Raw genomic sequence first — 56920 nt, forward strand, 5'->3', positions numbered from 1 at the left:
CATGTGCCGGCAGACAGCAAAGATGCCACGCAACTGGCGCAGCTCCAGAACTGGCTTTTTGATATGGGGGCTGATCTGTGCCAGCCGGAAAGCCCCAAAGCGCAGAAAGCCAGTCGCCTGAGCGGGGAGATTGTAGTGGAGCTGGAGCTCTGGGTAGAACAGTTGCGGCAGGCGCAGGCTCCGTTGACCAGTTTTGTGCTGCCCGGTGGCACGCAGGCCGCCGCATGGGCGCATCTGGCCCGCACCCAGACTCGTACAACAGAGCGGCGTGTGGTGGCTCTGGCGCAGCAGGAGGCGCTGAACCCGGAACTTTTAAAAATGCTGAACCGGTTGTCTGATTATTTCTTCGTGCTGGCGCGGCATTTTAATCAGGATGGCAAGACGGATCTTGTCTGGACACCAGCAGCACAGCGGCCAGCGGTATAAAATCAGTTTTACGGGTGGTTGTTTTTCTAAAACCACCCGTGTTTTTGAAGTAATAACACTAAAAAATGATTATGCTCTTCTGCTGAGTGCTTTTTAAAAATACAGTCCATTTTGCAAAGATATTTTAAGATTTCTTCTTGCTCTGTTTTAAGCAGGTCAGGCGGTATGTTGCGCTAAATGACGGATTTTTCATAGAAAACATGGGCGCTATTCCCAGAAACCCTTTGAAAACCGGGAAATGCGTGATAAGCAGGAACGACAAACCCGTCTGAGTGCTTTTAAAGCTAAGGCAGGTCTTTACCAACAAATATCATGGAACCTGTTGGGTCATACCCACCTTGCCCTGGGCAGGGAAAAACGTTTTCCGGGTTGCTCTGGCTGGAGTGGGCGCATCGTCCAGCATCAGTTTTGTGTGGCAAATCCGGTTTTCATGTTTGACAGAGTCAGGAAAGTATAAAGAAGCGTGACTTCCGAATTTATGAAGACACCGTCATTTTTATCCACCTCACGGGGTGACGAAAAACGTGATGAGGCTTTTGAAGAAGCCTCCCTGCGCAACGCTCTGGAACGGCTTGGATCGCCCAGCCGCGCACGTGCAGGAACGCCCCGCCCCGCAGCAGATCCCGCTCAGGGCAAACGCCGCCGTTTTGTAAAAGATGGTGATGTGCAGGTAGAGAAACATTCTCTGGCACGCACAACCCCTCGCACGCTGGCCATGCCGCGTACGGCGACGACATCGCGCGCTGTGCATTTTTCCGATGAAGAAAACTCGGAAGTTTCCAAACTGCGCCGCCAGCTGGCTGACGAAAAACTGCGCGCGGAAGAAGCAGAACGCCAGATTGAGTCGATGCAGACCACGCAGCGCGGACTTGAAACCCGGCAGGCCCATGCGGATATCATGGTGCGTGAACTGAAAGCCAAGCTGGCCGAGCGTGAGGAAGAGCTGACCGAAGCCGGGCGTAACCTGCGGAGTGCCCAGCGCACCGTGGAAGCGCTGGAAGAGGAAATGCAGGCTCTGCGCAAAAAGCTGGAAGCGCGCCCGCGTGGTCGCCCGCGCCTGAAACCGCTTGAACCTGCGGTGGAAGAAGACGAGGTGCTGGTGGTGGAAAATGATGAACCGCAGCCCGTTAAGTGGTGGAAAGACTGAAATCCTGACACATTTTGCAGTAAAGTGCGGGCATGAAGAATAATTCTGTCACGCCCGCACTTGTCGTTCTGGTGGTGGATGTCGCGCTCGGGGTGGCGTTCGTCTTGCTGCCTCCGGTGGTGATGAGCTTTCTGACGCTGCTCAAAGATGTGTTTGGCGTGCTGATCCTGCCGTTTACCTTCCTGTTCGGGCTGGCTGGCTGGTCGTCAGACATGTCCTCTCTGGACAGTGTGATGGGCGGCCTCACGCCAAGCATGTTGCGCCATCCGTTCCGCGCCATCATCGCAGCGGCCTTCATTGCCGTTGGCGGCCTGTGCTCTGTTCTGGCCTGTAGCAGCCCGCGCGCGGCGCATGTGGAGCGGATTATCGCCCCGCTTCTGACCATTGCGGCCATTGGACTGATGGGCGTGGAAGTGGGCGTAATCCTGCTGCCAGCCCTGCTGCTCCAACTCTCCGCGCTGCGTTATCCTGAAATGGATTTCTTCTCGCGCAACAAATAAGTGCGGGTTTGCGTGATCGGCTTTTAAAGCCGTCTGGGCGTTGAAGTCTCCGCCCAACTTTATCAGTCTTTATGAACAGCGCCTGTCCTGAAATTATCTGGGCAGGCGCTGTTTTTTTGATCTTACGGAAAAATCTTACCCGGATTCATCAGGGTTTTCGGGTCCAGTGCGGCTTTGATCTTGCGCATGGCATCCAGTTCCGCGCCACCGCGCCAGGACGGCATCATGTAGGTTTTCAACTGCCCGACACCATGTTCGGCAGAGAAAGACCCATCCAGCGTGCGGACAATGTTGGCAACGGTGTCCATCATGGCATGGTCCTGCGCGAGGAAGGCTTTCGGGTCCATGCCCTCAGGCTGCACCAGATTAAAGTGGATGTTGCCATCCCCAATATGCCCGAACGGAGCCACGCGTATGCCGGGGATCAGCGCCTCACAGGCTGCCGTCGCTTTGGTAATGAATTCCGGAATGGCGGAGAGTGGGACAGAGACATCGTTTTTGACGGAAGCCCCGGCGCGCTTCTGCGCTTCGGCATGTTCCTCACGAATCACCCAGAGTGCCTGACGCTGGCCTTCGCTTTCTGCCAGCACGGCGTCTGTTACCAGACCGTCTTCCAGAGCCTGCCCCAGAACTTCTTCCATCAGCGTGCGCAGGCTATCATCCGCGCGCGGGCTGCCAAGTTCCACCAGAGCGTAAGCCGGGGCGGGTTCGGAAAGCGGCAGGGAGGCCCCTTCAATCAGGCTGTTCACCAGCGCCATGCTAGTGCCGGACATATATTCAAACGCCTGAATGGCTGCCGGGTCCTGCTTGCGGAAGGCGGCGAACAGGTTCAACACACCCTGCGGGTCAGCCAGCGCGCACAATGCGGTCTCGCGGGAGCGCGGCGCGGGCTGAAGCTGAATGATAGCCGTGGTGATAATCCCCAGCGTGCCTTCCGAGCCAATCAGCAACTGCCGCAGGGCGTAACCGGTATTGTCCTTGCGCAGGCGGCGCATCAGGTTCAGCACCTGTCCGTCCGGCAGAACCGCTTCCAGCCCCAGAGCCAGCTCTCGCGCATTGCCGTAGCGCACGGTGTTGTTGCCGCCTGCGTTGGTGGCCAGAATACCGCCAATTTCAGCAGAACCTTCAGAGGAAATGGAGAGCGGCAACATCAGGCCTTCCGCTGCTGCGGCATCCTGTGCGGCTTTGAGGGTCACACCTGCCTCCACCGTCATGGTCAGGTCAGCATGGTCAATGGCGTGCACCCGCGTCATGCGGTTGGTGGAAATGACGACAGCCTTACCGCTGTCATCCGGCGTGGCACCGCCCACCATGCTGGTATTACCGCCCTGCGGCACCATAGGCACGCCGTATTCTGCACACAGGGCCACGGCTTTTGCGCATTCTTCTGTATTGGCAGGGCGCAGCACAGCAGAGCAGCGGCCATGGTAAAGCATCCGCCAGTCTGTGCAGAACGGGTCCGTATCCCCGGCCTCAGTCAGCAGTCCCGACGGACCAAGCAGTTCAGACAGAGCAGCAAGAAGAGCGGAGGGCAGGGACGTGTCGGACATGGGGCAAGCCTTGATCGGGAATCAGAGTGTCATAAAACAAGAGACTGTGAACAGATCACGCATTTTTCTTAATAAAGGTAGCGTGCGTTATCTGTCACGGGATGAAGCGCAGTATAAAACAGGTGGAAAAGCTGGGTGCCGGCAATGCCTGCCAGCAATCCGGCCATAACGGCGACGAAAATAATCATCAGCCGGGGGTAGCTGTTCTCCATCATCTTCATGCTGAGCATGTGCCTTGCTTCGGCATGCGCTGTCTGCATGACATGCAGTTGAGATTTCAGATTTTCATTATTACCGCGTACAATGCGCAGATTATGCTCCATCCGGTTCAGCACTTCTCCGCGGTCATGTAACTGGATACGGAGGGTGTGAATGGTACTTTCCAGAGTGCGGATTTCGGTGTCTTCCCGCGCTTTGCGGGCGGCGGTCAGGCGCTCAATATCCGGGGCGAGGGCCTGGAACAGGTTTTTCAGTGCGCCACCTGTAATGCCATCCCGGCGGGCACGGGCCTTGATGGCTTCAAGCGCTGTCTCCGACTGCCCCTTTTGGTCTTCCAGCACGAGGGCCAGAATATCGGACAGGATCTTGATTTCTCTGGGGTCCATCTGGCTCATGGTGCATCAGGTTCTGCTGGCCGGGGGGCGGCGGCACGGTGCAGACGGTCCTGAATGGCAAGACCAAGCCCGTGCGCAGGGATGGGCTGCACGGCAAGGCCTGTCAGCTCAAACGTCGGTTGCTGGCTATCCAGAAAGCGCAGGCCGGAAAACAGGCGGGAGGCCGCTTCTTCCAGATTACCCGTGGGGCTGAGGTTCCATGTCACAGCAGCACCCGCTGGCGGAGTGGGGCCAAAAGCCAGAAGCCCTTCCTGCGGGCCAACGCTGGTGGCGTTCAGGCGCACGGGCAGGCTGGGGGCGTAATGGGAGAGCATGCGGCCGGGAGAAAGTGGCGCGGCATCGGCTTCCGTTTCTGGCCGGGCGAGGGGGCCGCACACGGCCTCTAGTTCTTCGACCGAGACACCGCCGGGGCGGAGGAGGCAGGGGCGGTCCGGGTTGGTCAGGTCCAGCACCGTGCTTTCCAGCCCGACAGCGCAGGGGCCGGTATCCAGCACGGCATCAATCCGGCCTGACAATTCTTCCAGAACATGGCTGGCGTCTGAAGGGCTGATGCGGCCAGAACGATTAGCGGAGGGCGCGGCAACCGGACGCCCCACTTCCTCCAGCAAGGCCAGAACCGCTTCACCTCGAGGGACGCGCACGGCCAAGGAAGACAGGCCATCGGCGGCCAGATCGCTCACCGTGCTGCCGGGGGCGCGCGGCAGAACCAGTGTGAGTGGACCGGGCCAGAATTTTTCTGCCAGTTTCTGCGCTAGTGGGTTGGCCTGCACTTGCGTAAAGGCGGCCTCCGCACTCGCAAAATGGCTGATTAGCGGGTTGAAACGTGGGCGGTTCTTGGCTTCAAAAATACGCGCCACGGCTGAGGGTTGTGTGGCGTCTCCGCCCAGCCCGTAAACGGTCTCCGTGCCGAACGCCACCAAGCCGCCGTCCTGCAGAATACGGGCGGCGGTGGCAATGCCAGAAGGGGTGGCAGCAAGGCGTTCGGTCATAAAGGTCAGAGTTTTCCGGTGCAGACAAAGGGCGGGTTTTTCCAGTCCGGCTTGCCGTAAAGCAGCGGAGTGCCATCCAGCAGTGTGATGTGCCCACCAGCGGCTTCCACAATGGCCTGCGGGGCGGCGGTGTCCCACTCCATGGTTGGGCCGAGGCGCGGGTAGAAATCAACAGCGCCTTCTGCCACGCGCGCAAATTTGACGGCAGAACCGATGTTGCCCACGGACGCAATGCGGCGTTCACCCAGATATTCGGCCAGACGTGGGTCATCCGCATAATGGCGGGAGGCCAGAACGCTCAGGCCTTCAGCGGGTGGTGTGCGGGTGTGGATGGCAGTGGTGCCGTTTTTGTCACGGCGCTGGGCGGGCAGGCCGACGCCGCCGGTATAAAGCTGATAGTAAGCGGGGAGGGCCATCGCCCCCAGCACGGCGCGGCCATTGCGCACAAGGCCGATATTGACGGTAAAGTCATCCCGCCCGGCGGCAAACTCCCGCGTGCCGTCCAGCGGGTCCACCAGCCAGTAGGCCTCGGACACAGCGCCGCGCAGCCCGGAGGCCACTTCTTCTTCCGCAATTACCGGAATATCTGGCACGGCAGCGCGCAGGCCCTTGAGGATATGGGCTTCTGCCGCATGGTCCGCTTCCGTCACCGGCGAGGAGTCGGTTTTGGTCAGCGTTTCAAAACCCCGCGCGCGAATGGTGCGGATAATTTCGGCGGCTTCATCCGCCAGTCTGGCGGCGAGGGCCAGCAGGTCAGCGTCGGTATGGGTGCTCATTTGTCCATCATACGCCAGGAACGGCGGCGCGTCATGCCCTGCCTGTTTTTTTAAGAGCCGGTTCGGCTGCCCTATTGCCAAGGGGCGAGGCGGGACGTACCCAAGTCAGGCAAAAGCTAAGACGTCTTAAGGAGGCCAGCGCGCTATGCTTCAGATTTCATTTTCTCCCGAGACCCTGCCCGATGGTGGGGCACTGGCTCTTCTGCTGGCCGAAGGGCAGGACCGCCCCGCCATTTTTGACGCCGCAGACAAAGCCACCAACGGCGCACTGACCCGCGCTGCCGAAGCCGATGATTTTACCGGCAAAGACGGTTCCACCTGCGTGGTGCTGGCACCGGGCGCTGGCTTTTCCCGCATTGTGCTGATTGGCGTTGGCAAGCTGGACGCTTTCGGCGCGAAAGAAGCTGAAGCCGCCGGTGGTATTGCCGCCTCTGCTTTTGGCGCGCAGGAAAAGGCAACGGTTGCGCTGGGCAATGTGCCGCAGGGCTTTGCTGCGTCAGTCGCGCAGGGGGCTGTGCTGGGTGCGTATCACTTCTCGCTGTATCACAGCGCTCCGGCGGTTGAGAAAAAGCACCGTCTGGCAAGCGTGACGGTTCTGACGGCTGATCCGGCCGCAGCAGACGCCGCGTTCGCTCCGCTGGCCGCTGTGGCGCGCGGTGTGATCCTGACGCGCGATCTGGTGACGGAACCGGCCAACGTGCTGAACCCGGAAGAATTCACCGCTCGTGTGACCACGCTGCGCAGCCTTGGGCTTGAGGTCGAAGTGCTTGAGCAGGCTGAGATGGAAAAGCTCGGTTTTGGCGCGCTGCTGGGTGTGGCACAGGGCAGTGCAAACGCACCGCGCACGGTGATTATGCGCTGGAACGGCGGCGCGAAGGATGAAGCCCCGCTGGCCTTTATTGGTAAGGGCGTGACGTTTGATTCCGGCGGCATTTCCATCAAGCCGGCTGCCGGCATGGAAGAAATGAAAGAAGACATGGCCGGTGCTGCCACCGTGACCGGCCTGATGACAGCGCTTGCTGGCCGTAAGGCGAAAGTGAATGCTGTTGGCGTGATCGGGTTAGTGGAAAACATGGTGTCCGGCACGGCGCAGCGCCCCGGTGACGTGGTGCGCAGTGCCTCTGGCCAGACCATTGAAGTGCTGAACACGGACGCCGAAGGGCGCCTCGTGCTGGCAGATATCCTCTGGTATGCGCGGGACCGCTTTGCGCCGAAGCTGATGGTGGATCTTGCGACACTGACGGGGGCGATCATCATCAGCCTTGGCCATGAATATGCAGGCCTGTTCTCCAATAATGACGACCTTTCTGCCAACCTGACGGCAGCGGGCACGGCAACGGGTGACAAGCTGTGGCGTATGCCGATGGGCGCTGAGTATGACGCCATGCTGAAATCCGACATTGCCGACATGAAAAACATCGGCGGCCGTCCGGGCGGTTCCATCACCGCAGCGCAGTTCCTGAAGCGCTTTGTGGGTGAAACCCCGTGGGCGCATCTGGACATTGCCGGAACGGCCTGGAGCAAAACCCCGCGCAACGGCCAGCCCAAAGGTGCGACCGGCTTTGGCGTGCGCCTGCTGAATGAGTTTGTGCAGAAGAACTACGAAACCGTTTGAGGTTTTCGGATTTTATGTGACGAGAAAAAGGGCCTCTTTTGAGGCCCTTTTTTGTGTGGGGATGGCCGCTCTCGCCTCAAGCCGGACTTCGCAGGCAAGGTTTGCGCTTCCGGAAAGCTGACATGCGTGCTCAGCATGCGAATGTTGGTTACCGCCAATCCCGGAGGAGCGATTTACCACCCGCCTCATGACTCTCCTGGCGTATCGGTTGGGCGGGGCCGTAGTACATGCGCCAGATAGCGAGAAAGCTGTTGCTCCAGTCCATCGGGAGAAAATATTCCGGCGATATAAGTGTCCGGACGCACGAGCACCCAGTGACCGGGTTCGATCCCGTATGCTTCGGCGATATGGCATGCCAACAAAGTTCGCGATACGATTTCTGAAGTTTTTCTGATTATACTTCATCGGCTACCCTCCCGAAGAGTCGGTTAACGCGCGATAACCCCAGCTACAATCCCCCAAAAACCTGAAACACGCCATGTAACATAGGGTCTCGGGTTATCATCGCATCTGCAAACTTGGCTAGGGTTCATCAGTCGAGTAAACTTATCTTCAATCTCGGAGTAGCGTCCCAGTTAGAACTTCGCTCTCCGCTTGAAAACACTGTTTTCCCAGAGAGTTAGACATGGAATCCAATCTTGGTAATATTATAATAAGCGCGGCTAGCGGAGGGACACTTCCGGTAATCTGGCACATGATACCAGAGGGAGTGAAAAGTAGGTGTGGACAAGGCTTTGACCGCTTAACAGGTAGGCTTACCCGCAAATGGGATCAAGAAGACAAAAAGGAAAACGCAGATGTCGATGATGACATCAAGAGAGAAGGCAATAAATCAGAAGCTCAGAGAAAAGTTCTTGATCTTCTTGTGCCCGATGTAGCCAAAACGATATCTGCCGACCCCGTGCTGTTGGAGCGCGCTACCATCGAAATGATGGGCGATGCTTACCGTAAACAGGAAAACAAAGATGCTGTGGCCGAAGAAGCCCTCAAAGATATTGGAGAAAAACATACAGATAATTCCAGCACAAATGAGGCTTTGGATGAGGACTGGCTCAACTTCTTCTCATCATATGCAGAGAAAGCCACTTCAGAACGCACTCGACAGCTTTGGGGCCGTATTCTCTCCGGCGAAGTGAGACACCCCGGCCGCTTTTCTTTACCCACCTTACGACTTTTGTCTGAGATTGATCAGAAAACTGCGGCGAGTTTTGTTGAAATCTCGTCATTTGCCATAGGGAATGCGATTTATTTTCCAAAGGAATATAAATCTGAACACTTCTCAGATCTCTTACGACTAGAAAATGCGGGACTGATTAATGGCATTAGCTCCCCTCTTGCAGTGGTATTTAAAGAAAAGTCCGCTTCTACAGCACAAATAGTAGATGAATATTTTATTGTATTAATAAAAACAAACGAAAATAAAATAGAAAACTTAAGAATAGGCGCAATATTCCTTACTGATACGGGTGCAGATCTTATAAAAATCATTGATAAACCACAAAACAACCCTGATAAAATGGCTAAGTTGGAAGATGTACTGAAAGAAAATATTTCTATCTCAAGGTACTCCATCCATAAAATAACGCACAAAAACGGAAACAACTTAAACTACGAGATGAATCCAATATCCTCTTGGGATAGGAAATAACCACCAAATCGCATCACAACCTGACAGCTAAGGCTTGGGGGGATTTATCGTGAGTGAGCGATTGCTGCGGCGAGATGGATCATGGTGCTGAAACTTGCATCGGTTTTGTCGGCCCGCATAGCGATGCGTTTGAATTTTTTGAGCTTGCAGAAGAAGTTCTCGATCAGGTGGCGCCATTTGTGGTAGTTTGGGGTAATCAACCGATCATGCGGGGCATTATTATGGGTTGCCCTGATACGCTTCTGCGGGCCGAACCGGCGTTAACGTGGAGGGTTTTTACTAATGGTCATTAAGCGATTACTTAACGAGGGGGTAACGCTGTAGATCGTCTAACTGTTGTTTATGGCAGGAGTAAACTGCGCTGGTATTGGCGGAGATGTCCGCTTCTAAGCGTCCGTTCTGTGAAGCCGACCTTCTACTTCCCCCCTCTCCATATCAGTCCAATTTGAAAAAACAATTGTCTTACTCATAATTGATATATACTGCCGCGGTTGCAGACAGAACTCTGCAACCGCAATCGAACAGGTTCAGAAAGCTTAAGGTTTTTTCTTCACCGCCGGCGGAAGCTGCGCAGAAATCCGCCCAGCCTTAATTGCGGCACAGAACGCTTTCCAGTCGGCTTTGGTCTGGTCGGCGTAGGCGGTGGAGAAGGTGGCGATGGCGTCGGCAAAGGCGCGGCCTGCGCCGAGGTAGCCGGAAAGGGTGGCAACGTCGCCAGAGCGGGCGTGGGCGCGGGCCAGTGTGCGGCCACACAGCAGGGCATAGTCTGGTAGGCCAATCTGGGCAAATTCCGTGCCAATGGCGGCCAGTCGCTGGTCTTTCAGGCGGCGAACGTAAAACTGGCGCTGGCCAATGGGCTGGGTGCCGGTCTCACCGTCCACTTCATCCGTGCCGCCACTATGCGTCCAGCCTAGAAAAGCGTCAGATGCCGTCTGCATAATCCGCTGCCCCGTCACCACCCGTTCACCCTGATTGCGGAACGGGGAGGGGGCCAGATACGGGGCCAGAACAGAGGTCTGCGCTTCCTTGATCTGGAGCAGCAGAACCTCATTATCCGCCGTGGCAAACAAACCAATGGCACAGAAGGTGCCCACGCTGCCCACGCCCACAACTTTAAAAATCACATCCTGCAATGTGTAGCGGGAGAGCAGAATGGCGCGTTCCGGCGGCTGTGTGGCGAGGTAGCGGGCAAAGGCGGCGCGGATCGTGTCATCCTGTTCCGGCAGGCGCACCACCAGCGGCGGCTTTTCCGTCAGGCGCGGGGTGCCGCAATCCTCCGCCACAAGGCCGAAGTGGCTGCGCGCACTTTCCAGTCGCGCATCCAGCAGGCTTTGAACCTTTTTGCGGGCCTGCTTGTCCTGAAAACCGGCAATGGCGGCGGAAAGGTCAATCCGTTCAGCCCAGATCGCCAGCGGGTTCAGCGGGGCCAGTTTCGCCATTTCCTGCGCATACGTCTGGGCCATGGTGCGGGCCAGCGCGCGGGAGGCATTTTCGGACAGGCCGCCTTCACGTCCGGCCAGCACCAGAGAAGTGCCTAAACGCTTCACGTCCCATTCAAAGGGGGCGGAGAGTGTTTCATCAAAATCATTGATATCAAAAACAGGGATGCCTTCTGGCGAGGCATAGCTGCCAAAATTGGCCAGATGGCAGTCGCCACAGCTCTGCACTTTGGGGCCAGCAGAGAGCGTTCCGGCCAGATCGGACGCCATCACCGCAGCCGCCCCACGCAGAAAGGCGAAGGGAGAGGCCGCCATGCGTGCATACCGCACCGGCAACAGAGCGGTGATGCGGTGTGTGCCCTGTTCCATAAGGATGGAAACCGGGTCCTTCCTGTTTTTAGGGGGCTGCCAGTCTGCCTGTTTGGTGCGGGGCGCGCTCTTGCGGAGCTTCACGCCCTCAGCATGGCGAAGGGCGCGGGGGCGGAGGCGGGCGGGCTGGACCGTGGGGGCAGATGTCATAAGACAAATTTAGGCACAGCCCGAAGGCCGTGCCAACATGTGAACGCCCTAGCCGGTCAGCTATGCGCCGCGTTCACTGCAAGCGCGGCGTTACACAGGGCTGCGCGGCTTAACCGGAGATTTTCAGATTGACGTAAAAGTTGCGCCCCTGTTCCGGGTAGCCGCCCACCATCTGGTAATTCTGGTCCAGCAGGTTGGAGGCATTCGCGCCAATCTGCACGTTGGGGGTAATCTGGTAATCCACACGGGCGGAGATGCTCACGTTATGCCCGGTGCGGAAGTAGGTTGTGCCCATGGAGTTCATGGTCCAGCGGTTGGAAGAAATCGCCACGTTCGGCACAAAGCGCAGTTTTTTGATGGGCGACCATTCCACATAGGCAAACGCCTTGTGAGACGGCACATCCGTAGGCCGGTAACGTGGGGAGGACCCCGGCGCGCTCACATCCTGATGCGTATAGGTATAGTTGCCGCCAATCAGCAGATCTTTCCGCACCGGAATAGCCAGAGAAATTTCCGCCCCGGCATAGTTCCCGCTGTTGATGTTCCGGCTCTGGGAGACGGTGGTGCCGTTATACTGCACAGGGAAGGAGGCAATCAGGTCTGTCAGGTGGGAATAGAAAAGAGCGCCGGAGACCTCGATCTTTCCAAAGGTATGAGACCCACCCAGCTCATAGTTCTGGGCGCGCTCCGGACGCAGGCCGGGGTTGGAAACCGCGCCGCCAAAGCGGGTGCTGAAGCGCTCAAACAACGTGGGGAAACGCACACGGTCTGACACGCTGATATGCAGTTCAGACACTTTATCCGGCCGCCAGCTCAGGCGGGCCTGCCCGTTGGGCGCGCCACGGTTGCGGGTGGGATAATGGATAATCCCGCCGGAATAGCCCTGCGCCTTGTCCAGCACGCGCCAGTCATAACTGACGCCGGTTGTCAGATCGAGGTTGGGCAGAAAGCGGAACACGTTTTCGCCCGCAATGCTGTAGCTTTCCTCAACGGAGCTGACGGTGGGCTGATAAGCCCCGCTGGGAAAAACCTGCTCATTTTCGGAATGTTCATCCCGACGACCATAGAACGCAATGCCCAGCGTATCCTGCCGGGACAGTTCGGCATCCAGGCGGACGTTCCCGCCCCAGGCTGTGTCATTATAATAGCTGTTGAAGGCTTTGGCTTTTGTCTGGGTATTCAGGTCAGCGTTATCGAAACTTCTGAGAAGATTATAGAAAGTATTGCGATACAGGCGGGAGCGCAGGGTCAGCCGGTCACCCAGTTTGGTGCGGGAGGTGAGGGAGAGGCTGTCCAGATCCCACGCGGGCCATGTCCAGTCCTTCTGCGCGCTAACAGAGTCCGTCACGCTGAAGGGGGCGCGTTTTTCACCGCTCTGGCGGGTGTAGTTAATGGTGTATTCGTCTGTGGCGTTTGGCGTATAGCCGACCTTAAAGTTTACGCGCCAGTCTTCAGAATCTGTCAGCAGGCGTTTGCCTTTGCCCTGTGAGGGCGTGGGGTCATAATTGGAAGAAAGGTCCGTATGGTCCACGTTATTGATGGCAAAGTTGGCCTGCGCGTACCATTTTTCATGCTTGGTGCCGATCAGCCCGAACACGTTGTAGCCTGAATAGCCGCCGTCATGCCCCAGCATGGAGCCGCCGCGCAGTTCGCCTTCCAGCTCCTTGTGGGGTTTTCTGGTCACAAGGTTGACCATGCCGCCCATGGCGTCCGGGCCGTCCAGCACGGAGGCATAGCCTTTGGCGACCTGAATTTCCGCAATATCCGGCGTCAGAAAACGCCCGTAATCCAGCCGGTTATCCGCAGGCAGATAAATGCGGATGCCGTCCACCATTAGCGGGACCTGAAAGCGGTTAAACCCACGGACCAGAATGGTGCGCTCATTCCGCGTGCCGCCGGTGTTGGCCGCGTTCACACCGGGGATCAGGTTGGCGGCTTCATCCAGCGTGTTTTTATTCAGCGTATAAATGGCATCGGCAGAAAGGGTGGAATTGCCGACCAGCGCATTCCGGTGCGGGGTGCCGTAGACCGTAATTTCACCGGGGCCGTAAATGTCAGAATTGGAGCGGTCCGCCACCACGCTCTTATAGATGGGCGTGCCGGTCGTCAGTGCATCATAGGCGCTGTCAGCCCGCGTTTGCGATAATGCTGGCGGAGCGGAGGGTGTGGGTTTGGAAGCCTTCTTTTTAACCTGATGCAGGTTCGGCGTCGCACTCAGTGGAGAGGTTTCGGCAAAGGCCGCGCTTGCAACGGTGGAGAGCAGGCAGGCCAGTGTCACGGCAGAAAGGGTGCGCGTGGTCGCCGGGAGGAAGGCTTTCATTTAGGGTAAGGGTCCTTTATCAATATTTCTGCATATATAATATTCGACCGTATATAGATGGAGCATGAAGCGTATGGCAATTGGGAAACAGTTTGCGTTAAAGGTTGTGATAATTTTGTCACTGGGGTTTGTGGGCGCAGGTACCGTGTTGGGTTTTCCGGGGGCGTCCGCACAGGCTCAGCAGGCGGCGCAGAGCCAAAATGAGCATGCCGGTCATGGCGGCCACGGCATGCAGAATTGCCCGAAAGAGGCCGCGCCTTTGCCAGATGCGCTGAGGGGCTGGACGAGGCCAACGTCTGTGACAGCCGCCGCAACGGCAGGCGAGCTGGACGGCGTCAAACTGACAGCTGGCAAGGCCGTGGCCGCGCAGCTCCGTTCCACAGCCGACATGCATTATGCCGTGCGGCCCGAGCAGCCGGGTGGCAAGGTGAGTTCCGGCGGCATGTTTGCGTTTGATGTGCCTGCTGCGGGCACTTATCGGGTCATGCTGGGCAGCCGGGCCTGGCTGGATGTGGTGCAGGATGGCAAAACCATTGTCTCCTCCGGCCATAATCGTGGGCCTGCCTGTAGCGGCATTGGCAAAATGGTGGATTTCCCGCTGGTTGCCGGACGCGCAGTGATTGAAGTCAGCGGTAGCGGCAAGCCGGATATGACGCTGATGGTGATCCCGACCCCATGAGGTCAGCCGGTTCTGTCGTGCGTCTTCTGGCGGGTGTGTGTCTGGCGTCAGTTTTCTGGAGTGCAGGGGGAGCCGCTCGGGACGCGCAGGCTGCGACCGTGCCGGAGGTCTCGACCCCCAATGCGGCACTCTTGTCAGAGGACGAGGCGCGTATCCAGCTTGGGCGACGGTTGTTTTATGATGCCGATCTCTCGGGCGATGGCAGTATGGCCTGCGCCTCCTGCCATGAGCAGCGCCACGCCTTTGCGGACGGAATGCCAACGCATGCGGGCATTACGGATGACGCCGGGGTGCGCAATGTGCCCTCACTGGGGAATGTCGGCGCGTTGAAAACGCTGACATGGCTGGACCAGCACATCACCACGCTGGAACAGCAGGTTGCCACGCCGGTCTTCGGGCATGGCCCGGTGGAAATGGGTATGCCGGACTGGGCGACGTTGCTGCATCGCGTATCTGGTGATGCCTGTTATCAGAAGCTTTTTGCGCGGGCTTTCAAAAATGAAAACGGACGCATTGATGCCCGGACCGTGCCGGAAGCTCTGGCAGCGTTTGAGCGCACACTGATCTCGCAAAACAGTGTGTGGGATCAGGCGGAGAAGAAACAGGCCCGTTTGCCGGGTGATGCGCAGCGCGGTGCGGCATTATTTTTCGGGCAGGCGCATTGTGCGTCCTGCCATAGTGGTCCTTTGTTGACCGATCAGTCTTTTCACAGCATCAACGCGGCCCATCCGGCACGGGTCAGAACGCCATCGTTGCGCAATGTCGGGGTGACTGCGCCCTATCTGCATGATGGCTCAGCCCCCACGCTAAGCGTAGCCCTGCACGCGCATACGCACAGTCCGGCCTTATCTCGGGAGGAGGAAAAAGCGCTGGAGGCCTTCCTTCAGACGCTGACAGACCCGAGCTTTCTGCATAATCCGGCATTTTCCCTGCCGCCGGAAGGCTGCCCCCTCTAGGGCACGCTCCGCACCATACGCGCCCGCCAAGCCTGCTACGCCCTGCCTTTTGGAAAGAACAGGGCAGCTCTGCGCAGGGTTTTCTTGCGCGAACATGCAACTTTCCTGGCGGCCAGGTGTTCAACATAAAGCCTGTTTATGATGTCATGACGACAAACGCTTTGTCGCGTGGGGTGTGCTAATGCCACACCCGGGCAGAACGCGACGACATTTCAGGCGCATGCATCGGAAATGTTTCGCACTAGAACCGCGTTCGTGTCGTCGAGACCAGGTTTTGAAGGCGCGTACGTTCTGAGAATGGAGTACGGGCCTCGTGGGCGCACTGGATCCCTTATTTCTGGCACGATTGCAATTTGCATTCACTGTCGGATTTCATATTGTTTTTCCCGCTTTTTCTATCGGGCTAGCCGCGTTTTTAGCGGTATTGGAAGGCCTGTGGCTTAAAACCGGCCGGCAGGTTTATCTGGACCTGTTCCGCTACTGGCTGCGGGCGTTTTCTATCGTTTTTGGCATGGGCGTGGTCTCCGGGCTGGTCATGTCATACGAATTTGGCACCAACTGGGCGCAGTTTTCGCAAAAAGTCGGGCCTATCCTCGGGCCATTGCTTGGTTATGAAGTGATGACCGCCTTCTTTCTGGAGGCAGGTTTCCTCGGCATCATGCTGTTTGGCATGAACAAGGTTGGCCGGAAGCTGCACTTTTTTGCCACCTGCGTGGTCTCACTCGGCACGTTGATTTCCATGAGCTGGATCCTCTCTTCCAACTCATGGATGCAAACCCCGCAAGGTTACGCCATTGAGCCCGGAACAGGCCGTTTTATTCCGGCAGACTGGTGGGCCATTGTCTTCAACCCCTCCTTCCCGTTCCGCCTTGTGCATATGGCGCTGGCTGCCTTCCTGTGCGTGGCGTTTGTGGTCGGGGGCGTCGGCGCATGGCATCTGCTGCGGGCCAGACGGGCAGGGCATGCCCCGACGGAAGCCGTGAAGGTCATGTTCTCCATGGCCATGTGGATGGCGGCCATTGTCGCTCCGCTGCAAATTCTGGCGGGTGATACGCAGGGTCTCAATACGCTGAAATATCAGCCAGCCAAGATTGCCGCCATGGAGGGGGACTGGGACAGCCAGAGCCGCGCGCCGGAACTGCTGTTTGGTATTCCGGACATGGAGCATGAAACCACGCGGTATAAAGTGGAAATCCCCCTGATGGGCTCCCTTATTCTGACGCACAGCCTTGATGGCAAAGTGCCGGGCCTGAAGGATTACCCCAGGGACCAGCGTGCGCCATCTTACGTGGTGTTCTTCACGTTCCGCATCATGGTGGCGCTGGGGATGCTGATGGCGGTGCTGGGCGTGTATTCGCTCTGGCTGCGCTGGCGCAAACGCCTGTGTTCGGATGTGCTGTTGCAGCGGTTTGCGCTGGTTATGGCACCTGCCGGGTTTATTGCCATGCTGTGCGGTTGGGTGACGACGGAAGTCGGGCGGCAGCCCTTCACCGTCTACGGCCTGCTGCGCACGGCAGACAGTGCCTCGCCGGTGGCGGGGGGGAGCATTGCCTCCACGCTGATTGTTTTCGTTATTGTGTATTTCATCGTTTTTGCGTCGGGCATCAGCATTCTTCTGCGTGGCTTTGCGCAGGAACCGCATGTGGGTGAAGTCGGACCGGATGCGCATGATCCGCAGCGTGCCGCCTCCATGCAGGCTGCCGTTTCCAACACAGCCGCCGCAGGCGAAACAGGGAAGGATAGCTGATCATGGATATGACCGGTGCGGCCTATTGGCTCCCCATTGTCTGGGCGGTTCTCGCGGCCATGGCCATTTTCATCTACATCGTGCTGGATGGATTTGACCTTGGGCTTGGTATTCTCTTTCTTGCCGAGCCGGACAAGACCTATCGGAACGTGATGGTGCAAACCATCGCCCCCGTATGGGACGGCAACGAGACATGGATGATTTTCGGCGGGGCTGCGCTGTATGGCGTGTTCCCCAACGCTTACGCCACCATCCTGCCTGCGTTGTATCTGCCCATCCTGATCATGCTGTTTGCGCTGATCATGCGTGGGGTGGCGTTTGAATTCCGCTCCCGCATGCACACGCAGCGGATGCGGGATTTGTGGGATGTCGGGTTCTGTGGCGGCTCTCTTGTGGCGTCCGTCATGCAGGGCGTTATTCTCGGCACGCTGGTGTCTGGCATTCATGTTGAAAACAATGCCTTTGTCGGCAGTGGGTTTGACTGGCTGGCTCCGTTCCCGCTGTTCTGCGGTCTGGCTGTGGCTTGTGGCTACACGCTGCTGGGCGCGACATGGCTGGTCTGGCGGACGGAAAACACGTTGCAGGACACCATGCGCAAGTGGTCCGGCATTCTCTCCATCGCCATGCTGGTGATGATTGCCGGTGTCTCGCTATGGACCCCGGCGCTGCACGCAACATACATGCAAAACTGGACGGACTGGCCCCGTATTCTCTTTGTCGCTCCGGTGCCGGTCGCGGTGATTGCTCTGGCGGTGGTTATGTTCATGGCGCTGCGTCGCAAGGTGTCTCGTCGCATCCCGTTCTTCTGTGCGCTGGGCTGGTTTTTCCTGTCCTTCTCCGGACTGGGGATTTCCATCTGGCCGTATATCGTGCCGCCGGGCATGACCATCTGGGATGCATCGGCTCCGCCATCCAGTCAGGCGTTTCTGCTGGTGGGGGCTGCGGTGCTGATCCCGCTAATCCTGTCCTACACGGCGTTTGCCTACCATGTGTTCCGTGGCACGGTGAACGAGCATAGCGAGAGCTACCATTGAGGGAGATGACCATGCAGCACACAGCAGAACGCCCCCTGTGGCTCCGGCTGCTCTGGTTTGTAGGGTTGTGGGCAGGCGGTGTTGCCGCGCTTGGCGTTGTGGCCGGGGCGCTGCGGCTCCTGATCCATCCGTGATCTGAGGCCGATTTTTGCCTCTTCAGCAGGGCGCGTTCGCTTTTTCCAGCGGACGCGCCCTGTCTGTTTTGGGCTGCCCTGTTGCTTTGTGAAAACTGTCCTGACTATTGTTGCGACACCATTCCCTTTCTCCGAGGCAGGACACACACAATGCGCACAACACAGACAACAGGCCGGTGCAGCACGCCACAAGACGGAGGGCTGCGCAGTTTGCGGCAGGGCCTGCTGGTCTGTGCAGTCTCTTTTGCCGCTCTTGCAGCGGGGCTGGGTGGGCCGCAGGGGCTTTCCAGCGTAGCGCAGGCCGCTGATGTTTCACCCTCTGTTTATGCGCCGATCAGCCCTCAGCGGATGTCAGAGGCCATGAAGGTGCTGGGGTCTGATGCGTTTGAAGGCCGCGCTCCCGGTTCTCCGGGGGAGGCGCGCACCGTGGCCTGGCTGATTGAGCAGTATAAGCAGATTGGTCTGGAACCGGCGGGCGAGAATGGTGGCTGGACGCAGCGCGTGCCGTTGCAGCACACCCGCGTGGGGAAGCCTGATCTTCTGCAGGTGGCCTATGCCAAAAACACCCTGCCGCTGGAGCAGACGAAAGACGTCTATTTCACCACGGCACGTGGCGTGGATCGTCTGAAAATTCAGAATGCACCGATGGTGTTCGTCGGGTATGGCGTGCATGCACCGGAGCGCGGGTGGGATGATTTCAAAGGCGTGGATCTGAAAGGCAAGATTGCCGTCTTCCTGATTAACGACCCCGATTTTGACGCCAAACCGGATGAGGCCGTGGCCGGAAAATTTGGTGGCCGCGCCATGACCTATTATGGCCGCTGGACCTACAAATATGAGGAAGCCGCACGACGTGGTGCGATTGGTGCGCTGATTGTGCATGACACGGCGGGGGCGGCTTATGAGTGGTCCACAGTGATTGCACCGGGTGGTGAGTCCTTTGACATTGCCCAGAGCGGTGAGAACCAGCCGGTGCTGATGCAGGGCTGGATTTCCACCCCTGCCGCCACAAAGGTTTTTGCGCAGGCCGGGCTGGATCTGCCCGCGCTGCGGGTGCAGGCGCGGCAGGCGTCTTTCAAGCCGGTTACGCTGCCAAAGGCCCGCTTCTCACTCGATGCGCCGGTTGAGGTCTCGCATCTGGAAAGCCAGAACGTGCTGGGCAAGCTGACCGGCCGCAAACACCCGGATGAAACCGTGATGTTTGGCGCACACTGGGATGCGTTTGGCATGAGCAAGGATGCGCAGGGCCATGAGGTGATCCGCCACGGCGCGATTGATGATGGCTCCGGCGTGGCTGGTGTTCTGGAAATTGCCCGTGCGTTCAAGGCCGGTCCGCAGCCGGAGCGTACGGTGATGTTTGCCTCATGGACTGCTGAGGAACGCGGGCTGCTCGGCTCGGCATGGTATGCCGCGCATCCTATGGCTCCGCTGGAAAAAACGGCGGCGAATTTCACTATGGATGTGTTGCAGATGGCGGGTCCGTCCCACAACGTCTTTATGGTGGGGGCAGGGCAGGACACCGTGCAGGATGACGTGGCTGCGGCGGCGGAAAAACAGGGTCGTGTCATGCTGCCGGAAGCCATGCCGGAGCGTGGGGCCTTTTACCGTGCCGACCATCTGCCGTTTGCCCGCGCCGGTGTGCCGGTGGCGGCTCTTATGGATATGGCGGGCTACCCCGATCTGCTGAAAGGCGGTGTGGAAGCCGGGCGGAAATGGTTGCAGGATTATATGGTCTGCTACCATCAGGCCTGTGACGCATGGAGCCCGGACTGGGATGTGCGCGGGGCAGCGGAAGATGTGGCGCTGCTGTATACTGTTGGGCGCAATCTGGCATTTTCGCAGAACTGGCCGCAGTGGAAGCCGGGTTCAGAATTTGCCGCAACGCGGGCGAAGAGTGCTGCTGTGCGGGGTGGGCAGTAAGGCGATTTAAAACCTGGCAGACTGTCGTTCCGGGCCGTCTGCCAGTGGTGGTCCTGCCCTACAACGCAAGGAAGCTATCGTGTTTTTCGGCAGCTTCCTGCAACGTCATCAGGCAGGCGTTTTGGCCGTGTGCTGCGTGCCGGACTTGTCGGTAATATACAGCAGAGCCACTGGTCCCTGTGTGTCCTGCCGGTGCCATGAGCTGCCGGGCACAAAGAGAACGTCGCCTTTTTTACCAACAAGGGTGAGTTCCTCGCCGTCCTTTTTCAGAACGACCGTTGTCTGGCCTTCCACAACAAGCAGAAATTCGTCATGCGGGTGTTCTTCCCACGGGGTCGAGCCTTCAAACCGGACCATGCCGATATTGTGCTGGCCGAACGCAAACAGCGTTGTCATGCTTTTTGCTGCGAAGTCATCTGTCTGCTGATTGAGGTGCAGAACGGAAAGCGTGGTGGCAACCTGTTCAAGATTATAGTGAAACATTGGACTGTCTTTCTGTCATAGGATTGCAGGAAGAGGCTGAGTGGGTCAGGTGCGGTCGCAAGAGAGTGGGGCCAGACGACGGGCTGCGAGAATAAGCGGGACAAGCAACACAAGCCCGCAGAGCCAGACCATCAGAAACGCCAGAGAATAGCCTGCGCTGGCTGCCAGCGGCATAATGGCTGAGGCCGCCAGAACATTGGCGACGCTCTCCCCACATTGTAGAAAACTGTAGTCCAGACCGGGACGATCTGCGGAGGACCAGTTCATCAATAAGGACCAGAGCGCGACGTAAAATCCGCCATCAAAAAAGTTCTCTGTGCCAAGAGTAAGATAGAGAGCCGGGGCGGACAGAGTGTGCGTTGCCTGTAAAATCCACAAAGCACCCAGCAGAAGCGCAGAGGGGATGCCCAGAAGGGTAACAGCCTTGCAACTGCCCGCTTTTTTGACTGCGATTGTGCCCAGTATGGCCCCGCCGAGCGCGCCGCACAGAAGATTTGAAATTTGCAGCGTGCCGATGGTTTCAACGGCAATATGCTGGTCAATCAGGAACGGTTGGAGGAGGGCTAAGAGCGCTCCGCCAGCAAATTTAAACGCCAGAGAACTGGTAAGCGCCCATCCAAAGCCTTTTTGGCGGAAGAAATCCTTCAGGCGGGAAGGGCGGGCAATCCGGCTGGCATCTGGCTCCACATATTTCCGGAGTGGCAAAAGGATAAGGCAGAGCAGGAAAAGAGCCGCCGCCATGGCGCAGAGCATGCCACCCCAGCCAACCTGCGCGTAAACCAACAGGCTTCCGCCCCCACCCGCGAGCATGCCGAGCAGAAAGGCAACAACCTGAATGCCATTGGCCAACCCGGCATTTCGGCCTTGCAGATGGGAGACTGCGGCTGCGTTCGTGAGAATGTCCTGTGTTGCAAACACGGTATTGAGCAGGATGATGCCGCCCAGTGAGAGCGCAAAACTGTAATCAGGCGGGAAAAACGCCAGCACAAGACAGGTCAGAATAGCGAGGAGCTGTGTTTGCAGAATAAGCACCCCGTACCCGCGGCGTTTTCCGGCATTGTCTGTCAGGCCAGCCCAGAGAAATTTCAAAGCCCAGGGCAGAAACGTCAGGCCGCTCCAGCCGATGGTGTGAAGAGAAACACTGCTTTCCCGCAAAATAGTGGCATAGGCATTAAAGGCCAGCCCTGCGGGAATGCCCTGCCCGGCATACATCAGCCCCAGCGTGATGACCCGCTTCCAGACCAGCGGCAGAGCGGAGAAGGGGGAGAAAAAACGGCTCTTTTCCATAAAGAGCAAGGATAGGCCCCCCGTTGTGCGGGGCCACCCGAATCAGCCCACTGCCCCGATCAGACACGGCTCAGGATGAAGGGCTTAGCCTTCCTTACGGTAGAGATGAGGCGCCTTGCCAATCTGCCGTTTAAAGGCAGCACTGAAGTGGCTCATATTACTGTAGCCAAGTTCCATGGCGGTTTCTGTCACGGAATGGGTTTTTAAAAGCGTTTTGGCGTGTTCCATGCGGTGGGCCTGAAACAGGCTGTAAGGGCCGCACCCAAAGAGAATGCGGAACCCCATTTTCAGCCGTGTGGCGTTCAGGCCGCTATAGCGCGCCAGTTCAATAATGGTGGGGGCTTTATCCATGCGGGACAGCAGGAAAGAACGCGCCTGATGCAGGCAGGCTTTTTCATGACGTGAGAGGGGCGAGCCTTGCGGTGCAGCCTCAATCTGTTCAAAGGACTGGCCAAGAATAGTCAGGGCTGCGGCACAGCTTAAAGGCCCGTTGGTCTGGTTTTTCCGTAAACTCTGGCACAGTCCGGTGGCCGCCTTGTGCACGGATGTATTGGCCTTGAGACTGCTGAAAAATGGTGTTTGGGGAGAAAGGTCTGCCGCACCCCATGGAAGCGGCGTGTGCATGTCCTGAAGCAATTCGGGGGTAATATGGACCTCAAGGCAGGAGAAATCTGCACTGGTCGCAATCTGGAAGCGGGTTGCGGGCAGATAAGCTGTGGCGACATCCCGCGCATGGAACTGATGCGTTTTGCCCCCAAAAATGATTTCACACGTGCCGGACAGAATAATGGAACAGCGCAGGACCGCCGGGCAGTCATCCATCTCCCCCTGCAGGGTAGCGGGCAGGGCAGAGGAGAAGAAGCCAGCACTCAGCCCGTTATAAAGCTTGCTGTATAAAGGATGCAGAAGGGACTGGCCCGCCAGATGCTCTGGCTGTTGCCGGTGTATGGCACTGGATCTGACGTGATGCATCTCCAGAAAAATCCCTTGCTGTGTGTCTGATTGGAGTGATTAGACCAATCTGAGTGGCGGTGCAATTGCGAGACATTATCATGTCGGTATGAGTAAAACACATTCCTCTTTCTCAGCCATAAAATACGCGCTGCTTGTTGTGCCTGTGCTGGATTACGTCCCCACCACCGCAGGGTGGGCGGCAACCTTGTGCCCTGACCAGCCGGTGTCCGGGCAGACCGCGTCCTGCCGCAAAAAAGCAGAAGAGATTGTGGTGCGCAGCCGGAATGCGTCCTTTGTCGTCTCATCCAGCCTGTCCCGCCTTTCCGGAACGGTTTTGAAAGAGCGCCATCTGGACACGCTGGGGGATGTGGCGGAACGGTTGCCCAACGTCTCTTTTACCTCCACCACGCAGGCCAACCCGGTGATTATGATGCGTGGTCTGGGTGGGCCTGAAGAAGAGACAAGCAGTCTCTACGTGCCGTTTATGCTGGACGGTATTCCCATGATGAGCATGGCGCTGGGGCAGATTTTTGATCTGGACCATATGGATGTCACGCAGGGGCCGGAATTGACAAAAGGCCCGAATGTTTTTGGTGGCATGGTGTCTGCCACATCCCGTGATCCGGGAAACAGGTTGGGCGGGTCTCTCGATTTTGAATATGGCACAGGCAACCGCCGTCGCGCCGTGATGAGCAACGATATTCCTCTGGGGCCAAATACGGCGCTCCGTTTCACGGTCGGTGGGGAAGTGGCTGATGGATATATTTCCAACCGCTTTCTGGACCGAAAGGATACCGCAGGCTGGCATAGCTGGTTTGGAAGGTTGAAGCTGCTGCATAAGGATTCCGCCGGAGGTGAATGGCGGGTGTCTTTGCACCATGTGCTCAATCATGGCGGGAATGATTATTTTGCGCCTCCTGCGCTGGCTTTGCGGCATGTGTCTGTCAACACAGAGCGCGGCGTGAATGATAATGACTACTGGGCCGGGTCTGCCCAGTATCATCGTGTGTTCAGCCATAAAATGATTGTGGATGTTGCTCTGGGCGGCAATGCGACCCAATGGAAATCAGAAATTCCGGAAAGCGTTTTTTCAGCCCGCACGGGTTTTACGATGCCGACGCGGCAGGCTGGCGGAACCATCACGGTGTCCGGTTCTTCTGGCACGCTGGACTGGCGGGGCGGTATTTTCGGTCAGGAGATGATGCGGAGTACGCCGTATCTTTTTGATATGTCCCCCTATTATCTGAGCAACACCACCGCCGTGCTGAACAATGCCAATGTGGCGGGATTTGCTGAGCTGGGCTGGCGTTTTTCACCCTCATGGCGGCTGGTGCCCTCTTTCCGGGTGGAGCATAACCAGTGGTCCATGTCCCAGTGGAGCGGGTTGCAGACAGCCTCTGTGCCGGAGGACTACACCATTCTGCAAACGCTCCCTAAACAGACTGCGTCCCGTACGGTGCCCCTGCCGGGGCTGAAGCTGGAATATCATCCGCAAACAGACAGCGCGCTGATGCAGTATGGCTGGATCAGCTATACGCGGGCCTATATGCCGCCGGGCTTTAGTCCGCATGCGGTCATGGCGGCGACAGCCCAGACACCGTTTGATGCCAGCTACGGGAATAATCTGGAAATTGGTTACCGCCTGCATGACCGTAAGGATAAATGGTCTGCTGAGGTTATCGGATATTCAAACCTCATTTCCAATCTTCAGGTGGTTACGACCAATGCGAATGGTGAATCCGTTGTGGCGACGGCAGCTAAAGCGCACACACGAGGTATGGAACTGAACGCCACGTTTAAACCCATTCGGAGCCTGACGCTCAGTGGCTTTCTGGGGCTGACCTATGCGGCGTATGACCGTTTTCTTTTTGCAGGGCAGAACTTTAGCGGCCAGCAGTTAAATGGCACCCCCAAAAGCAGTTTTGGCTTTAGCGGCACATGGACGCCGGGGGATGGCTGGTCTGTTAACGTCAATGTGGTGCGGCGCGGGCGCACAAACCTGTATCCCAGCAGCACACTGGTCAATGACCCGTATGTGCTGGTGGATGCCCAGATAGAAAAGAAGTGGCGGTGGTGGAATATTGCTGTCTATGGCCGCAATCTGGCTGATGCCCGTTATCTGACCCGCGGTCTGGCTGTAGGGCAGGCGGTGGCGGCAAACCCGCGCCTGCTGGGGCTGCGGGTTGGGGTGACGTATTAAGCTGAGAGGCTCTTAACGCGCGCGCTTCCAGCCCCGGTCTTCCTGCCGCCAATAGGCGAGGTCATGCCCGGCGGCTTTCATGGCGGTCCAGCGTTCCCGGGCGGCGGCTACGGCGGCTTCATCATGCCCGTCGAAGAGGTCAAACACGCGCTCAAAAGGCGGGTTATCCGGGCAGGTGCGGTTTTCCAGCAGAAACAGGAACGGGGCGGCGTTGGGCACATCCTCACCGAGCGTCAGCCAGATGGGTTGCAGGTCCGGGCAGAGAATGCCCTCGCTGCCATGCGGGAGCCAGGCCGGGTCCGAGACTTTCCACAGGGCTTTATCCAGCGCATCCAGTTGTGGTTTGCTGGCACACCATACGGCGGCCTTCTGCCCACTGGCCAGCGTGCGGGAGAGCAGTTGCGGCAGCGCCTCAGCCACACTGGTGCGGGTAAGGTGATAAAAGCCGATCTGCGTCATGCGGGGCGGGTCCTGTAATCTGGCATGGGGCTAGTCTATCAGCTTTCGGCAGGCATGCAGAGGCCCGGTATGTGTTGCAGGCATGTGGGCTTCCCGCAGGGGAACGATTGTGATGCTCCCGCGCTGGCTGGACTATCAGCACATAACAGAGAATGCTGCCTGACCCGATGCATGGTCAGGTGTTCTGTGCGGTCTGGTCAGGTAAGACCGGATGCGCTCAGGGGGCTAAGGCAACCTCAGTTTGAGGAAAAAGGACGCGAACGATATGGCGAAAACAGTCACTCTGCCGGACGGCACAAAACTGCCTGCACTGGGTATGGGCACCTGGAACATGGGGGAATCCTCCGCCACATGGAAAGAGGAAGTCGCCACACTGCGTCAGGGTGTAGAGGCAGGCCTGAAGGTGGTGGATACCGCCGAGATGTACGGGCAGGGCCGCTCGGAAAGTCTGGTGGGTGAAGCCATGCGGGATGTGCGGGACGATATTTTTCTGGTCTCCAAGGTTCTGCCCACCAATGCCTCAGCCGAGGGCGTGGCCAAAGCCTGCCGGTCTTCTCTGCGTCGGCTGGCGACGGATCGGCTTGATCTCTACCTGCTGCACTGGCGCGGCAGTGTGCCGCTGGCTGAAACCATTGAGGCCTTCCGCAAGCTGAAGGAGGAAGGACTGATCCGCTACTGGGGCGTGTCCAATTTTGATGTGGATGACATACAGGAGATGGAAAAATACACGCGGCCCGGTGAATGTGCGAGCAACCAGATCCTTTATAATCTGGAGCATCGGGGCGTGGAGTATGACCTGCTGGACACCAACCGCTTCCGGCATGTGATGACCATGGCCTATTCCCCCATCGGGCAGGGTGGCGCGTTGTTGCAGAACAAGGCGGTGAAGGCCGTGGCCGCCCGCCACTCCACCAGCAATGGCCCGGCCAGCCCGGCACAGATTGCGCTGGCGTGGGTGCTGCGGATGAACAATGTGATGCCAATCCCCAAAGCGTCGTCCCTCGCGCACCTCAGGGACAATATTGCTGCGCAGGAAATTACACTGACGGATGAGGATCTGGCCGCTCTGGATGCCGCCTTCCCACCGCCGACCAGCAAGGAACCGCTGGATATGATTTAACCCACCAGCCTTGGGTTTCAGATGCAAAAAAGCCGCCGGGGCGACACCTCGGCGGCTTTTTTTTGGGCTTTTATCAAAAAGACCGGGTCTGAAAAATCAGACGCCGTCTTTCTGCATGTTGTCCAGAACGTAGGTCGCCATCAGCACAACCGGCAGGCCGAAAGCGATGCTGAAAGACGCGAAGGACATGTCGTTCAGCTTGAGGCCGGTAAACAGCATGTCCAGACCCAGCAGTGTCAGAAAACCGTACATTTGCATGGTGAAGCCCTTTCGGTGGCGCACAACATCGGCAGAAAACGCGTCAGCCCCCGGAAAACCGGGCGCGGCGTCATTCAGAAACACATCTTTCAAACAATCTATTCTGAAAATGTATTCCTTTTCCCGCGCATTTTACGCTCACGGTGGATGGGGTCAATATTTATTTGGTTTCCGTAAGTAATGGACCATTCTGGTCTTGTTTCACGGTTCCGTAATTAAGAGTGTATTTCTCTATATTTCTGTAAATTTATTCAATTTTTAAATATAATAATTGGGGTAAAGAGACGGTCCCGCCTCAGTCTTCCGAAAGCGGGCGGTGGCCCACATGAATAGTCAGCGTCATCGGCTGGCTTTGCCGCTGCACGCTAATTTGTACCGTGCTGTTGGGGTGAGCAGCGGCGACGGCGCGGATCATGGTGCGTGCAGTGTCCATATGCTCCCCGCCCATGGCGGTAATAATGTCGCCACGCTTCAGGCCCCCCTGCGCGGCGGGTCCGTTGCGGTCCACCTCCGCCACACGGGTGCCGTTATGGGTGGTAATGTCTTCCAGCGTGGCGCCCAGCCACCCCCGGTCAATGCGTCCTTCGCGTTGCAGGGCGCTGACAACCGGCATGACAATTTCAGACGGGATGGAAAACCCTAACCCCACGGAGCCTCCGGTCGGGGAGACAATGGCGGTATTCAGAGCAATAACCTGCCCGGCCAGATTGAAGGTTGGGCCGCCGGAATTGCCGGGGTTGATGGGCGCGTCCAGCTGCAGGAAGTCATCAAACGGGCCGGTGCCAATATCTCGCCCACGGGCGGAGACGATGCCTGCGGTGACGGACGAGCCAAGGCCAAACGGGTTACCGGCGGCCATAATCCAGTCCCCCACCTGCACAAGACGGCTGTCCCCCCATTCCACAAACGGCAACGGGGTGGGGCTGTCGATCTTGATGACGGCAATATCCGTCAGGTCATCAATGCCAATCAGGCGGGCGTTGTATTCTTTGCCCGTGGCAAGGGCGACGGTGATTTTATCAGCATCTTCGACCACGTGACCGTTGGTGACGATCACGCCGGACGGGTCGAGAATAAAGCCGGAGCCTGCGCCCAGCACTTCATCACTATGTTTGCGCATCCGCTCCCGAAAGCGGCGTTCCAGCGGTGTGCCCTTTACGGCAGAGGGAAGCTTTTTGCGGGTGCTGGAATCTGAATCGCGCGTGACCGCAATATTCACCACGGCGGGCACAACCTTGCGCACCAGGGGGGCAAAGCTTGTTGGGCCGGGTGCGGCAACAATGGGTGTGGCAGGAGCAAAAAGGGTGGAAGGGTCAGCGTGTGCGGTGTGCGATCCCATGGAAAGGCCAGACGAACACAGTGCCGCCATGGCGGGCAGGCTCCGCATAAATGTCTTCATGAGTTTGTGATCTGCTTTCCGTCCATAGAGACTTTTGGCCTCCTTTGCCCACAAAGTGCAATGCCTCTGTGGTCCAACACCCTCCTATGGTGCTGTTTTGCAACGCATTGTGGTACTGATGTGACAAAACGTTAACGCGCTGGCCTGCGCGGTTTTGCCGGGCTGAGGGCCGGATTTTCCGGCCACTCATGCCGGGGGTAACGGCCTCGCATATCCCGCCGCATGTCTGCCCAGCCGCCTTTCCAGAAGCCAGCCAGATCCGCCGTAATCGCCTGCGGTCGGCCCGCCGGGGAGAGCAGAGCCAGACGCAGCGGCACCCGCCCGCCCGCCAGCTTTGGCGTTCCCTCCGCGCCGTAAAAGACCTGCGCGCGGGCGGAGGCGACGGGCACGGGCTGCGTATAATCCACGTTTGCTTTGCCACCGGGGAAGGGGAGGGCTGTGGGCAGTTCCTTATCCAGCCAGGCGTTCAGCGTGTAGCCCAGATGGTTTTTGAGCAGGGTGGTTAAATCCAGCCCGCGCAGATCGGCCAGAGAGGTTAGTCCGTCCAGATAGGGGGCGAGCCAGTCATCCATCCGCTCGGCCAGTGCCGCGGTGGTAAAGTCTGGCCAGTCCTCACCCGGTCCAGCCCCGCCGGGCAGGGCGCGGGCGAGTTCCACGCGGGCCTGTAGCTGGCGGGCAGCATCCGGCCAGTCCAGTGTGGTGTCCGGCGTGGCTTTGGCTTGTGCGAGTAGCAGAGAGGCGGCGTTACCAGCTTTCACCTTCTCCGTCAGGTCCCGCAGCACAAGGCAGCCAATGCGCGTGCGGCGACGCGCCAGAATATTGCCGGAGACCGGGTCCAGCGAGGTTTCCACCTGCTCCTTTGTGCGGTCCAGCAAGGCCGGGGGCAGGGCGTTGAGATCCAGTGGGGCGGCAAGGCGAATTTCGGCAGAGGTGCGCAAATGCAGCCCGGCCACAGCGAGCAGCTTTTTCTCCGCCAGCCCGTCATCGCGCCGCAGGCGGGCATTGCTGCCGTTGGAGAGGCGGAACGTGCCGGCTTCCCCGCGCGAGAGGGCAATACGGTCCGGGAAGCCAGCGGCAATCAGGGCAGCCGGGTCGCCCCCGGCCTGCTGGCGGGCACGCAGGCCCAGCCGGAGGCGGAAGCGTGAGGCAGCCTGACGGATGCGGGCCAGTGCGCCCCTGTCGGCCTGTGGGTGGTCTCCCCCGGCAATCAGGTCCAGCCGGAGGGAAATATCGGAGGGAGGCACGGGCGGCGGCCCGGCGCGTCCGGCAGCGCGCGGGCGCAGCGGGTCACGTTCTTCCAGCAGGGCGGCGAGGTCTGCCGCCATAGCGGCTTCCTCCGGCGTGCGGGCGGCCAGCATCATGGCGGCGAGGCGCGGGTGTGTGCCAAGGGCCGCCATGTCCCGCCCGTGCTGGGTAATCTGCCCGTCATCATCCAGCGCACCGAGCATGATCAGCAAGTCTCGGGCGGCAGCCACAGCGCTGCCGGAGGGCTGGTCGGGCAGGGGCAGTGGGGTGTCGGACTGGCCGACGGTGTCGGTCCATAAGGCGGTGGCCAGCACAAAATCGGAAAGGTCGGCTTCCAGAATTTCCGGCCGGTCATGCTGGGGCAGGCCGCGTTCGGTGGCGGTGGTCCACAGGCAAAACGCCGTTCCGGGAGCTTCTCGTCCCGCGCGTCCTGCGCGCTGGCGGGCGGCAGCGCGGGAGATGCGCAGTGTTTCCAGCCGGGAAAGTCCGGCCCCCGCGTCAAAGCGTGGGGCACGACGGAAGCCGCAATCCACCACCACCCGCACGCCCGGCACCGTCAGCGATGTTTCCGCAATGGAGGTGGAGAGAATCACGCGTCGCTGCCCCTGTGGGCCGGGGCGCAGCACCAGCGCCTGTTCCGCCGGGGGGAGTTCCCCATGCAGGGGGAGAACCGTGGCGCGGCAGTCTTCCAGAAGCTGCGCAACACGTCGGATTTCTCCAGTGCCGGGCAGGAAGACCAGAATATCGCCTTCTGTTTCCGCCAGAGCCTGTCGCACACCCGCAGCGGTCACTGTGGCCAGATCCCGCAGATGCGGAATGTCGCGTTTGGCATGCTGCACGGTGAGGGGATACATCCGCCCCTCACTGGTCAGAACAGGGGCGTTCATCAGGGTGGCAAGGCGCTCGGTTTCTGCCGTGGCGGACATGGCGACCAGCCGCAGGTCAGGCCGCAACGTGCGTTGCAGGTCCAGACAGAAAGCCAGAGCGAGGTCCGCATCCAGTGAGCGTTCATGCACCTCGTCAATAATCACGCAGGCGACGTTTTCGAGCATCGGGTCGCTCAGCAGGCGACGCAGAAACAGCCCTTCTGTCAGCACCTCAATGCGGGTGCGTTCAGACACCGCTGCATCCAGCCGCGTGCGGAACCCGACGAACCCGCCGACTTCTTCCCCCATCAGTGAGGCAATGCGCGTGGCAGCAGCGCGGGCGGCCAGACGGCGCGGCTCCAGCATGATGATGCGGTCCGCCTCTTTCCGCCATGGGGCTGCGGCCAGAACCGGCGGTACCGTGGTGGTTTTCCCCGCCCCCGGAGGAGCGACCAGAATGGCGGAGGCTGGCTGTTCTGCCGTGGGCGTGCGGGCGAGGGCGGCGCACAGATCAGGCAGCACGTCCTGCACGGGCAGGCCATCGGCAATGGCAAACGGGGAGGCGGAAAGCGTCTGGTTCGGCATGGCGTTGTTATGGCCGGGGCGTGCGCTGGCTGCAATTTCAAATGTTGGGCGGGGACGTGCGGCAGGGTGATCGCCAGTTTCTGAAGATGTCTCATAAAAAAAATTTATCAATCTGGAGGCATCTCTCTTGCCGCGCCTCACGAGGAAGTGATAATGAGAATAGTTCTTAATAACCGAAGCGACGGAACATGCCATGGCGACGGCAAAAGGCCATGCCGAACAGAGAGCAGGAATGACGATGATGCGTTTAAAAGCAGGACTGCTCTCCTGCTCGGGCCTGATGCTGTGTGGAGCAGGAATGGGTTTTTGCGGCACGCCTGCTTTTGGTGCGACGGCAGCAGAAACAACGGAAAAAGCCAGCAAATCCGCAAAAGCCACGCAGCCAGCAGCGCAGGCGGCCCAGACCGCAAAAAATGCGCAGTCTGTAAAAACCGCGCAGTCGTCTGATGAGAATGACATCCCTGCCAGTGTTGAAAAACTGCTGGTGCAGGGGCAGCGGCATAAGAATGCAACGACCGATGGAACCGGCAGCTATGTGGTGAAGGCTGTCTCCATGACCAAAATGCTGTTGCGGCTGGATGAAATTCCGCAATCTGTCTCTGTCGTTAGCCGCCAGCAGATGCAGGACCAGAATCTGACGACGGTTGATCAGGCGCTCAAGCAGGTGCCGGGGCTGAACGTCAATCTGTATGGGGACGGCACCGCAGGCTTTACCTCCCGTGGCTATGCGGTGCAGCCGCAATTTGACGGCGTGCCGTCCAGTGGCGGGATGTCCTTTAGCCAGCAGTTTGATTTGGCTATTTATGATCGTCTTGAAGTTTTGCGTGGGCCAGACGGGATGTTTCAGGGGTCTGCTCCTCCCGGCGGCAGCGTGAACTTTGTGCGCAAGCACGCGCTGGATACCTATCGGGCGCAGGGGGATTTCAGCGGTGGCTCATGGGATACGTTCCATGCGGATGCCGATGTCACCGGCCCGCTGACGGGGAATAAAAAGGTCACAGGCCGGTTTGTGCTGGCAGGCGGAGACCGCAACTATTTCTACAAGGACGCGCATGATACCCGCTGGACAGCCTATGCGGATATTGATGTGCATATCACGGATAAAACCACGCTGTCCGTCTCCGCCACCGGCCAGAAAAATGACACCACGCGCTTTATGGGCCTGCCCATGGCGGCGTCTGGCGCGGACCTGCATCTGGCGCGCAACAGTTTTGTGGGGGCTAACTGGGGCAAGACCAGCAACCCGATGTATGAGTTTGACGGGGAACTGGAGCATGAGTTTGGCGCAGGCTGGCGCGGGAAGCTGACAGGCCGCCACCGTGAAACTGATAGTTCCATGCACTACACGTATCTGAATAGTGTAGTCACACCGCAAAAGACCGGCAACTTTGTTGTGGCGCGGTATGAAGGGCGGGAAATTTATGATGGCGCGGACATGTATTTTACCGGCCCCGTGCACCTGCTGAACCGCAAACATGATTTGCTGATCGGCGCGAATTATGATTCCGATCTGCTGTATGATGGCGGTTCGTCTGCCTCATGGCGCACGACGCCGGGCCTCAGTAATCTGGATATTTTCTCGCCTGTTATTTCCGACACCATCCGCCCGGACATTACCACCCGTTATCGCGAACCCACGCAGCAATATGGGGTTTACGGCTCAGCCCGTGTTCAGCTTATGCCCTCACTTGATCTTTTGCTTGGCGGCCGGCTGAGTTTTTACCAGTACAAATATAAAAACCTGTCCACCAACTCGCCCTATGTTGTCAGCCAGAAGAACGGTGCGGTTCCCACGCCCTATTTAGGGCTGGTCTGGCATATTGTGCCGGATGTGGCGGCCTATGTGAGCTTTACGGATACGTTCCAGCCGCAATCAGCCTACAGTCACACCGGGCGGCTGAAGCCGGTGCTGGGCCAGCAGATTGAAGGGGGTTTTAAGGGTTCCTTCTTCCATCGTAATCTGAGTGTGACGCTGGCGGGTTACCATATTCTTGAGCGCAACAAGAGTATGGAAGATCAGGATGGGTCTTCCACCTGCGGTCTGTCCGGTACCAGCACCTGCTACCATGCGGCGGGTAAGGTGCGCAGTCAGGGCGTTGAGTTTGAAATGCTGGGGCGTCTGCTGACCGGCTGGGATATCAGTCTTGGCTACACCTTCAACGATAACAAGATCCTCAAGGATGATTCCGGTCTGGCGGGGCTGGCCTATACGCCTAACTCACCGCGCCATCTGTTCAAACTCTGGACGCATTATCGCTTTGCCGCTCCGGAGGTAACGCGGAATGTCTGGAGCATTGGGGCCGGGGTGGATGCGCAAAGCAGCACGTTTGGCACAAACCGTGCTGTTCGGCAGGGAGCATATGCGGTGGCCAGTGCGCAGGTTGGGTATCAGTGGCGGCCGGCACTGAATATGACGTTTACCGTCAATAACCTTTCCAATACGCGGTATTATCAGCGTCTGGGGAATGTCTATTACTACAATTATTATGGAGAGCCGCGGAGCTTTATGGCGTCCGTGCAAAGCAATTTCTGAAAACTGCTGTGTGGCACCCGGCCTGCCGGAAGGAATGGCAGGCCGGGTTTAAAGCAAAAGCTTATTTTTTGGGAAGCTGCAGAACGCCAGGGGCCGGGGAGCGGGCTTTTGTGGTGGTGGAAGAGGATGCGTCATCATCTTCGCCAGCCGGAAAAACCGGGTCGGGTTCAGATGTTTTTGCGGAAGCTGCGTTACCGGTGGTTGTGCTGCCAGACGAGGAGCCCTCGCTGGTAGCGGCACTGCTGCCCGACGTATTAGAAACAGGCGCGTTTTCCGGCAGGGTGGTGGCGGATGTGGCATCCGGCACGGAGACGTTCGGAGTGGTGACGTTCGGCACTGTCACCGTGGGTGTTGTGATGGTCGGAGTGGTGACTTCCGGCGTCGTGATGGCCGGTGTTGTCAGCGCGGGCGTGCTGGTCACACCTGTAGCCGCCGCCGGAACCGCTGCGGCAGGTAAGGCCGTACTGGCTGCTTTGCTGCCCGGAGCGTCAAGAGACTGGCTTTGAATGGCCGAGCCAACCGGGGTGCCGCCCGCATCCGTCATCCAGTCTTTCAGCGTATTGCGGATCTGATACTCAAACTCCACGTTCATGCGCTGCATCATGTCGTTCGTGAGTTCGTAGAGATTGGCCGGACTGTCGGCATCGCCTTTGGACAGATCCGGGCGCAGGGTCTGGGAGACATGCGCTTCAGCCCGTGCGGCCTGTGTGCCGCCGCTATTCAGCAACACCAGATGCACATCCATCTGCCCGGCCAGCACGCCGCCTGCCTGATGCAGGATGGACGCGCGATCAATCACGAACTGCGCCGTGCCGGAGGAGCCCGTCGCCACCAGCCGGTCCTGCGCCATCTGGCGGAGGGCCTGTACGGGCGGGGTGGGGGCACGGTTGCCAATATCGCCCACCACCGGGTTTTGCAGCGTGGCGTCCTCAATGTTCAGCGTGGCCGCATTGAGGTGCATCACGCTCAGATAGTCATAGCGGAGCGGGGCGAATTTTGTCGGCTGCTTATCGCCCGCACAGCCTGCCAGGAAAGCCGGCAGGAGCAGAGCGACAGAGCATGTTGCACGAAGCGGGCGAGAAAACAGCGACATGGAAACAAGTCCTCTCAGGCGGAGCGCGGCGCGATGTCCTTGCGCGGGAAGCGGAAGTCATGGTTGCAGAACTCGCACGTCATCACAATCTGCCCGTCATCCTGGCACATGTGGTCCAGATCATCCGTGTCGAACCCTTCCAGCACATTGGCCAGACGGGCGCGGGAGCACCGGCAGCCATAGGCCAGAGCGCGGGGCTGGCTGACGTGCAGATCTTCCTGATGGAACAGGCGGTGCAGCAGGGTGGCGGACGGCAGAGCGTCGTCCAGCACTTCCTTTGTGGACAGCGTGGAGGCCAGAATGGTGGCGGTTTCCCAGCTTGCGTCGGCGTCTTCATCGCCTACAACATGGGTGCCACCTTCACCGGCAATGCGTTCCAGCACAAGGCCGCCAGCGCGCCAGCCTGCATCCGTCATGGTGCAGCACAGATAGATCCAGCAGGCATGCTGCTCACTGGTGCTGAAGTAATGCGTCGCCATAGCGGCGAGGTCATCGCCCGCAAGGTCCACAATACCCTGATGCCGCTCCATGTCCGGACCCTGATCAACCGTGAGGGCCATATAGCCATTGCCCAGCAGGTCACGGTCAGTCGGGTTCGGGGTGTCCTGAAGCAGGGCGTCCAGAGCGTCATCATCCGTGCGGGCGTAAAAGCGCAGCGCGCCGGTGTCGGTGCAGTCTGCCACCAGCATGGTGACGGGGCCGTCGCCTTTGATCTGGAGGGAGAACGCGCCCTGAAACTTCAGCGCAGAGGCGAGACCAGCGACCAGAGCCAGTGCCTTGCCAGCCAGACGGTTCACCACATTGGGGTGGTCATGGCGGGTCAGCAGCACATCGGTCAGCACGCCAAGGCGCACCAGACGTCCGCGCACAGGGCGGCCTTGCAGATAAAACGGCGTCACGCCACCGGGCACAACCAGATCCGGCACATCGGGACGGTCACGGTCAAGAAAAGCAGGAGTTTCCATAAAAAACCTTAAATGCAATCAGTGCTGAGAATATGGGGAGGCAGCCCCGGCAATAACAGGGGCGTCCTTGCTGACTGATGCAGGGGCTCAGACGTCTGAGGAAATGGACAGTTCCAGCTGTTCAAGCTGCTGTTCCAGCGTGCGGGCGGCCTTGGCGTTCAGGCCCAGACTGTCCTTAAGGGCACGCAGAAAACCCTGACGGCAGGCGTCATGCGCGCTGTCCAGATCCGCAGCGCGGCCACAGCCAGCCAGACAGTCCAGATAGGAGGCACGGAACGGCGCAAGTTTCTCCGCTGTAAGCGGCAGGCTGGCCAGAATGGTATCCAGACTGTCTTCCACCCAGCCCGGTGTGGCCGGTGTGTCTTCCGTGCCGGAGGGGGTTACGGGTTTATCCGCGCCGTTCATTGCTTATTCCTTCCCGAAAGAGAGCCAGTTCTCTCCGCCCATGGTCCAGGCCAGCAGGCCTTTCTGAGCATGCAGACGGTTCTCGGCTTCATCAAACACGACGGATTGCGGGCCTTCAAATACGTCTTCCGTCACTTCCTCCCCAATATGGGCAGGCAGGCAGTGCATGAACAGGGCATCCGGCGCGGCCACGGCCATCAGAGCCGCATCCACCCGGTAGGGAGAGAGCTTGGCAAGGCGCATGGCAGATTCTTCTTCCGAGTCCGACATGCTCAGCCATGTGTCCGTCACCACGCAGTCAGCACCGTCCACGGCAGCGCGCGGGTCTGTGGTCAGCACCACATCGCCACCTTCTTTTTTCGCCCAGTCCAGCACGTCCTGCGGCGGGGCCATGTCTGCCGGGGTGGCGGCGCGCAGTTTGAAGCCGAAGCGCACAGCCCCTTCAATCAGGGAGACCAGCACGTTGTTGCCGTCACCCGTCCACGCAAAAGTGCGGCCTTTGACCGGCCCACGATGCTCTTCATACGTCAGGATATCGGCCAGAATCTGCACAGGGTGAGAAGCGGGCGTCAGACCGTTGATCACCGGCACGCTGGCGGCACGCGCCAGCTCATGCAGGTTTTCCGTGCGGCCTGTGCGCAGCACCAGCGCATCCACAAAGCGGGAGAGGACGCGGGCGGTGTCCGTAATGGTCTCACCCCGGCCAATCTGCATGTCGGCCGGGGAGAGGATGACGGCATCCCCGCCCAGCTGACGAATGCCCACTTCAAAGGAGACACGGGTGCGGGTGGAGGGTTTGGAGAGGATAATCCCCAGCGCCCGGCCAGCCAGCGGCACGCGTGGATGCAGTGGGAAGCGGCGGCCCTTCTGCATCTGCTTCATACCGGCAGCGACATCCAGAATCTGGCGCAGGGTTGTGGCGTCCAGATCTTTCAGGTCGAGGAAGTGGCGCGGCCCGGTCTGCTTGGTGGGGGTGGAGAGAGAGGAAAGGGCAGCGCTCACAGGGTGGGCTCCAGTGTTTTGTTATTTTGGGTATTGGTCAAAATCTGCACCGCTTTTTTAAGGCGGGAGACAGCCTCACGGCATTCATCTTCAGAAATCGTCAGGGGCGGGACCAGACGCAGCACGTTGTCACCCGCTGTCACGCACAGCAGGTCGGCATCCTGTGCTGCTGCCTGCACAGTGCCAACCGGCAGCACGCAGCGCAGGCCGATCAGCAGGCCAAGGCCACGCCGTTCCGCAAAAATGGTGGGTGCGCTCTGCACCAGTTCATCCAGCAAGCCATCCAGCAGAGCCGCGCGGGCGCAGACCTGCTCCAGAAAGCCCGGAGCCAGCAGCACATCGAGCACTGCATTGCCCGCCGTGCAGGCCAGCGGGTTACCACCAAAGGTTGTGCCGTGCGTGCCCGCCGTCATGTTTTTAGCAACAGCTTCCGTGGCCAGAACGGCGCCGATGGGGAAGCCGCCGCCCAGACCTTTGGCAGCGGACATCACATCCGGCGTAATCCCGGCCCATTCATGCGCAAAAAGCTTGCCAGTCCGGCCTACGCCGCACTGCACTTCATCCAGCGCCAGCAGCACGCCGGTTTCATCACACAGCGCACGGACGGCTTTCAGATACTCAGGGCTGGCGACCTTAATGCCGCTTTCTCCCTGAATGGGCTCCAGCATGATGGCGGCCGTCTGCGGCGTAATGGCGGCTTTCAGGGCTGCGATGTCATTAAACGGTACATGCACAAAGCCCGGAACCGGAGCGCCGAAGCCTTCCAGATATTTCGGGTTGCCGGTGGCGGAGAGCATGGCCAGCGTCCGGCCATGGAACGCGCCATCCATGCAGATAATGTCCGTCCGTTCCGGGTGGCCGGACATGGCCTGCGCCCGCCGGGCAAACTTCACCATGCCTTCATTGGCTTCCGCACCGGAATTGCAGAAGAACACGCTGTCCGCAAAGCTGTTGGCAACCAGCCGTTCCGCCAGCCGCGTGGCCTGCGGGATCTGGAACAGGTTGGAGACGTGCATGACGCGCCCCACCTGCTCGCGGAGTTCTTTGACCATATGCGGGTGCGCATGCCCGATGGAGCAGGTGGCAATGCCCGCGGCAAAGTCCAGGAATCGTCGCCCGTCCGTCGTGTACAGCCAGGCGCCTTCGCCACGCTCAAAAGCGAGGGGGGCACGGTTGTAGGTCGGTGTCAGGGCTGGAATCATGGAATAATTCTTTGTGCTGCGTGTGAGGTGGTCATCAAAAAAGGAAAAGAGTGCAAAACAGAAAATGCCCGCTGCCTGATCTGGAGCGGGCGACCCGTTTGCACCCGGCATGATGACGGTGTCCTGCGGGCAGAGTCAAACGCCTAAAACGAAAATCTCGCATGAAACTGTCACATTTCTTGCGCAGGGGAGGGGTAAATGGGGCACGAATGGTCTTTTTGCAGCAAAATGAGGCATAAGGGCGGGCATGGGATCTGACACTGCACCCCCTTCCGATGTTCCGCCGCCCGACCGGAAGGTTTTGCGAGAAGCGGCTCTGGCGCATCTGGCGCGCTTTTCCACCACGCGGCAGGGGCTGGAACAGGTGTTGCTGCGCCGTATTGCCCGCTGGGAGCGGAGCGCCCTGAAAGCCGGGGCCGAGCAGGAGGATGTGCGCGCCACAGCCGCCGCTCTGCGCCCGGTGGTGGAAGCTGTAGCGGACGATATGATTCGTCTGGGCGCTGTGGACGATGCAGCCTTTGCGCAGGCCCGCGCCCGTCGATTAGTGCGCTCTGGCCGCTCCGGGCGGGCCGTGCAGGCGCATCTGGCCGCCCGTGGGGTGGAGGCTGATGTGCGTGAGGCCGCCTTGCAGGAGGTGGTCGAAGGGTTTTCTCCTGCGGAAGTTGAACTGTCTTCAGCCCTTGTGCTGGCGCGCAAGCGGCGGCTGGGGCCATTTGCCGGAATGCCGTCTCTCCGCCCACCGCGGGCCTCTGCCGCGAAGGAAGAAGAGAGCGGACGCGGCCTGAGTCCGGAAGAGGCTGAGGAACGCCGCGCTATGGGCATTCTGGCCCGTGCCGGGTTTGGGCGGGATGTGGCGCAGCGGGTGCTGGAGATGGACCCTGCGGAAGCGCAGGAGTGGATGGAGCGTTTGAGGGCCGAGTCGTGAAGCGTTGGAGTGTTCTGTTACTGCCGCTGTTGCTGGCAGCCTGTGCCGGGCATGGCGGATGGGGTGGCTCTGTGCAGTGCGCGCCTTATGCGCGGGAGCATTCCGGCGTTCAGTTACGCGGGGCGGCGGCTAGCTGGTGGCGGCAGGCCGGGGGGCATTATACCCGCACTTCCGCGCCGGAACCAGGCGAGGTGCTGGTGTTCCGTTCCACCCGGCGTCTGCCATCGGGGCATGTCTCTGTAGTGCGGGCCGTGAAAAACTCCCGCCTTGTGCTGGTGGACCATGCCAACTGGGAGCCGGGACGGGTGACGCGCCGCGCACCGGTGGAGGATATCTCACCGGGGAATAACTGGACGCAGGTGCGTGTCTGGTGGTCGCCTATTCACGGCATGGGGAAAACCGTCTACCCTACGTATGGATTTATAGAACCTGTGCTGGAGGGCGGCAGCTCCTGAGGCTGGCGTCCGCCGGATGATCGGTCCGCACGGTGTTTTGCCCCGTTTTTCAGGCCCCGCAAAGAGATCGGGCTTGCATGATGGGGGAAGCGCCGCCATGTGGTCAGAACAGAAACAGGGAATTTTGGCCGTTCGCAGTGCGCCGGCCTTATAAACAGAGGGCTGTTGAATGGGTAGCTTAAGCATCTGGCACTGGCTGATTGTGCTTGCGGTTGTGCTGGTGGTTTTTGGCGGTGGCGGCAAGATCAGCTCCATGATGGGTGATTTCGCGAAGGGGATTAAATCCTTCAAGAAGCACATGGCGGATGATGAACCGATGGATGAATCGGCTCCCCGCGCCGGTGGCCATATTTCTCCCCCGCCTGCTGCCAAACCGGCAGACCCCGCTGCTGTGCAGCCTGAAAAAACACACCAGCCCTGAGGCCAGCCGTACGGCACGGCAGGACGCAGGCCGCCTTCGGGCGGTCCGCAGGCGGATTAAAGGCCGGATTTAAAGCATGAGCGAAACCATGACGGATTTTGCACGCGCCACGCAGGACATTCTGGTGGCTGGGCAGCGGATGGATGCGCGTGGCTGGGTGCCTGCCACGGCAGGGAATATCAGCCGCCGCCTGCCGGATGGGCGCATCGCCATCACCCGCTCCGGCTGCCACAAGGGCTTCCTGCAGGCAGCGGATGTGATCACGGTTGATGAGGCCGGAAAGCCCCACCGCAGCGGCGATAAGCCAAGTGCGGAAACGCTGCTGCATTGCCAGATCTATCAGCAGGACCCCGCGGCCGGAGCCGTGCTGCACGGGCATTCCGTGGCGGCGACCGTGCTGTCCATGATTGAGAAAGGCCCGGCTCTTCACCTTGCAGACTATGAAGTGCTGAAAGTGTTTGAAGGCCAGACCACGCATGAAACGTCTGTGCCGGTGCCTCTGTTTGAGAACGATCAGGACATTGCGCGTCTGGCGCAGGTGGTCGCACCCTCCTTCGGCAGCATGGCGGCGGGCTACATTATTCGCGGCCACGGTGTGTATGTGTGGGGCAAGGATATGCCGACCGCACTGGCGCGGCTGGAAGGGCTGGAGTTTCTTCTGGCCTGCCTGCTGGAGAGAAGGAAGCTGGGCCTGTGAGCACGCTGACTATCTATCAGGATACCGTCTCCGAAACCTCGGTTCTGCAAACGCAGGACCCGGCGGAAATCGCCAGCCAGCTGCGCCCGCTGGGTGTGCGGTTTGAACGGTGGGAAGGCCCCGAAATCCCGCCGCGTTCTGCGGATGCAGAGACGGTTCTGGCCACCTATCGTCCGTTTTTGGATAAGCTGATGGGCGAGACGGGGGCAGGCTCTGCTGACGTTATGCGCGTGGACCCCAACACGCCCAATCTTCCTGCGCTGCGGGCCAAATTCCTGTCCGAACATACGCATAGTGAAGATGAAGTGCGCTTTTTTGTGCATGGCTCCGGCCACTTCATCCTGCATGTGGCGGACAAAATTTACGATGTGGAATGCACCCAGACAGACCTGATTTCCGTACCCGAGGGCACGAAGCACTGGTTTGATGCCGGGCCTGCGCCGGATGTGGTGGCTCTGCGGATTTTTACCCGCAAGGAAGGCTGGATTGCAGACTATACCGGCACCGACCTTGCAAACCGTTTTATGGCTTACGATCAATGAGTTCAGTCTCTCACACGCCGCGCGTCGCCCTGCTGGATATTGAGGGCACAACCGCCCCGGTTTCCTTCGTGCATCAGGTGCTGTTCCCTTATGCCCGCACCCATCTGCCTAAACTGGTGGCGGAACAGGCGCATGATCCGGTGGTGCATGAGCAGCTGGAAGAAATTGCCCGTCTGGCCCCCGGTGTGCCCCCCATGGAACAGCTGACGCGCTGGATGGATGAGGACGCCAAAGTCGGCCCTCTTAAAGCACTTCAGGGCATTGTGTGGGGGCAGGGCTATCAGCGCGGTGAACTGATTGCCAGCCTGTATCCGGATGTCGTGCCGGCGCTGGAAGCCTGGTCCAGAGCCGGGCTGACGCTGGCGGTCTATTCTTCCGGCTCCGAGCCTGCGCAAAAGCTGATTTACGGCCATACACAGCAGGGTGACGTCACACCGCTGTTCAGCCGGTTTTTTGATCTGCGTGTGGGCGGCAAGAAAGACGCGAAGAGCTATCGGAACATCCTGCTGGAAACCGGCTGGAAGCCTGAGGATGTGCTGTTTCTGTCCGATGTGACGGCGGAGCTTGATGCTGCAGCGGATGCCGGCTTGCAGGTCTGCCAGATTGTCCGCCCGGATGATGGCACGGTGGCAGGCAAGTGCCATCCGGTGGCGGCCACCCTGCCGGAAGCGGCGCGCCTGTTCGGGCTGCCCGGTGCGGAGCCGCAGGCGTGATCCGGGCGCAGCTGCACGAGAACTGGAAGGCCATCCCCGATGAAGCTCGTGGCTGCGCTGCTGCTCTGGGGAATTTTGATGGGGTGCATCTTGGGCACGCTCATCTGGTGCACACCCTCCATTCCGCCCGGCCTGACCTACCTCTGGCTGTGGTGACGTTTGACCCGCACCCGCGTGAACTGTTCCGCCCGCAGGACCCGCCGTTTCGGCTGACCCTGTCAGCTGAAAAGCTGGCCGCGCTTGAGGCGCTGGGGGTAAGGCATGTCTTCCAGATCAAATTTGATGAAGCCTTCTCCCAGATGTCCGCCGAGCGGTTTGTGGAAGATGTGCTGTATGATGCGCTGGGCCTGAAGCATGTGGCCTGCGGGCCGGATTTTGCCTTCGGGCATCGGCGCGGGGGCGATGTGACGTTCCTGTCCGAACGCTCTGCGGAACTGGGGATGGGCTTTACCCCCGTGCAGGCGCTCTCCGACGGGGCCGGGCCGTATTCCTCCTCCCGCATCCGGCGGCTGTTGCAGGATGGGTACCCGGAACGGGCTGCGGAAGAGCTGGGGCGCCCGTGGTTTATCCGGGGTGAGGTGCAACATGGCGACAAGCGAGGCCGTCTGCTGGGCTTCCCCACCGCCAATATTCCGCTGGGGCGGCATCTGGAACCGGCTCGCGGTGTGTATGCGGTCACGGTGCGCCTGCCCAACGGCCAGACGCGGCCCGGTGTGGCCAATATCGGCCGCCGCCCGACGATTAATGACGGGCAGGAGAGCCGGCTGGAAGTCAATCTGTTTGACTTTGACGGCGACCTGTATGGCCAGACCCTCTCTGTCGCGTTGCACCGCATGTTGCGGGCGGAAAAACGCTTTGAGGGGCTGGACGCGCTGAAAGACCAGATCAGGCAGGATGCCGTGCAGGCTCGTGGCGTTCTGGAAGAAGAACTGCGCGGGAATTAACCCTGATAATGCCCCTTGCAGCTTGACCCTTTGGGCTTGCGCTTGGATAACGGATAAACGTGCAGGTCTGCCAGTCTGGCGGGCCTGTTGTTGTGCCGAACCCGAACCAGAGTGACACCTGCCGTTCCATGTCTAAATCCAGCAGCAGTGATTCAGAGAAAAGCGCTAACGCCGATCTGTATCGCGATACCGTCTTTCTGCCCCGCACGTCCTTCCCCATGCGTGGCAACCTGCCAAAGCGGGAGCCGGACTGGCTTGCCCGGTGGGCTGAGATTGGGCTGGATGCGCAGATAAAGCAGCAGGCGGAAGGGCGTCAGGCCTTCACGCTGCATGATGGCCCTCCGTATGCGAACGGCCATCTGCACATCGGCCACGCGATGAACAAGATCAACAAGGACGTCATCAACCGCGCCCACCGCATGTCCGGCTATGCCGTGCGGTATGTGCCGGGCTGGGACTGCCACGGTCTGCCGATTGAGTGGAAGGTGGAAGAGGAATACCGCAAGGCGAAACGGGATAAGGATTCCGTGCCTGTGCTGGAATTCCGTGCGGAATGCCGTGCCTACGCCGCCAAATGGCTGGGCGTGCAGATGGAAGAGTTCAAGCGTCTTGGCGTGCAGGCCGAATGGGCCAACCGCTACGCGACCATGGATTTCTCTTCCGAATCCGCCATCGTCGGGGAAATCGGGCGTTTTCTGCTCAATGGCGGTCTGTATCGCGGCCTGCGTCCCGTGATGTGGAGCCCGGTTGAAAAAACCGCGCTGGCCGAAGCTGAAATTGAATATCACGACCACAAATCCACAACCATTCTGGTGGCTTTCCCCATTGTGAAAGATCCCACCCCGGCGCATGCGCTCAAGGATGTGTCCGTGGTGATCTGGACCACCACGCCGTGGACCATCCCCGGTAACCGTGCGCTGGCTTACGGGCCGGAGATCACCTACGTGGTGCTGCGTGTGGATGAAACGCGTGAGGGGGCTCTGCTGGAGTCCGGTGCCAAGGTTCTGGTGGCTGAAGCACTGGTGGACAGCTTCTGCAACGAAGCCCACGTTTCCGCGCACCACATTCTCTACACCCTGCCGGGTGAGGCGCTGAAGGGTGCCGTCTGCGCGCATCCGCTGCGTGGCTCCGGCTATGATTATGACGTGCCGATGCTGCCGGGTGATTTTGTCACGACGGAAGCTGGCACGGGCCTTGTGCATATGGCCCCGGCTCATGGTGAGGACGACTTCCGTCTGTGCAAGGAGTACGGCGTGGAAGTGCCGGAAACCGTGCAGGATGACGGCACGTATGCGCCGTGGGTTCCGGGTTTTGCCGGTGTGCATGTGTTCAAGGCAGCGGACCCGGTCTGTGCGACGCTGACCGCCGTGATGGAGCAGGCCAACGCCGCAGGCACAGCTCCTGCCGGTCTGGTGGCCCGTGGTGAACTGGTCCATTCCTACCCGCATTCCTGGCGCTCCCGAGCGCCCGTTATCTATCGCGCCACGCCGCAGTGGTTCATCCGCATGGATGGCGAGGCCGCTCTCCGTCAGAAGGCGCTGGATGCGCTGGACGATGTGACGTTTGTGCCCGCACAGGCCCGTAACCGCCTGACGTCCATGATCGAAAACCGCCCGGACTGGTGCATCAGCCGCCAGCGCGCATGGGGCGTGCCGATTGCCGTGTTTGTTGAAAAACGCACCGGCGAAGTCCTGCGTGATGCCGAAGTGATGCAGCGTGTTGTGGACATCTTCCGTGAGGAAGGGGCTGACGCATGGTACAGCTCTCCGGCCTCGCGCTTCCTTGGGGAAGGGCGCAACGCGGACGATTACGAGCAGGTGTTCGACATTGTCGATGTCTGGTTCGAGAGTGGTTCCACCCATTCCTTCGTGCTCGGCCAGCCCGGTCTGTCCTTCCCGGCAGATCTGTATCTGGAAGGGTCTGACCAGCATCGCGGCTGGTTCCAGTCCTCGCTGCTGGAAAGCGTTGGCACGCGGGGCATCTCACCCTTCAAGGCGGTTGTGACCAACGGCTTTGTGCTGGATGAGCACGGTCGCAAAATGTCCAAATCTCTGGGCAACGTGATTGCGCCGCAGGAAGTGAATGACAATCTGGGCGCGGATATCCTGCGCCTGTGGGTCATGAATTCCGACACGAACGAAGATCTGCGCATCGGTAAGGAAATCCTCAAGCAGCAGGGCGAACTCTATCGCCGCCTGCGCAATACGCTGCGCTGGCTGCTGGGCGCTCTGGATGGCTTTACGGAAGAAGAAGCGTTGCCGTATGATCAGCTTCCGGAACTGGAACGCTGGGTGCTGCATCGCCTGACCGATCTTGGCGGCCTGATGACCCGCGCTGTGGAAACGCATGAATGGGTTGGGGTCTATCCGGCCCTGCATGGCTTCTGCACCACGGATCTGTCGGCCTTCTACTTCGATATCCGCAAGGACACGCTCTATTGCGATGCGCCGTCCAGCCTGACGCGCCGTGCGGCCCGGACAGTGCTGGACCATCTGCATCGCTGCCTGACCACATGGCTGGCGCCGGTGCTGGTCTTTACGGCGGAAGAAGCGTGGACGGCCCGCTTTGGGGACGGTGAAAGCGTGCATCTGCAGGCCTTCCCGGATCTGCCGGCTGAGTGGAGCAATCCGGAACTGGATGAACGCTGGACGCGCCTGCGCGGTGTGCGGCGCATCATCACCACGGAAATTGAAGGCGCGCGGCGTGATGGCACCGTTGGCTCCTCGTTGCAGGCCCAGGTGGAACTGACCCTTTCTGAAGAGGAAGCGGCTGAGTTTGCCGGGGTGAACTGGAGCGAGTTGGCCATTGTCTCGCACGTCGACGTGCTGATCGCTCCGCAGAGCAGCTCGGTTTATGTCGAGGGCGAAGAAGGTGGCGAACTGCATGGGGCTCCGGTTGTGCGTCCGGCAGAGGGCGAGAAATGCGCTCGTTGCTGGAAAGTTCTGCCGGAAACCGGCACGCGAGACGGGGCGCCGGGCCTGTGCCTGCGCTGTGCCGATGTGGTGGCGGAGCGGGAACAGCAGGTGACAACGGCTGTGCAGGAGGGCGCGTGAGCACACCGCTTGTGCGCCGGCCCTTCGGCATCGGCTTTCTGGTGCTGATGCTGGCTCTCTCGGCGGATCAGCTCAGCAAATACTGGATTTTGTATGGGCTGGATCTGCCGGACCGGGTTTCCGTCAAGGTCATGCCGGGCCTGAACTTCACCATGGTCTGGAACCATGCGGTGACGTTCGGGATGTTCGGTGGTTTAGGCAATGCCGGGCGGATTCTGTTTTCCGTTATCGCGCTCAGCGTGGCCTCCGGCCTGCTGGTGTGGATGGCCAGAACCCCCAGTAAACTGACAGCCGCCTGCGTGGGGGCTATTACCGGCGGGGCCATTGGCAACGTGATTGACCGCGTGCGTTATGGCGCGGTGGTCGATTTTATTCATGCACATGCTTTTGGTTGGTCATGGTATGTGTTTAATGTGGCTGACTCTGCTATTGTATGTGCAGTCTGTGTTCTGGTGTTGCAGAGTGTCTTCTCGGACCGGCAGCAGCAGGCATCGTGATTTATAAAGCAACCTGTCGTACCGGCAGGCTGGGCAGGAAGGATATAAGACAGAAGATGGCGTGCCGTGTCTCGACACTGATTTCTCCGCTGCTTCTTCTGGGTGGCTGCGTAATGCTGACCGGGTGTTCCGGGACGGAAGCCGCCCGTGCGTTCGGGCTGGAACGCAGTATGCCGGATGAATACACCGTCACCACTCGTGCGCCGCTGTCCATGCCGCCCATGGATGCGCTGGCCAAGCCGGTAAGTGGGGCAGACCGCCCGCAGGATGAGAGTGAACGCCTGCAGGCTCTGGAAACGCTCTCTCCGGATGTGGCGCTGCGTGGCACCAACGGGGATACCAGCGGTGCCCAGTCCATTCTGGTGAATGAAGCGGCAGACGCCTCCGATGCGCCGGATGAAGGCGAGCTTGGGGCTGCGGGTTCCGGCTTTGTGAGCCAGCTGATGTTCTGGAAAGGTGGCAATGCCGGGTCTGCTGTTGATGCAGATGCGGAAAACCGCCGCCTGAAAGCCAATGCGGCTCTGGGGAACAAGCCGACCAAAGGCGTGACCCCCACAGTGCATCCTAAAAAATCCGGCCTGTTCTAAGGCTAAGGTCTGACCATGTCGGACCCGGTTTCCTCCTCATCTGTAACGTCCGGCACTCTGCCGTTGCGGCCTGCGCTGCGTCGGTTGCCGGAAGTTCTGGTGAACCGCATTGCTGCGGGTGAGGTGATTGAACGCCCTGCGGCTGCCCTCAAGGAACTGGTGGAAAACGCCATTGATGCCGGGGCAAAGCGGCTGGATGTCAGTCTGCAAAATGGCGGGATTGACCAGATTATTGTGACGGATGACGGGAACGGCATGTTCCCGGATGAACTCACGCTGGCAGTTGAACGCCACTGTACGTCCAAATTGCAGGACGAATCCCTCGTTCATATTCGCACCCTCGGCTTCCGGGGGGAGGCGCTGCCGTCCATCGGGGCTGCGGCGCGGCTGAGCATCACCTCCCGCCCGCGTGGCGAGAGTGGGGCCTGGAAAATCCGCGTCGAAGGCGGCAAAATTTTCCCGCCCGAACCCAGCGCAGGCGCTCCCGGCACCAGTGTAGTGGTGGAAGATCTGTTTTTTGCCACCCCGGCCCGGCGCAAGTTTCTCAAAAGCGCGCGCGTTGAAGGACGGCATGCCGAGAGCGTCATCCGGCGTCTGGCGCTGGCGGTGCCGGATACGGCCTTTCGCTTCAGCATGGATGACCGGGTGGTGTTTGATTTGCCCGCGCAGGATATGGCGGCCCGTGCGGCGGCCCTGCTGGGGGCCAATGAGGCCGATGGCTTTCTGAAAATTCACGGCGAGCGGGACGGTATGACGCTGTCCGGCTATGCCTGCGGGCCGTCCGTGCATCGGGCGACGGCAGCGGGGCAGTTCATGCTGGTCAACGGCCGTCCGGTGGTGGACCCGGTTCTGAAAACCGCTGTGCGCGTGGCGTATCGGCGGGTCATTGAACATGGACGACATCCCGTGGTGGCGCTGATGCTCACCATCCCGCCCGACCGCGTGGACGTGAACGTCCACCCCGCTAAAACAGAATTGCGCTTTGCGGATGAGGCCTCTGTCCGCTCTCTGGTCATCGGCACGCTGGGGCGCGCTCTGGAAGCCGGGGCAGGCAGCGTGGGCGTCCGGCCTTCGTTTTCCGCCGTCAGGCCGGGTCGCATCTGGTATCCGCCGGAAAACACGCCGCAACAGCCAGCGCCTCCCGCACCGGGTCAGCGGTCTATGCCGTATGCCACGCAGGGAAGCTTTGCCGAGCCGCGCCTTGGGCTGGGGGATACGCCGTCCGCCCGTATGCTGCCGCCTTTGCCTTCGGGTGATGGGACGGGGTTGTATGGGAACGGAACCGGCGCTGAGGACGGGCTGCCGGGTTCAGACATGTCTGGTTCTGGGGGCTTTGGTGGCGGATTAGATGCACCTGCCTTCTCATCGGATGGGCAGGCTCAGAATGGGCAGGGCGGGAGTGCCTCCGGTTATGCGCCGGGCGCTGGCGGATGGGATGCGGGGAGCATGGCACCGGGGGCATTGCCGGAGTCGTATGCTGCCGGAACTGTCCCGCCATCCGCTGTTTCTGCACAGCAGGCCGCCGCGCACCCCTTGGGGGCGGCGGTGGCGCAGGTGCTGGATACTTACATTATTGCGGTGGCAGCGGATGGCAGTCTTGTGCTGGTGGACCAGCATGCCGCGCATGAACGGCTGACGCATGAGCGCCTGCGGGAGCAGTTCCTCAGCGGCAGCATCCGCGGGCAGCGCCTGCTGGTGCCAGACGTGGTGGAGCTGCCACGCGGGCAAGTGGACGTGCTGGTGAGCCGGCAGGAGATGCTGGCCAAACTGGGCATTGAGCTGGAAGCCTTTGGCGGCACTGCTGTACTGGTACGTGCTCTCCCCGCCATGCTGAACACCACGGACGCCATTGGCCTGCTGCGCGATCTGGCCGAAGAGCTGGAAGCGGATGATTCCGGCGCGCCGGATGAAATGCCCTCGCTGGATGGGCGGCTGGATGCGGTGATTGCCCGCATGGCCTGCCACGGCAGTATTCGCGCCGGGCGACGCCTGAGCCGGGAAGAGATGGACGCCCTGCTGCGGCAGATGGAGGCCACGCCGCGCGCTGGCACCTGTTCCCACGGGCGGCCCACATGGCTGAAAATGACAAAAAACGATCTGGAAAAACTGTTCGGGCGGCGGTGAGACTCCGCAGGTTCTCACAGAGTATTGGCGTGTGCTCTGCGGAACGTGAACAGCACTTCTCTGGTTTCTCTTTCTAAAAGAGAGCAGGGTCAGAATGAAGTGATGCAATCTGGATGGTAAAAACGCTGTGCCCCATGCTCTGCTGTCTCTGATAACTTATGTCCCACTGGCGGGTGCGCTGGTAGCCTGGCTTTTTTGTCGGGGAGGGGAGGCGCAGGACCTTCTGGCCCGGCGGATCGGGCTGGGGACCAGTCTGGCCGTTCTGGCGCTGAGCGTGGCACTGTGGTGCGGTTTTAACCCCGCAACACCGGGCCTGCAGTTTGAAACCCGGATGGGCTGGGTCTCGGATGCCGGGATCTCCTACCATACCGGGGTGGATGGCATCTCGCTGGTGTTTATCCTGCTCACAGCGTTTCTTACCCCGCTGGCCATGGCCGCGGGGGCGCGCAGCATCCGCACGCAGGCACGGGAGTTTGTAGCGGCTATGTTGTTGCTGGAAACGGCCCTCTTCGGCCTGTTTTCTGCGCAGGACCTGCTGCTGTTCTATGTGTTTTATGAAGCAACGCTGATCCCCGCGAGTTTGATGATCGGCATCTGGGGCGGCCCCAAGCGGGCATGGGCCTCATTGCAGTTTTTCCTGTTCACGTTCGGCGGCTCGCTGTTCATGCTTATCGCTCTGATCGTGATGTGGCAGCAGGCAGGCACCACGGATATTCCGGTACTCATGCAGGCAGGCTTTTCCCATTCCCTGCAAGGCTGGCTTCTGCTGGCTTTCCTGCTGGCGTTTGGCGTGAAGCTTCCGCTGTTCCCTCTGCATGCCTGGCTGCCGGATGCGTATTCCGAAGCACCGGCTCCGGCCTCCGCCATGCTCTCCGGCGTGTTGTCCAAAACCGGGGCGTATGGTCTGCTGCGGTTTGGGGTGCTGATGTTCCCGGATGCCGCCCATCTGTTCGCACCTTACGTGCTGGCGCTGGGTGTGGTGGCGATTCTCTATGCCGCTTTTGTCGCCTTTGCGCAGACGGATATGAAGCGGGTGATCGCCTATTCCTCCTTCTCCCACATGGGCATGATTGCGGTGGGGCTGTTCACGCTGACGGCAGAAGGCATTGATGGCGCTATTTTCCAGATGCTCTCGCATGGCGTGGTGATTGCTGCACTGTTCTTCTGTGTCTCAGCGGTCGCCCTGCGGTCGGACACGCAGCAGATTTCTGCTTTGGGTGGTGTGGCGCGGCAAATGCCGGTGCTGGCTCTGCTGACCATGCTGTTTACCATGGCCAATATCGGCCTGCCCGGCACCGGCTCCTTTGTGGGTGAGGTGCTGGTGCTGATGGGGGCGATTCACGTCTCATTCTGGGTCGCGCTGCTGGCCGGAGGCACCATGATTATGGGGGCGGTGTATATGCTCTCCCTGTATCGCCGGGTGCTGTTTGGCGGCGTGCAGGGGGCTGTGCATCTGCTGCGTGACCTGAGTGTGGGGGAAATGGCGGTGCTTGCTCCGCTGGCGCTTGTCACACTCTGGATGGGCATTCACCCAGGCAGCTTTACCCGCCTGTTTGACCCCGTAGTGATGCAGGCCATGCATCATGGCGCTCTCACAGCTACGGCCTCTCTGCCAGACGCCACGGTGCATTTGGCGGCCCGGTAAAACGGGTCTTTTAGACCGGGCCTTTCCGCCGCTGGTGGCGGCAGTTTTACTGTGGCAATTCTGGCTGCTCGTTTGGCGGGCCTTTTTTGCCCGGCGTTAGCACTGTGCCCGCAGAGGCCAGCACAATGCACAAAATGCCGCCCATGCGCAGGGGGGAAAGGGTTTCGTGGAGTAGCAGAATCCCCGCACAGGCCGCACAGACAGGTTCCAGACTATACAGCACGCCCAGATCCCGCGCGGAAAGGCGGTGCATGGCCTGCATTTCCAGCGCGTAAGGCAGCGCGGAGGAGCTCAGTGCCACCAGCACTGCCATGCCCAGCAGGAGCGGGTGGTTCAGGCCGATCAGGAACGCCGGGGTGAAGCAGGGCAGGAACAGGATGACGGCGCTGGACAACAGGCCCAGAGCGCAGGCGTGGCCCGGGGAAAGCTTGCCGGTCATGCGTTTGCCAAAAACGATGTAGAGCGCCCAGAAGATAGCTGCCCCCACGGCATACCCAACGCCCACCATATCCGGCAGAGCGGCCGTATCCGGTTTCAGCAGCAGGCACAGGCCCAGCACTGTGAGGGTAATCCAGCCGATGTCAGCCAGCCTGCGGGAGCCAATAAAGGCCAGAAACAGCGGGCCGGTAAATTCAATGGCGACGGTCATGCCCAGCGGAATACGTTCCAGAGCCAGATAGAAGCACAGGTTCATCCCGGCAATGGCAATGCCGTAAGGCAGGACAAGCCGAAGGGTGCGGCGTGAGATGGCATGCCAGCTGCGGAAAAACACAACCAGCGCGACGGCCGCAAACGCCGTGCGCAGGCCAACCATGCCCCCAGCCCCAAAAAGCGGGAACAGAGATTTAGCCAGAGATGAGCCAAACTGGAGGCAGATCATGCTGCCGACCAGCTGGGTTAGCGCAAGCACGCGTTCCTTAAGAGGGCTGTTGGCAAAGGAAGCAGGCATGCTCAGGCGTGTCCATGAGTCCGGAGCATGCCGAACATGATGTTAGAAAAAGGGGGCTGGATCATACATCCAGCAGTTCACCAACAGACTGAGCGTGTTCCTGAATGAAGGCAAAGCGGAGTTCCGGCTTACGGCCCATCAGGCTTTCCACCCTCTCCCGCGTGGCCAGCCGATCTTCCGGCAGGGCCACTACGCGCAGCAGCGTGCGGCGTTTGGGATCCATGGTGGTTTCTTTCAGGTCACCCGGAGGCATTTCGCCCAGACCTTTAAAGCGGGAGACATCAATCTTGCCCCGCGCCTTGAAGGCGGTTTTCATTTTGCGCTCACGGTCAGCATCATCCATCGCATAGACGGTGTGTGCCCCCTGCGTCAGCCGGTAAAGCGGTGGCTGCGCCAGATAGAGCCGCCCGTTGCGGATCAGATCCGGCAGCTCACGGTAGAAGAACGTCATGAGCAGCGAGGCAATATGCGCGCCGTCCACGTCAGCATCGGTCATGATGATGACGCGGCCATAGCGCAGCTTGCTCAGTTCAAACCGGTCGCCCGAACCGCAGCCGAGGGCTTCAATCAGATCCCGCAGTTCCTGATTGGCGCGGAGTTTTTCCGTGGTGGCACTGGCCACGTTCAGAATTTTCCCGCGCAGAGGGAGGACGGCCTGCGTTTCCCGGTTACGGGCCTGCTTGGCGGACCCACCGGCGGAGTCACCCTCCACCAGAAAGATTTCAGTCTCTTCGGCGCGTTCGCGCGTGCAGTCGGTCAGCTTGCCCGGCAGACGCAGGCGGCGTGTTGCACTTTTACGCGGCGTGTCTTTCTGCTCACGGCGGCGCAGACGTTCTTCGGCCCGCTCAATCACAAAACCGAGCAGGGCATCGGCCTGCGGCGGGTTCTGGGCCAGCCAGTGGTCAAACCGATCCCGCAGCGCGGTTTCCACCAGTTTGCTGGCTTCGGAGGAAGTCAGCTTTTCCTTGGTCTGCCCCTGAAACTGCGGGTCCCGGATAAAGACGGAGAGCTTGGCGGCAATCATGCCCAGCACGTCTTCCGCCGTGATGGAGGCGGCTTTTTTGTTGGACCGCTGATCCCCCCATGCCCGCAGGCCTTTGACCAGCGCGTTACGGAAGCCCGTCTCATGCGTGCCGCCCTGCGGCGTGGGGATCGTATTACAATAGGAGGCGAGGGCTGCGGTGCCGCTTTCCAGAAAAGCGACAGCCCATTCCACGCGGCCATTATCCGTACCATCGGCTGCTGGCGGCAGGTTGGCATCACCGGCCCAGAGCGGGGTGAGCAGCGGCGCGGAGGCACCGAGTTCATCCGTCAGGCTGTCGGCCAGACCGCCGGGGAAATGCAGCGTGGCTTCTGTCGGGGTGTCATCCCCCGTCTTGATCAGAGACGGATCACAGGACCAGCGAATGGTCACGCCCCGGAACAGGAAGGCCTTGGACCGGCACAGCTTGTAGAGTCGGGACGGCACAAAAACGTGCGAGCCGAAAATGAGCGTATCCGGCTGGAATGTAATCTGGGTGCCGCGCCGGTTTTGCGTGGGGCCAACCTTTTCCAGCGCCGTAACGGGCTTGCCGCGCTCATAGGCCTGACGCCAGATGGCGCGGTCCCGCGCAATTTCCACATCCATGCGGGAGGAGAGGGCGTTCACCACGGAAGACCCGACTCCGTGCAGACCGCCGGAGGTGGCATAGGCCTTGCCGGAGAATTTGCCGCCAGCATGCAGGGTGGTGAGAATGACTTCCAGCGCAGAGCGGTCGGGGAAGCGCGGATGCGCATCCACGGGAATACCGCGTCCGTTATCCCGAATGGTCAGACGATTTTCCGGGTCCAGCCGCACATCAATGGCCGAGGCATGGCCTGCCACGGCTTCATCCATCGCGTTATCCAGCACTTCGGCGGCGAGGTGATGCAGGGCGCCCTCATCCGTGCCACCGATATACATGCCGGGGCGGCGGCGGACAGGCTCAAGCCCTTCCAGAACCTCAATGGCGCTGGCGTCATAGGCCTGGGGGCTGGTCTCAGCTTTGGTCGCAGTTTTTCCCGCAGGCTTGCGGGAAGGCGGGGGCGCAGAAAACAGGTCGCTCATGGATATGGTCTGTCCCGCTTTGTCGCTGATTCGTCAAGCAGGCCTGATCTGGAAGGGCGACGGATGGCCGGGCCTGAACTGCAATACCATCCGTCGCAAGGCTAAATGCCTCAGGCGCGATGCGTCGTTTTTGCTTTGGCTTTTGTTGCGCGGCGTGCCGGGCGGGCCGAATGGGAGGCCGCAGGGGCTGCGCAGGTTTCAAAAGAGGCCGGCTGGGTGACGTCCTTGGCTTCCGTATAGTTGGCCAGATCTTCAGAACTTTCCAGAGCATTCACTTCGTCAAACATGGCAATGCGCTGCATGCAGAAGATGGTGCCGGACTGAAGGCCTTTTTCAGACTGAATATTGGCCAGCTGCGTGATGTAATCATCATGTTCACGCTGGGCGCTGCTGCCGTAGGTGCTGCGGAAATAGGTGTTGAGCTTCTGCTCTTCATTCAGCAGCGTGGAGCGGAACTTGCCGACAAACGCATTGTAACGGTCCTGCGCGTTGCAGGAGAGAGCCGTGACCATCAGCTCACTTTTCAGAGCCTGAATATCGAACGCTTCATGCGCCGGGGAGTGGCCGCACGGGGTGGCAGCAAGCGTTACGGTGCTGTGCAGCACACCAAAAGCAACGGCACCAGCGGCAAGAAAACGGGAAAAAGACATGCGGGTCCTCCGATACAAGCTGGAGCGGGCGTGCCTCTTCACATCAAGGTCTCCCCGGCAGGCTCAGCGTATGAAACGGTTTTCGACAAGGTTTGATGAACGAAATAGCGTATTCAGCAGAGAAAGATAGAAGTATTTTTTCATACCGCGTCTCAGCATTACAGCATGCTGGAGGTCTCATCACATTCAGGCAGGCCGGAACACGGGGATGACACAGTGTGGTCTTCCAAACTCTTAATTTCGGGCAAAATGATGTCGCTTTTTCAAAAGCGAGGCAGCCGTGCGGGGAGATGCTCTTTATTCCCCTTTCTTCCTTCCTCAGTATGTTCTAAACGCAAAGACGAATCATGCGGCACAGCGGGAAGTGGGCATAAGTTTGCCCTATTTGCCCGCAATAGAGTGCGCAGAAGGTTCATGTGTACTTAATAAATAGTGAAGCGGAGCTGTCGAGTGCGCTTGCGAGGAATTGCCGTTTTGGCGCTAACTGGTGGTATGCTTGCCGGCTGTGCGACTACAGGTGGGCCAGTTAACTCCGGGTCTCCCAACCCGTTTGGGTATATGAAGAAATCTGCGGTCTGCCAGACCACGCCGCTGAAAAAGGCCGCTGATGGCAGCCTGAGCACCACCATGACGGTGCGTTCGGACGATGGCCTGTGTGACCTCAAGGTCTCTCAGGACAACGGGAAGGCCTATGCCTCCTTCGGTGTTTCTCCTGCTCCGGAACACGGTAAGGCGTTCCTGTATAGCCTGGATAACGATACCCACGTGACCTACACGCCGACCATGGCTTATGCCGGTCAGGATACGTTCACGGCTATTCTGGTGCCGGGCCCGGGTGAAAAACGCACCCGCCTGACGGTCACGGCGCAGGTTGACGCCACCGGCGTTGTTCTACCCAGGCCTACCGCTCCGGTAGAAACCAAAGCTGCGGAAACGAAAACGACCGCTAAAAAGGCCACTACGACCCGCCGTCGTGTAGTGAGCCACAAGAAATAAGTCTCTGATGTGCGCAGCGTCTCCCGGTTGATGGGGGCGCTGCTTTTTTTTGAGACGATTTTCATAAAAAACGCGCTGTCCCCGGTATTTTCGGGGCAGCGCGTTTTTTGTTTGGGGCAGGTTGTATGCCCCCAGAAATCAGATGGAGAAGGTAATCGGTTCGCTCAGCGGGCGCTTGAGACCACAGCTCTCCGTCTTTTTAACCAGATCATCCAGCGTGGTTTTCTTCATCTGGGCCGTCAGATCTTTGTCGAACTGCTTCCAGCACGGTTCGATCACCTTGCTGAACAGCGGACCTTGCGGGCCATCATCCCCGTTATTGTCATCCTGCGTGACCGCATTGATGATATCGACCAGAGAAATATCCCGCCGGGGGCGACCCAGACGGTAGCCACCGCGCGGCCCGCGAATGCTTTCCAGCAGCCCGGTGCGTGAAAGGGCCTGCAACAGCGGCTCAATTCCACGCCGCGCCAGAGCGGAGCGTTCGGCAATATCAGCAGCACTGACCGTGCCGGAGCGGCCTGCATGAAAGGCGACATCCAGCATGATGAGCACGGCTGTCATAGCTCTGTCCCGACGCAGGATCATGGGTCTGGTTCCTTTCACCTCAGAAAAAGGCAAATCTGCCGTTAAACATGAATGACATCGAGATATAGCAGGCGTTCTCCTGTTTATCTACGCTGATAATTCGTATTATAAAAGAGCCACGTGAGAAAACACACAGAAAAGGCAGGTTCATGACAAGTTCGGATAAATCCGGGGGTGGTTACGGCTTTGCTGCACCACGCGGCAAGGTGTACGACTCGGTTCTCGGCGTCGTTGGTGGAACGCCTCTGGTGGCCCTCCCGCACCTCTCGCGGGACGAAGAGCTGAAATGCCGCCTTTTACTCAAGCTGGAATTTTTTAATCCGCTGGGTTCCGTCAAGGATCGCATCGGCGCAGCCATGGTGCTGGAAGCCGAGCGGGAAGGGCGCATTACGCCCGGCCGCACGGTGCTGGTGGAGCCGACATCCGGTAATACAGGCATCTCTCTGGCGTTTGTCGCCGCGGCGCGTGGGTATCGGCTGATTGTCACCATGCCGGAAGGGGCATCCATTGAACGGCGGCGCATGCTGCGGCTGATGGATGCGCAGGTGGAACTGACGCCGGCTCGTCTGGGGATGGCGGGGGCTATTGCCCGCGCGGGAGAAATCCTGCGGGAAACGCCGGATGCCTGGATGCCGGACCAGTTTGATAACCCCGCCAACCCGGCTGTGCACGCCGCCACGACGGCAGAAGAAATCTGGATTGATACAGATGGCCAGATTGATGCTGTAGTTGCCGGTGTCGGCACAGGTGGCACGGCCACGGGCATTGCCGAAGCCCTGAAGCCCCGCCGCAAAGGCTTGCAGGTGTTTGGTGTGGAACCGACCGAAAGCGCCATTCTGAATGGGGATGAACCCGGCCCACACGGTATTCAGGGCATTGGTCCCGGTTTCTGCCCGGCCACGCTGAATACGAAGCTGCTGGATGGGGTGATTCCCGTCTCTGAGCGCGAAGCTATTGCTGCGGCACGCCGTTGTGCGCG

51 protein-coding genes (2 of these 51 only partly in view) are annotated in these 56920 nt (G+C 59.7%); 29 read left to right on the forward strand and 22 right to left on the reverse strand.

Annotation, left to right across the window (positions count from 1 at the left end):
• The 3 genes from ACHQGU_RS04630 to ACHQGU_RS04640 form a co-directional block, all read left to right on the forward strand.
• Window positions 1-426, forward strand: the 3' portion of a protein-coding gene (locus ACHQGU_RS04630; RefSeq protein WP_395496018.1) for a cob(I)yrinic acid a,c-diamide adenosyltransferase. The gene continues 153 nt to the left of window position 1, outside the view; only the last 426 of its 579 coding nucleotides appear in the window; the start codon falls outside the window, past its left edge; it ends in the stop codon at window positions 424-426.
• 463 nt (window positions 427-889) lie between these two features.
• Entirely contained in the window at window positions 890-1573 is a 684-nt protein-coding gene (locus ACHQGU_RS04635; protein WP_231866198.1) for a V-type ATPase subunit a family protein, read from the forward strand.
• Between the two features lie 32 nt (window positions 1574-1605).
• A complete protein-coding gene (locus tag ACHQGU_RS04640) occupies window positions 1606-2073 on the forward strand; it encodes a hypothetical protein (protein WP_395496019.1) in 468 nt (155 codons plus the stop codon).
• A gap of 122 nt (window positions 2074-2195) precedes the next feature.
• Here ACHQGU_RS04640 and ACHQGU_RS04645 read toward each other — a convergent pair whose 3' ends face one another.
• The 4 genes from ACHQGU_RS04645 to cysQ form a co-directional block, all read right to left on the reverse strand.
• Complete coding sequence (locus ACHQGU_RS04645; RefSeq protein ID WP_395496020.1) at window positions 2196-3623, reverse strand: FAD-binding oxidoreductase; 1428 nt, start codon at window positions 3621-3623, stop codon at window positions 2196-2198.
• 68 nt (window positions 3624-3691) lie between these two features.
• Window positions 3692-4237, reverse strand: a complete 546-nt coding sequence (locus ACHQGU_RS04650; protein ID WP_062140641.1) for a hypothetical protein — start codon at window positions 4235-4237, stop codon at window positions 3692-3694.
• The gene (locus ACHQGU_RS04655; protein WP_395496021.1) at window positions 4234-5226 is read right to left on the reverse strand and encodes an L-threonylcarbamoyladenylate synthase; all 993 of its coding nucleotides are present in this window, start codon (window positions 5224-5226) and stop codon (window positions 4234-4236) included. Before ACHQGU_RS04655 ends, ACHQGU_RS04650 begins: the two co-directional genes overlap by 4 nt.
• A 5-nt stretch (window positions 5227-5231) precedes the next feature.
• A complete protein-coding gene (gene cysQ, locus ACHQGU_RS04660) occupies window positions 5232-6002 on the reverse strand; it encodes a 3'(2'),5'-bisphosphate nucleotidase CysQ (protein ID WP_062140645.1) in 771 nt (256 codons plus the stop codon).
• A gap of 145 nt (window positions 6003-6147) precedes the next feature.
• On the opposite strand from cysQ, the gene ACHQGU_RS04665 reads away from it, so the two are divergent.
• From ACHQGU_RS04665 to ACHQGU_RS04675, 3 genes are all read left to right on the forward strand, one after another.
• Window positions 6148-7617 (forward strand): leucyl aminopeptidase, encoded by a 1470-nt coding sequence (locus ACHQGU_RS04665; RefSeq protein WP_395496022.1) that lies wholly within the window; start codon window positions 6148-6150, stop codon window positions 7615-7617.
• Window positions 7618-8242: 625 nt separating this feature from the next.
• Window positions 8243-9265 (forward strand): DUF2806 domain-containing protein, encoded by a 1023-nt coding sequence (locus ACHQGU_RS04670; RefSeq protein WP_395496023.1) that lies wholly within the window; start codon window positions 8243-8245, stop codon window positions 9263-9265.
• 53 nt (window positions 9266-9318) lie between these two features.
• Window positions 9319-9558 carry a hypothetical protein gene (locus ACHQGU_RS04675; protein WP_395496024.1) on the forward strand — a complete coding sequence of 80 codons (240 nt, stop codon included), beginning with the start codon at window positions 9319-9321 and terminating at the stop codon, window positions 9556-9558.
• 243 nt (window positions 9559-9801) lie between these two features.
• Here the strand turns inward: ACHQGU_RS04675 and ACHQGU_RS04680 are convergent, their stop codons facing one another.
• Together ACHQGU_RS04680 and ACHQGU_RS04685 are read right to left on the reverse strand one after the other, a co-directional pair.
• Window positions 9802-11223: a DUF2252 domain-containing protein gene (locus ACHQGU_RS04680; RefSeq protein ID WP_395496025.1), complete on the reverse strand. Its 1422-nt coding sequence runs from the start codon at window positions 11221-11223 to the stop codon at window positions 9802-9804.
• A 109-nt stretch (window positions 11224-11332) separates the two neighbouring features.
• Window positions 11333-13543: a TonB-dependent receptor plug domain-containing protein gene (locus ACHQGU_RS04685; RefSeq protein ID WP_395496026.1), complete on the reverse strand. Its 2211-nt coding sequence runs from the start codon at window positions 13541-13543 to the stop codon at window positions 11333-11335.
• Between the two features lie 64 nt (window positions 13544-13607).
• Between ACHQGU_RS04685 and ACHQGU_RS04690 the strand changes: the two genes are divergently transcribed.
• From ACHQGU_RS04690 to ACHQGU_RS04715, 6 genes are all read left to right on the forward strand, one after another.
• Entirely contained in the window at window positions 13608-14222 is a 615-nt protein-coding gene (locus ACHQGU_RS04690) for a hypothetical protein (RefSeq protein WP_395496027.1), read from the forward strand.
• Complete coding sequence (locus ACHQGU_RS04695) at window positions 14219-15178, forward strand: cytochrome-c peroxidase (protein WP_395496028.1); 960 nt, start codon at window positions 14219-14221, stop codon at window positions 15176-15178. Before ACHQGU_RS04690 ends, ACHQGU_RS04695 begins: the two co-directional genes overlap by 4 nt.
• A gap of 313 nt (window positions 15179-15491) precedes the next feature.
• Window positions 15492-16925: a cytochrome ubiquinol oxidase subunit I gene (locus tag ACHQGU_RS04700; protein ID WP_062270981.1), complete on the forward strand. Its 1434-nt coding sequence runs from the start codon at window positions 15492-15494 to the stop codon at window positions 16923-16925.
• An 8-nt stretch (window positions 16926-16933) separates the two neighbouring features.
• Window positions 16934-17959 carry a cytochrome d ubiquinol oxidase subunit II gene (gene cydB, locus ACHQGU_RS04705; protein ID WP_062140901.1) on the forward strand — a complete coding sequence of 342 codons (1026 nt, stop codon included), beginning with the start codon at window positions 16934-16936 and terminating at the stop codon, window positions 17957-17959.
• An 11-nt stretch (window positions 17960-17970) separates the two neighbouring features.
• Window positions 17971-18093, forward strand: coding sequence for a DUF2474 family protein (locus tag ACHQGU_RS04710; RefSeq protein ID WP_156470055.1), 123 nt, complete (start codon window positions 17971-17973; stop codon window positions 18091-18093).
• 150 nt (window positions 18094-18243) lie between these two features.
• Window positions 18244-20013, forward strand: a complete 1770-nt coding sequence (locus tag ACHQGU_RS04715; RefSeq protein WP_395496029.1) for a M28 family metallopeptidase — start codon at window positions 18244-18246, stop codon at window positions 20011-20013.
• Between the two features lie 108 nt (window positions 20014-20121).
• Here the strand turns inward: ACHQGU_RS04715 and ACHQGU_RS04720 are convergent, their stop codons facing one another.
• The 3 genes from ACHQGU_RS04720 to ACHQGU_RS04730 all read right to left on the reverse strand — a co-directional run bounded on the left by ACHQGU_RS04720 (window position 20122) and on the right by ACHQGU_RS04730 (window position 22755).
• Window positions 20122-20496: a cupin domain-containing protein gene (locus tag ACHQGU_RS04720; protein WP_395496030.1), complete on the reverse strand. Its 375-nt coding sequence runs from the start codon at window positions 20494-20496 to the stop codon at window positions 20122-20124.
• Window positions 20497-20541: 45 nt separating this feature from the next.
• On the reverse strand, window positions 20542-21783 hold the full coding sequence (locus tag ACHQGU_RS04725; RefSeq protein WP_395496380.1) for an MFS transporter: 1242 nt from the start codon (window positions 21781-21783) through the stop codon (window positions 20542-20544).
• An 84-nt stretch (window positions 21784-21867) separates the two neighbouring features.
• Window positions 21868-22755, reverse strand: a complete 888-nt coding sequence (locus ACHQGU_RS04730; RefSeq protein ID WP_395496031.1) for a helix-turn-helix domain-containing protein — start codon at window positions 22753-22755, stop codon at window positions 21868-21870.
• An 88-nt stretch (window positions 22756-22843) separates the two neighbouring features.
• On the opposite strand from ACHQGU_RS04730, the gene ACHQGU_RS04735 reads away from it, so the two are divergent.
• Window positions 22844-24937, forward strand: coding sequence for a TonB-dependent receptor (locus tag ACHQGU_RS04735; protein WP_395496032.1), 2094 nt, complete (start codon window positions 22844-22846; stop codon window positions 24935-24937).
• A 12-nt stretch (window positions 24938-24949) separates the two neighbouring features.
• Here the strand turns inward: ACHQGU_RS04735 and ACHQGU_RS04740 are convergent, their stop codons facing one another.
• Window positions 24950-25396, reverse strand: coding sequence for a DNA polymerase III subunit chi (locus ACHQGU_RS04740; protein WP_043552036.1), 447 nt, complete (start codon window positions 25394-25396; stop codon window positions 24950-24952).
• A 265-nt stretch (window positions 25397-25661) separates the two neighbouring features.
• Here ACHQGU_RS04740 and ACHQGU_RS04745 point away from each other — a divergent pair, with 265 nt between their 5' ends.
• A complete protein-coding gene (locus ACHQGU_RS04745; protein ID WP_395496033.1) occupies window positions 25662-26516 on the forward strand; it encodes an aldo/keto reductase in 855 nt (284 codons plus the stop codon).
• Between the two features lie 96 nt (window positions 26517-26612).
• On the opposite strand, the gene ACHQGU_RS04750 is transcribed toward ACHQGU_RS04745, so the two are convergent.
• The 3 genes from ACHQGU_RS04750 to hrpB form a co-directional block, all read right to left on the reverse strand.
• Complete coding sequence (locus ACHQGU_RS04750; RefSeq protein WP_395496034.1) at window positions 26613-26774, reverse strand: hypothetical protein; 162 nt, start codon at window positions 26772-26774, stop codon at window positions 26613-26615.
• A gap of 295 nt (window positions 26775-27069) precedes the next feature.
• Window positions 27070-28173 (reverse strand): S1C family serine protease, encoded by a 1104-nt coding sequence (locus ACHQGU_RS04755; RefSeq protein ID WP_062248013.1) that lies wholly within the window; start codon window positions 28171-28173, stop codon window positions 27070-27072.
• A 131-nt stretch (window positions 28174-28304) separates the two neighbouring features.
• A complete protein-coding gene (hrpB, locus tag ACHQGU_RS04760; protein WP_395496381.1) occupies window positions 28305-30869 on the reverse strand; it encodes an ATP-dependent helicase HrpB in 2565 nt (854 codons plus the stop codon).
• A 238-nt stretch (window positions 30870-31107) separates the two neighbouring features.
• Between hrpB and ACHQGU_RS04765 the strand changes: the two genes are divergently transcribed.
• Window positions 31108-33402, forward strand: coding sequence for a TonB-dependent siderophore receptor (locus ACHQGU_RS04765; RefSeq protein ID WP_395496035.1), 2295 nt, complete (start codon window positions 31108-31110; stop codon window positions 33400-33402).
• Window positions 33403-33463: 61 nt separating this feature from the next.
• Here ACHQGU_RS04765 and ACHQGU_RS04770 read toward each other — a convergent pair whose 3' ends face one another.
• The 5 genes from ACHQGU_RS04770 to ACHQGU_RS04790 form a co-directional block, all read right to left on the reverse strand.
• Window positions 33464-34495, reverse strand: a complete 1032-nt coding sequence (locus ACHQGU_RS04770; RefSeq protein WP_395496036.1) for a hypothetical protein — start codon at window positions 34493-34495, stop codon at window positions 33464-33466.
• 14 nt (window positions 34496-34509) lie between these two features.
• Window positions 34510-35460, reverse strand: coding sequence for an Hsp33 family molecular chaperone HslO (locus ACHQGU_RS04775; protein ID WP_215753548.1), 951 nt, complete (start codon window positions 35458-35460; stop codon window positions 34510-34512).
• A gap of 87 nt (window positions 35461-35547) precedes the next feature.
• Window positions 35548-35865 carry a hypothetical protein gene (locus ACHQGU_RS04780; protein WP_395496037.1) on the reverse strand — a complete coding sequence of 106 codons (318 nt, stop codon included), beginning with the start codon at window positions 35863-35865 and terminating at the stop codon, window positions 35548-35550.
• Between the two features lie 3 nt (window positions 35866-35868).
• Entirely contained in the window at window positions 35869-36867 is a 999-nt protein-coding gene (gene argF / locus ACHQGU_RS04785; protein WP_215753546.1) for an ornithine carbamoyltransferase, read from the reverse strand.
• Complete coding sequence (locus tag ACHQGU_RS04790) at window positions 36864-38069, reverse strand: aspartate aminotransferase family protein (protein ID WP_215753545.1); 1206 nt, start codon at window positions 38067-38069, stop codon at window positions 36864-36866. The genes argF and ACHQGU_RS04790 overlap by 4 nt, the downstream gene beginning before the upstream one ends.
• Before the next feature lie 247 nt (window positions 38070-38316).
• On the opposite strand from ACHQGU_RS04790, the gene ACHQGU_RS04795 reads away from it, so the two are divergent.
• The 12 genes from ACHQGU_RS04795 (at window position 38317) to ACHQGU_RS04850 (ending at window position 50672) form a co-directional block, all read left to right on the forward strand.
• Entirely contained in the window at window positions 38317-38994 is a 678-nt protein-coding gene (locus tag ACHQGU_RS04795) for a RecX family transcriptional regulator (protein ID WP_395496038.1), read from the forward strand.
• Entirely contained in the window at window positions 38991-39449 is a 459-nt protein-coding gene (locus tag ACHQGU_RS04800) for a CHAP domain-containing protein (protein ID WP_061508896.1), read from the forward strand. Before ACHQGU_RS04795 ends, ACHQGU_RS04800 begins: the two co-directional genes overlap by 4 nt.
• Before the next feature lie 169 nt (window positions 39450-39618).
• The gene (locus ACHQGU_RS04805) at window positions 39619-39870 is read left to right on the forward strand and encodes a twin-arginine translocase TatA/TatE family subunit (protein ID WP_062250564.1); all 252 of its coding nucleotides are present in this window, start codon (window positions 39619-39621) and stop codon (window positions 39868-39870) included.
• A 76-nt stretch (window positions 39871-39946) separates the two neighbouring features.
• Complete coding sequence (locus ACHQGU_RS04810; protein WP_395496039.1) at window positions 39947-40567, forward strand: methylthioribulose 1-phosphate dehydratase; 621 nt, start codon at window positions 39947-39949, stop codon at window positions 40565-40567.
• Window positions 40564-41109 (forward strand): 1,2-dihydroxy-3-keto-5-methylthiopentene dioxygenase, encoded by a 546-nt coding sequence (locus ACHQGU_RS04815; RefSeq protein ID WP_395496040.1) that lies wholly within the window; start codon window positions 40564-40566, stop codon window positions 41107-41109. Before ACHQGU_RS04810 ends, ACHQGU_RS04815 begins: the two co-directional genes overlap by 4 nt.
• The gene (gene mtnC, locus ACHQGU_RS04820) at window positions 41106-41822 is read left to right on the forward strand and encodes an acireductone synthase (protein ID WP_395496041.1); all 717 of its coding nucleotides are present in this window, start codon (window positions 41106-41108) and stop codon (window positions 41820-41822) included. The genes ACHQGU_RS04815 and mtnC overlap by 4 nt, the downstream gene beginning before the upstream one ends.
• Window positions 41819-42766: a bifunctional riboflavin kinase/FAD synthetase gene (locus tag ACHQGU_RS04825; protein WP_179193763.1), complete on the forward strand. Its 948-nt coding sequence runs from the start codon at window positions 41819-41821 to the stop codon at window positions 42764-42766. Before mtnC ends, ACHQGU_RS04825 begins: the two co-directional genes overlap by 4 nt.
• 128 nt (window positions 42767-42894) lie before the next feature.
• The gene (gene ileS / locus ACHQGU_RS04830; RefSeq protein WP_395496382.1) at window positions 42895-45819 is read left to right on the forward strand and encodes an isoleucine--tRNA ligase; all 2925 of its coding nucleotides are present in this window, start codon (window positions 42895-42897) and stop codon (window positions 45817-45819) included.
• Between the two features lie 47 nt (window positions 45820-45866).
• Window positions 45867-46316 (forward strand): signal peptidase II, encoded by a 450-nt coding sequence (gene lspA, locus ACHQGU_RS04835; RefSeq protein WP_062140915.1) that lies wholly within the window; start codon window positions 45867-45869, stop codon window positions 46314-46316.
• A gap of 56 nt (window positions 46317-46372) precedes the next feature.
• Window positions 46373-46903, forward strand: a complete 531-nt coding sequence (locus ACHQGU_RS04840) for a DUF3035 domain-containing protein (protein ID WP_062140689.1) — start codon at window positions 46373-46375, stop codon at window positions 46901-46903.
• A gap of 15 nt (window positions 46904-46918) precedes the next feature.
• Window positions 46919-49027: a DNA mismatch repair endonuclease MutL gene (gene mutL / locus ACHQGU_RS04845; RefSeq protein ID WP_395496042.1), complete on the forward strand. Its 2109-nt coding sequence runs from the start codon at window positions 46919-46921 to the stop codon at window positions 49025-49027.
• Between the two features lie 127 nt (window positions 49028-49154).
• Entirely contained in the window at window positions 49155-50672 is a 1518-nt protein-coding gene (locus tag ACHQGU_RS04850; protein ID WP_395496043.1) for a NuoM family protein, read from the forward strand.
• A gap of 46 nt (window positions 50673-50718) precedes the next feature.
• On the opposite strand, the gene ACHQGU_RS04855 is transcribed toward ACHQGU_RS04850, so the two are convergent.
• From ACHQGU_RS04855 to ACHQGU_RS04865, 3 genes are all read right to left on the reverse strand, one after another.
• Entirely contained in the window at window positions 50719-51621 is a 903-nt protein-coding gene (locus tag ACHQGU_RS04855; RefSeq protein WP_395496044.1) for an EamA family transporter, read from the reverse strand.
• Between the two features lie 61 nt (window positions 51622-51682).
• Window positions 51683-53707, reverse strand: a complete 2025-nt coding sequence (parE, locus tag ACHQGU_RS04860; RefSeq protein ID WP_062140696.1) for a DNA topoisomerase IV subunit B — start codon at window positions 53705-53707, stop codon at window positions 51683-51685.
• Between the two features lie 110 nt (window positions 53708-53817).
• Window positions 53818-54357 (reverse strand): hypothetical protein, encoded by a 540-nt coding sequence (locus tag ACHQGU_RS04865; RefSeq protein ID WP_062250578.1) that lies wholly within the window; start codon window positions 54355-54357, stop codon window positions 53818-53820.
• A 450-nt stretch (window positions 54358-54807) separates the two neighbouring features.
• Between ACHQGU_RS04865 and ACHQGU_RS04870 the strand changes: the two genes are divergently transcribed.
• Window positions 54808-55353, forward strand: a complete 546-nt coding sequence (locus tag ACHQGU_RS04870) for a hypothetical protein (protein WP_395496045.1) — start codon at window positions 54808-54810, stop codon at window positions 55351-55353.
• A gap of 138 nt (window positions 55354-55491) precedes the next feature.
• On the opposite strand, the gene ACHQGU_RS04875 is transcribed toward ACHQGU_RS04870, so the two are convergent.
• Window positions 55492-55941, reverse strand: coding sequence for an Rrf2 family transcriptional regulator (locus ACHQGU_RS04875; RefSeq protein ID WP_062140700.1), 450 nt, complete (start codon window positions 55939-55941; stop codon window positions 55492-55494).
• Between the two features lie 149 nt (window positions 55942-56090).
• Here ACHQGU_RS04875 and cysK point away from each other — a divergent pair, with 149 nt between their 5' ends.
• Window positions 56091-56920, forward strand: the 5' portion of a protein-coding gene (gene cysK / locus ACHQGU_RS04880; RefSeq protein WP_062140702.1) for a cysteine synthase A. 157 nt of this gene lie beyond the right edge of the window; 830 of the gene's 987 nt are visible here — the first part of the coding sequence; it begins with the start codon at window positions 56091-56093; its stop codon lies off the right edge, out of view.

Origin of the sequence: Acetobacter sp. KSO5 (assembly GCF_044094635.1) — a bacterium.
Lineage (GTDB): Bacteria > Pseudomonadota > Alphaproteobacteria > Acetobacterales > Acetobacteraceae > Acetobacter > Acetobacter cerevisiae.

Excerpts from the sequence above, each read along its gene's own strand:
- ACHQGU_RS04640 (WP_395496019.1), top strand. The coding sequence starts at position 1,606 with ATGAAGAATAATTCTGTCACGCCCGCACTTGTCGTTCTGGTGGTGGAT.
- ACHQGU_RS04645 (WP_395496020.1), bottom strand. The coding sequence starts at position 3,623 with ATGTCCGACACGTCCCTGCCCTCCGCTCTTCTTGCTGCTCTGTCTGAA.
- ACHQGU_RS04650 (WP_062140641.1), bottom strand. The coding sequence starts at position 4,237 with ATGAGCCAGATGGACCCCAGAGAAATCAAGATCCTGTCCGATATTCTG.
- ACHQGU_RS04655 (WP_395496021.1), bottom strand. The coding sequence starts at position 5,226 with ATGACCGAACGCCTTGCTGCCACCCCTTCTGGCATTGCCACCGCCGCC.
- cysQ (WP_062140645.1), bottom strand. The coding sequence starts at position 6,002 with ATGAGCACCCATACCGACGCTGACCTGCTGGCCCTCGCCGCCAGACTG.
- ACHQGU_RS04665 (WP_395496022.1), top strand. The coding sequence starts at position 6,148 with ATGCTTCAGATTTCATTTTCTCCCGAGACCCTGCCCGATGGTGGGGCA.
- ACHQGU_RS04670 (WP_395496023.1), top strand. The coding sequence starts at position 8,243 with ATGGAATCCAATCTTGGTAATATTATAATAAGCGCGGCTAGCGGAGGG.
- ACHQGU_RS04680 (WP_395496025.1), bottom strand. The coding sequence starts at position 11,223 with ATGACATCTGCCCCCACGGTCCAGCCCGCCCGCCTCCGCCCCCGCGCC.
- ACHQGU_RS04685 (WP_395496026.1), bottom strand. The coding sequence starts at position 13,543 with ATGAAAGCCTTCCTCCCGGCGACCACGCGCACCCTTTCTGCCGTGACA.
- ACHQGU_RS04690 (WP_395496027.1), top strand. The coding sequence starts at position 13,608 with ATGAAGCGTATGGCAATTGGGAAACAGTTTGCGTTAAAGGTTGTGATA.
- ACHQGU_RS04695 (WP_395496028.1), top strand. The coding sequence starts at position 14,219 with ATGAGGTCAGCCGGTTCTGTCGTGCGTCTTCTGGCGGGTGTGTGTCTG.
- cydB (WP_062140901.1), top strand. The coding sequence starts at position 16,934 with ATGACCGGTGCGGCCTATTGGCTCCCCATTGTCTGGGCGGTTCTCGCG.
- ACHQGU_RS04710 (WP_156470055.1), top strand. The coding sequence starts at position 17,971 with ATGCAGCACACAGCAGAACGCCCCCTGTGGCTCCGGCTGCTCTGGTTT.
- ACHQGU_RS04715 (WP_395496029.1), top strand. The coding sequence starts at position 18,244 with ATGCGCACAACACAGACAACAGGCCGGTGCAGCACGCCACAAGACGGA.
- ACHQGU_RS04720 (WP_395496030.1), bottom strand. The coding sequence starts at position 20,496 with ATGTTTCACTATAATCTTGAACAGGTTGCCACCACGCTTTCCGTTCTG.
- ACHQGU_RS04725 (WP_395496380.1), bottom strand. The coding sequence starts at position 21,783 with ATGGAAAAGAGCCGTTTTTTCTCCCCCTTCTCCGCTCTGCCGCTGGTC.
- ACHQGU_RS04730 (WP_395496031.1), bottom strand. The coding sequence starts at position 22,755 with ATGCATCACGTCAGATCCAGTGCCATACACCGGCAACAGCCAGAGCAT.
- ACHQGU_RS04735 (WP_395496032.1), top strand. The coding sequence starts at position 22,844 with ATGAGTAAAACACATTCCTCTTTCTCAGCCATAAAATACGCGCTGCTT.
- ACHQGU_RS04740 (WP_043552036.1), bottom strand. The coding sequence starts at position 25,396 with ATGACGCAGATCGGCTTTTATCACCTTACCCGCACCAGTGTGGCTGAG.
- ACHQGU_RS04745 (WP_395496033.1), top strand. The coding sequence starts at position 25,662 with ATGGCGAAAACAGTCACTCTGCCGGACGGCACAAAACTGCCTGCACTG.
- ACHQGU_RS04750 (WP_395496034.1), bottom strand. The coding sequence starts at position 26,774 with ATGCAAATGTACGGTTTTCTGACACTGCTGGGTCTGGACATGCTGTTT.
- ACHQGU_RS04755 (WP_062248013.1), bottom strand. The coding sequence starts at position 28,173 with ATGAAGACATTTATGCGGAGCCTGCCCGCCATGGCGGCACTGTGTTCG.
- hrpB (WP_395496381.1), bottom strand. The coding sequence starts at position 30,869 with ATGCCGAACCAGACGCTTTCCGCCTCCCCGTTTGCCATTGCCGATGGC.
- ACHQGU_RS04765 (WP_395496035.1), top strand. The coding sequence starts at position 31,108 with ATGATGCGTTTAAAAGCAGGACTGCTCTCCTGCTCGGGCCTGATGCTG.
- ACHQGU_RS04770 (WP_395496036.1), bottom strand. The coding sequence starts at position 34,495 with ATGTCGCTGTTTTCTCGCCCGCTTCGTGCAACATGCTCTGTCGCTCTG.
- ACHQGU_RS04775 (WP_215753548.1), bottom strand. The coding sequence starts at position 35,460 with ATGGAAACTCCTGCTTTTCTTGACCGTGACCGTCCCGATGTGCCGGAT.
- ACHQGU_RS04780 (WP_395496037.1), bottom strand. The coding sequence starts at position 35,865 with ATGAACGGCGCGGATAAACCCGTAACCCCCTCCGGCACGGAAGACACA.
- ACHQGU_RS04790 (WP_215753545.1), bottom strand. The coding sequence starts at position 38,069 with ATGATTCCAGCCCTGACACCGACCTACAACCGTGCCCCCCTCGCTTTT.
- ACHQGU_RS04795 (WP_395496038.1), top strand. The coding sequence starts at position 38,317 with ATGGGATCTGACACTGCACCCCCTTCCGATGTTCCGCCGCCCGACCGG.
- ACHQGU_RS04805 (WP_062250564.1), top strand. The coding sequence starts at position 39,619 with ATGGGTAGCTTAAGCATCTGGCACTGGCTGATTGTGCTTGCGGTTGTG.
- ACHQGU_RS04810 (WP_395496039.1), top strand. The coding sequence starts at position 39,947 with ATGAGCGAAACCATGACGGATTTTGCACGCGCCACGCAGGACATTCTG.
- mtnC (WP_395496041.1), top strand. The coding sequence starts at position 41,106 with ATGAGTTCAGTCTCTCACACGCCGCGCGTCGCCCTGCTGGATATTGAG.
- ileS (WP_395496382.1), top strand. The coding sequence starts at position 42,895 with ATGTCTAAATCCAGCAGCAGTGATTCAGAGAAAAGCGCTAACGCCGAT.
- lspA (WP_062140915.1), top strand. The coding sequence starts at position 45,867 with ATGCTGGCTCTCTCGGCGGATCAGCTCAGCAAATACTGGATTTTGTAT.
- ACHQGU_RS04840 (WP_062140689.1), top strand. The coding sequence starts at position 46,373 with ATGGCGTGCCGTGTCTCGACACTGATTTCTCCGCTGCTTCTTCTGGGT.
- mutL (WP_395496042.1), top strand. The coding sequence starts at position 46,919 with ATGTCGGACCCGGTTTCCTCCTCATCTGTAACGTCCGGCACTCTGCCG.
- ACHQGU_RS04855 (WP_395496044.1), bottom strand. The coding sequence starts at position 51,621 with ATGCCTGCTTCCTTTGCCAACAGCCCTCTTAAGGAACGCGTGCTTGCG.
- parE (WP_062140696.1), bottom strand. The coding sequence starts at position 53,707 with ATGAGCGACCTGTTTTCTGCGCCCCCGCCTTCCCGCAAGCCTGCGGGA.
- ACHQGU_RS04865 (WP_062250578.1), bottom strand. The coding sequence starts at position 54,357 with ATGTCTTTTTCCCGTTTTCTTGCCGCTGGTGCCGTTGCTTTTGGTGTG.
- ACHQGU_RS04875 (WP_062140700.1), bottom strand. The coding sequence starts at position 55,941 with ATGATCCTGCGTCGGGACAGAGCTATGACAGCCGTGCTCATCATGCTG.